At 67.8% G+C, this 55,793-nt stretch carries 54 protein-coding genes (1 of these 54 cut by a window edge); 33 read left to right on the top strand and 21 right to left on the bottom strand.

Annotated elements, in window-relative coordinates; translation table 11 throughout:
* The 3 genes from H162_RS29955 to H162_RS0102685 all read left to right on the top strand — a co-directional run.
* Positions 1-432, top strand: a 432-nt coding sequence (locus tag H162_RS29955; protein ID WP_040786259.1) for an efflux RND transporter permease subunit, incomplete at its 5' end; no start/stop codon positions are given.
* A gap of 1 nt (position 433) precedes the next feature.
* Positions 434-1,927, top strand: a complete 1,494-nt coding sequence (locus tag H162_RS0102680) for an efflux transporter outer membrane subunit (RefSeq protein WP_026354141.1) — start codon at positions 434-436, stop codon at positions 1,925-1,927.
* Positions 1,928-2,047: 120 nt separating this feature from the next.
* Positions 2,048-2,593: a DNA-deoxyinosine glycosylase gene (locus tag H162_RS0102685; protein WP_051109866.1), complete on the top strand. Its 546-nt coding sequence runs from the start codon at positions 2,048-2,050 to the stop codon at positions 2,591-2,593.
* A gap of 22 nt (positions 2,594-2,615) precedes the next feature.
* Here H162_RS0102685 and H162_RS0102690 read toward each other — a convergent pair whose 3' ends face one another.
* Together H162_RS0102690 and H162_RS0102695 are read right to left on the bottom strand one after the other, a co-directional pair.
* A complete protein-coding gene (locus H162_RS0102690) occupies positions 2,616-3,785 on the bottom strand; it encodes a tetratricopeptide repeat protein (protein ID WP_026354142.1) in 1,170 nt (389 codons plus the stop codon).
* A gap of 70 nt (positions 3,786-3,855) precedes the next feature.
* The gene (locus H162_RS0102695; protein WP_020651904.1) at positions 3,856-4,713 is read right to left on the bottom strand and encodes an HDOD domain-containing protein; all 858 of its coding nucleotides are present in this window, start codon (positions 4,711-4,713) and stop codon (positions 3,856-3,858) included.
* A gap of 143 nt (positions 4,714-4,856) precedes the next feature.
* Between H162_RS0102695 and H162_RS0102700 the strand changes: the two genes are divergently transcribed.
* Positions 4,857-5,426 (top strand): DNA-3-methyladenine glycosylase, encoded by a 570-nt coding sequence (locus H162_RS0102700; protein WP_020651905.1) that lies wholly within the window; start codon positions 4,857-4,859, stop codon positions 5,424-5,426.
* A 4-nt stretch (positions 5,427-5,430) separates the two neighbouring features.
* Here H162_RS0102700 and H162_RS0102705 read toward each other — a convergent pair whose 3' ends face one another.
* Both H162_RS0102705 and H162_RS0102710 read right to left on the bottom strand, forming a co-directional pair.
* The gene (locus H162_RS0102705; RefSeq protein ID WP_020651906.1) at positions 5,431-7,131 is read right to left on the bottom strand and encodes a methyl-accepting chemotaxis protein; all 1,701 of its coding nucleotides are present in this window, start codon (positions 7,129-7,131) and stop codon (positions 5,431-5,433) included.
* A 102-nt stretch (positions 7,132-7,233) separates the two neighbouring features.
* Positions 7,234-7,689 (bottom strand): cache domain-containing protein, encoded by a 456-nt coding sequence (locus H162_RS0102710; RefSeq protein WP_020651907.1) that lies wholly within the window; start codon positions 7,687-7,689, stop codon positions 7,234-7,236.
* Between the two features lie 286 nt (positions 7,690-7,975).
* Here H162_RS0102710 and H162_RS0102715 point away from each other — a divergent pair, with 286 nt between their 5' ends.
* The 3 genes from H162_RS0102715 (at position 7,976) to H162_RS0102725 (ending at position 12,090) form a co-directional block, all read left to right on the top strand.
* Positions 7,976-9,403, top strand: coding sequence for a KamA family radical SAM protein (locus tag H162_RS0102715; protein WP_020651908.1), 1,428 nt, complete (start codon positions 7,976-7,978; stop codon positions 9,401-9,403).
* Between the two features lie 40 nt (positions 9,404-9,443).
* Positions 9,444-10,688 carry an MFS transporter gene (locus H162_RS29960; protein WP_020651909.1) on the top strand — a complete coding sequence of 415 codons (1,245 nt, stop codon included), beginning with the start codon at positions 9,444-9,446 and terminating at the stop codon, positions 10,686-10,688.
* A gap of 85 nt (positions 10,689-10,773) precedes the next feature.
* On the top strand, positions 10,774-12,090 hold the full coding sequence (locus H162_RS0102725; protein WP_026354143.1) for a PQQ-dependent sugar dehydrogenase: 1,317 nt from the start codon (positions 10,774-10,776) through the stop codon (positions 12,088-12,090).
* 1 nt (position 12,091) lies between these two features.
* Here H162_RS0102725 and H162_RS0102730 read toward each other — a convergent pair whose 3' ends face one another.
* From H162_RS0102730 to H162_RS0102745, 4 genes are read right to left on the bottom strand one after another with little or no spacing between them, the layout of a single operon-like run.
* Entirely contained in the window at positions 12,092-12,415 is a 324-nt protein-coding gene (locus H162_RS0102730; RefSeq protein WP_020651911.1) for a hypothetical protein, read from the bottom strand.
* Between the two features lie 2 nt (positions 12,416-12,417).
* Complete coding sequence (ctaD, locus tag H162_RS0102735; RefSeq protein WP_020651912.1) at positions 12,418-14,922, bottom strand: cytochrome c oxidase subunit I; 2,505 nt, start codon at positions 14,920-14,922, stop codon at positions 12,418-12,420.
* Positions 14,919-15,848: a cytochrome c oxidase subunit II gene (coxB, locus tag H162_RS0102740; protein WP_020651913.1), complete on the bottom strand. Its 930-nt coding sequence runs from the start codon at positions 15,846-15,848 to the stop codon at positions 14,919-14,921. The genes ctaD and coxB overlap by 4 nt, the downstream gene beginning before the upstream one ends.
* A complete protein-coding gene (locus tag H162_RS0102745) occupies positions 15,845-16,246 on the bottom strand; it encodes a c-type cytochrome (RefSeq protein WP_156885447.1) in 402 nt (133 codons plus the stop codon). The genes coxB and H162_RS0102745 overlap by 4 nt, the downstream gene beginning before the upstream one ends.
* A gap of 101 nt (positions 16,247-16,347) precedes the next feature.
* On the opposite strand from H162_RS0102745, the gene H162_RS35145 reads away from it, so the two are divergent.
* From H162_RS35145 to H162_RS0102760, 3 genes are all read left to right on the top strand, one after another.
* Positions 16,348-16,869 carry a c-type cytochrome gene (locus H162_RS35145; RefSeq protein ID WP_026354144.1) on the top strand — a complete coding sequence of 174 codons (522 nt, stop codon included), beginning with the start codon at positions 16,348-16,350 and terminating at the stop codon, positions 16,867-16,869.
* Complete coding sequence (locus H162_RS35150) at positions 16,866-17,231, top strand: c-type cytochrome (protein WP_026354145.1); 366 nt, start codon at positions 16,866-16,868, stop codon at positions 17,229-17,231. The genes H162_RS35145 and H162_RS35150 overlap by 4 nt, the downstream gene beginning before the upstream one ends.
* 101 nt (positions 17,232-17,332) lie before the next feature.
* Entirely contained in the window at positions 17,333-18,187 is an 855-nt protein-coding gene (locus H162_RS0102760) for a fumarylacetoacetate hydrolase family protein (RefSeq protein WP_026354146.1), read from the top strand.
* A gap of 36 nt (positions 18,188-18,223) precedes the next feature.
* On the opposite strand, the gene H162_RS0102765 is transcribed toward H162_RS0102760, so the two are convergent.
* Complete coding sequence (locus tag H162_RS0102765) at positions 18,224-18,778, bottom strand: carboxymuconolactone decarboxylase family protein (RefSeq protein WP_020651916.1); 555 nt, start codon at positions 18,776-18,778, stop codon at positions 18,224-18,226.
* 113 nt (positions 18,779-18,891) lie between these two features.
* Between H162_RS0102765 and H162_RS0102770 the strand changes: the two genes are divergently transcribed.
* Positions 18,892-20,223, top strand: a complete 1,332-nt coding sequence (locus H162_RS0102770; protein ID WP_020651917.1) for an aspartate aminotransferase family protein — start codon at positions 18,892-18,894, stop codon at positions 20,221-20,223.
* A gap of 183 nt (positions 20,224-20,406) precedes the next feature.
* Here H162_RS0102770 and H162_RS0102775 read toward each other — a convergent pair whose 3' ends face one another.
* Genes H162_RS0102775 through yjgA form a run of 3 tightly spaced genes read right to left on the bottom strand, consistent with a single transcriptional unit; the run spans position 20,407 to position 22,288 of the window.
* Positions 20,407-21,075 carry an alpha/beta hydrolase gene (locus H162_RS0102775; protein WP_020651918.1) on the bottom strand — a complete coding sequence of 223 codons (669 nt, stop codon included), beginning with the start codon at positions 21,073-21,075 and terminating at the stop codon, positions 20,407-20,409.
* 12 nt (positions 21,076-21,087) lie between these two features.
* On the bottom strand, positions 21,088-21,708 hold the full coding sequence (gene mog, locus H162_RS0102780) for a molybdopterin adenylyltransferase (protein ID WP_026354147.1): 621 nt from the start codon (positions 21,706-21,708) through the stop codon (positions 21,088-21,090).
* On the bottom strand, positions 21,692-22,288 hold the full coding sequence (gene yjgA, locus H162_RS0102785) for a ribosome biogenesis factor YjgA (RefSeq protein WP_020651920.1): 597 nt from the start codon (positions 22,286-22,288) through the stop codon (positions 21,692-21,694). Before yjgA ends, mog begins: the two co-directional genes overlap by 17 nt.
* A 94-nt stretch (positions 22,289-22,382) precedes the next feature.
* Here yjgA and pmbA point away from each other — a divergent pair, with 94 nt between their 5' ends.
* Genes pmbA through H162_RS0102800 form a run of 3 tightly spaced genes read left to right on the top strand, consistent with a single transcriptional unit; the run spans position 22,383 to position 24,458 of the window.
* Entirely contained in the window at positions 22,383-23,735 is a 1,353-nt protein-coding gene (gene pmbA / locus H162_RS0102790) for a metalloprotease PmbA (RefSeq protein ID WP_020651921.1), read from the top strand.
* Between the two features lie 22 nt (positions 23,736-23,757).
* Positions 23,758-23,997, top strand: coding sequence for a hypothetical protein (locus H162_RS0102795; protein WP_020651922.1), 240 nt, complete (start codon positions 23,758-23,760; stop codon positions 23,995-23,997).
* Positions 23,998-24,014: 17 nt separating this feature from the next.
* Positions 24,015-24,458 carry a DUF1801 domain-containing protein gene (locus H162_RS0102800; RefSeq protein WP_020651923.1) on the top strand — a complete coding sequence of 148 codons (444 nt, stop codon included), beginning with the start codon at positions 24,015-24,017 and terminating at the stop codon, positions 24,456-24,458.
* Positions 24,459-24,479: 21 nt separating this feature from the next.
* Here H162_RS0102800 and H162_RS35615 read toward each other — a convergent pair whose 3' ends face one another.
* The 4 genes from H162_RS35615 to paaX form a co-directional block, all read right to left on the bottom strand.
* The gene (locus H162_RS35615) at positions 24,480-29,615 is read right to left on the bottom strand and encodes a DUF4214 domain-containing protein (RefSeq protein WP_020651924.1); all 5,136 of its coding nucleotides are present in this window, start codon (positions 29,613-29,615) and stop codon (positions 24,480-24,482) included.
* A gap of 211 nt (positions 29,616-29,826) precedes the next feature.
* Entirely contained in the window at positions 29,827-30,063 is a 237-nt protein-coding gene (locus H162_RS0102810) for a hypothetical protein (protein WP_020651925.1), read from the bottom strand.
* 12 nt (positions 30,064-30,075) lie between these two features.
* The gene (locus H162_RS0102815; protein WP_020651926.1) at positions 30,076-31,209 is read right to left on the bottom strand and encodes a M14 family metallopeptidase; all 1,134 of its coding nucleotides are present in this window, start codon (positions 31,207-31,209) and stop codon (positions 30,076-30,078) included.
* A gap of 73 nt (positions 31,210-31,282) precedes the next feature.
* On the bottom strand, positions 31,283-32,212 hold the full coding sequence (gene paaX, locus H162_RS0102820; protein ID WP_020651927.1) for a phenylacetic acid degradation operon negative regulatory protein PaaX: 930 nt from the start codon (positions 32,210-32,212) through the stop codon (positions 31,283-31,285).
* 105 nt (positions 32,213-32,317) lie between these two features.
* Between paaX and paaA the strand changes: the two genes are divergently transcribed.
* The 13 genes from paaA to H162_RS0102885 all read left to right on the top strand — a co-directional run bounded on the left by paaA (position 32,318) and on the right by H162_RS0102885 (position 44,595).
* Entirely contained in the window at positions 32,318-33,307 is a 990-nt protein-coding gene (paaA, locus tag H162_RS0102825; protein WP_020651928.1) for a 1,2-phenylacetyl-CoA epoxidase subunit PaaA, read from the top strand.
* Positions 33,308-33,342: 35 nt separating this feature from the next.
* Positions 33,343-33,627: a 1,2-phenylacetyl-CoA epoxidase subunit PaaB gene (gene paaB / locus H162_RS0102830; protein WP_020651929.1), complete on the top strand. Its 285-nt coding sequence runs from the start codon at positions 33,343-33,345 to the stop codon at positions 33,625-33,627.
* Positions 33,628-33,635: 8 nt separating this feature from the next.
* Positions 33,636-34,403 (top strand): 1,2-phenylacetyl-CoA epoxidase subunit PaaC, encoded by a 768-nt coding sequence (gene paaC, locus H162_RS0102835; protein ID WP_371846839.1) that lies wholly within the window; start codon positions 33,636-33,638, stop codon positions 34,401-34,403.
* On the top strand, positions 34,403-34,915 hold the full coding sequence (paaD, locus tag H162_RS0102840; protein WP_020651931.1) for a 1,2-phenylacetyl-CoA epoxidase subunit PaaD: 513 nt from the start codon (positions 34,403-34,405) through the stop codon (positions 34,913-34,915). The genes paaC and paaD overlap by 1 nt, the downstream gene beginning before the upstream one ends.
* 28 nt (positions 34,916-34,943) lie before the next feature.
* Positions 34,944-36,020, top strand: a complete 1,077-nt coding sequence (paaE, locus tag H162_RS0102845) for a 1,2-phenylacetyl-CoA epoxidase subunit PaaE (RefSeq protein WP_026354149.1) — start codon at positions 34,944-34,946, stop codon at positions 36,018-36,020.
* Between the two features lie 43 nt (positions 36,021-36,063).
* A complete protein-coding gene (gene paaG, locus H162_RS0102850) occupies positions 36,064-36,855 on the top strand; it encodes a 2-(1,2-epoxy-1,2-dihydrophenyl)acetyl-CoA isomerase PaaG (RefSeq protein ID WP_020651933.1) in 792 nt (263 codons plus the stop codon).
* A 2-nt stretch (positions 36,856-36,857) separates the two neighbouring features.
* Positions 36,858-38,375, top strand: coding sequence for a 3-hydroxyacyl-CoA dehydrogenase PaaH (paaH, locus tag H162_RS0102855; protein ID WP_040786262.1), 1,518 nt, complete (start codon positions 36,858-36,860; stop codon positions 38,373-38,375).
* Positions 38,368-38,799: a hydroxyphenylacetyl-CoA thioesterase PaaI gene (gene paaI, locus H162_RS0102860; protein ID WP_020651935.1), complete on the top strand. Its 432-nt coding sequence runs from the start codon at positions 38,368-38,370 to the stop codon at positions 38,797-38,799. Before paaH ends, paaI begins: the two co-directional genes overlap by 8 nt.
* 23 nt (positions 38,800-38,822) lie before the next feature.
* Positions 38,823-40,136 (top strand): phenylacetate--CoA ligase PaaK, encoded by a 1,314-nt coding sequence (gene paaK, locus H162_RS0102865; protein ID WP_020651936.1) that lies wholly within the window; start codon positions 38,823-38,825, stop codon positions 40,134-40,136.
* Positions 40,137-40,147: 11 nt separating this feature from the next.
* Positions 40,148-41,353 carry a 3-oxoadipyl-CoA thiolase gene (gene pcaF / locus H162_RS0102870; protein WP_020651937.1) on the top strand — a complete coding sequence of 402 codons (1,206 nt, stop codon included), beginning with the start codon at positions 40,148-40,150 and terminating at the stop codon, positions 41,351-41,353.
* A gap of 3 nt (positions 41,354-41,356) precedes the next feature.
* Entirely contained in the window at positions 41,357-41,956 is a 600-nt protein-coding gene (locus tag H162_RS0102875) for a phenylacetic acid degradation protein PaaY (RefSeq protein WP_020651938.1), read from the top strand.
* A 63-nt stretch (positions 41,957-42,019) separates the two neighbouring features.
* Positions 42,020-44,071, top strand: coding sequence for a phenylacetic acid degradation bifunctional protein PaaZ (paaZ, locus tag H162_RS0102880; RefSeq protein WP_020651939.1), 2,052 nt, complete (start codon positions 42,020-42,022; stop codon positions 44,069-44,071).
* A gap of 59 nt (positions 44,072-44,130) precedes the next feature.
* Positions 44,131-44,595: a cupin domain-containing protein gene (locus H162_RS0102885; RefSeq protein WP_026354150.1), complete on the top strand. Its 465-nt coding sequence runs from the start codon at positions 44,131-44,133 to the stop codon at positions 44,593-44,595.
* Between the two features lie 15 nt (positions 44,596-44,610).
* Here the strand turns inward: H162_RS0102885 and H162_RS0102890 are convergent, their stop codons facing one another.
* The 3 genes from H162_RS0102890 to argH all read right to left on the bottom strand — a co-directional run bounded on the left by H162_RS0102890 (position 44,611) and on the right by argH (position 47,044).
* The gene (locus H162_RS0102890; RefSeq protein ID WP_020651941.1) at positions 44,611-44,838 is read right to left on the bottom strand and encodes a hypothetical protein; all 228 of its coding nucleotides are present in this window, start codon (positions 44,836-44,838) and stop codon (positions 44,611-44,613) included.
* 72 nt (positions 44,839-44,910) lie between these two features.
* Positions 44,911-45,582, bottom strand: coding sequence for an HAD-IA family hydrolase (locus H162_RS0102895; RefSeq protein WP_020651942.1), 672 nt, complete (start codon positions 45,580-45,582; stop codon positions 44,911-44,913).
* A gap of 61 nt (positions 45,583-45,643) precedes the next feature.
* Complete coding sequence (argH, locus tag H162_RS0102900) at positions 45,644-47,044, bottom strand: argininosuccinate lyase (RefSeq protein ID WP_020651943.1); 1,401 nt, start codon at positions 47,042-47,044, stop codon at positions 45,644-45,646.
* Between the two features lie 140 nt (positions 47,045-47,184).
* On the opposite strand from argH, the gene H162_RS29970 reads away from it, so the two are divergent.
* The 6 genes from H162_RS29970 (at position 47,185) to H162_RS0102930 (ending at position 52,137) form a co-directional block, all read left to right on the top strand.
* Positions 47,185-47,856 carry a hypothetical protein gene (locus tag H162_RS29970; RefSeq protein ID WP_211223677.1) on the top strand — a complete coding sequence of 224 codons (672 nt, stop codon included), beginning with the start codon at positions 47,185-47,187 and terminating at the stop codon, positions 47,854-47,856.
* Between the two features lie 72 nt (positions 47,857-47,928).
* Complete coding sequence (locus tag H162_RS0102910) at positions 47,929-48,366, top strand: GNAT family N-acetyltransferase (protein ID WP_020651945.1); 438 nt, start codon at positions 47,929-47,931, stop codon at positions 48,364-48,366.
* Between the two features lie 109 nt (positions 48,367-48,475).
* The gene (locus H162_RS0102915; protein ID WP_020651946.1) at positions 48,476-49,648 is read left to right on the top strand and encodes a cyanophycinase; all 1,173 of its coding nucleotides are present in this window, start codon (positions 48,476-48,478) and stop codon (positions 49,646-49,648) included.
* A gap of 88 nt (positions 49,649-49,736) precedes the next feature.
* Positions 49,737-49,943, top strand: coding sequence for a hypothetical protein (locus H162_RS33885; protein WP_026354152.1), 207 nt, complete (start codon positions 49,737-49,739; stop codon positions 49,941-49,943).
* A gap of 146 nt (positions 49,944-50,089) precedes the next feature.
* The gene (locus tag H162_RS0102925; protein WP_020651948.1) at positions 50,090-51,505 is read left to right on the top strand and encodes an IgA Peptidase M64; all 1,416 of its coding nucleotides are present in this window, start codon (positions 50,090-50,092) and stop codon (positions 51,503-51,505) included.
* A 143-nt stretch (positions 51,506-51,648) separates the two neighbouring features.
* The gene (locus tag H162_RS0102930) at positions 51,649-52,137 is read left to right on the top strand and encodes a hypothetical protein (protein ID WP_020651949.1); all 489 of its coding nucleotides are present in this window, start codon (positions 51,649-51,651) and stop codon (positions 52,135-52,137) included.
* A gap of 49 nt (positions 52,138-52,186) precedes the next feature.
* Here H162_RS0102930 and parC read toward each other — a convergent pair whose 3' ends face one another.
* Both parC and H162_RS0102940 read right to left on the bottom strand, forming a co-directional pair.
* The gene (gene parC, locus H162_RS0102935; protein WP_020651950.1) at positions 52,187-54,529 is read right to left on the bottom strand and encodes a DNA topoisomerase IV subunit A; all 2,343 of its coding nucleotides are present in this window, start codon (positions 54,527-54,529) and stop codon (positions 52,187-52,189) included.
* Between the two features lie 87 nt (positions 54,530-54,616).
* Positions 54,617-55,793: the 3' portion of a DNA topoisomerase IV subunit B gene (locus H162_RS0102940; RefSeq protein WP_026354153.1), read on the bottom strand. Its footprint extends 821 nt past the window's final position; only the last 1,177 of its 1,998 coding nucleotides appear in the window; the start codon falls outside the window, past its right edge; it ends in the stop codon at positions 54,617-54,619.

Consider the following 55,793-nt stretch of genomic DNA (forward strand, 5'->3'; position numbering starts at 1 on the left):
CTGTGCGCGCTGATCGGCGTGAAGCTGACCGGCGGCGACAACAACGTGTTCACCCAGATCGCGCTGTTCGTGCTGGTCGGGCTGGCCTCGAAGAATGCGATCCTGATCGTGGAATTCGCCCGCGAGCTGGAAGACCACGGCCGCAGCGTCGTGCAGGCCGCGCTCGAGGCGAGCCGCCTGCGCCTGCGTCCGATCCTGATGACCTCGATCGCCTTCATCGCCGGCGTGGTGCCGCTGGTGTTCTCGAGCGGCGCGGGCGCCGAGATGCGCCACGCGATCGGCATCGCCGTGTTCTCGGGCATGCTGGGCGTGACCTTCTTCGGGCTGTTCCTGACCCCGCTGTTCTACGTGCTGCTGCGCATGCTGGCAAAGCGTTTCGACAAACCGGCCGCGCATGCCGTGGCGGTACACCGCACCGAAGGAGTGCACTGAGATGAAAACCATGATTGCCAGGGGCGTGGCCCCATTGCTGGCGGCGCTGATCCTGAGCGCCTGCGCCACTCCCGAGTTCAAGCAGCCGCAGATCGAGACCCCGACCGCCTTCCGCGAGTCGCAGGTCCCGGCGCCGGCGGCTGAGGTCGAGGGCATCGAAGGTTCGCGCTGGAAGCCGGCCCAGCCGGCCGAGCAGCAGCCGCGCGGCCAGTGGTGGCTGGCCTTCAACGATCCGGCGCTGACCGCGCTGGTCGATGAGGCGAGCGCCAACAACGCCAACCTGGCGGTGGCGGCGGCCCGCGTCAAGCAGGCGCGCGCCATCGCCGGCATCGCCAACGCCGACCGCCTGCCGCAGGTGGGCCTGGGCGTGGGCGCCCAGCGCGCCCGTCCGTCGGCGCTGGAAGCGAACCAGCCGCAGGGCGCGTCGGTGCCGGCGCAGACGAGCTACTCGGCCAGCCTGAGCGCCAGCTACGAAGTCGACCTGTTCGGCCGCGTCGCGGCCGGCGTGTCGGCGGCGCGCAGCGATGCCGCCACCTCCGAGGCCAACTACCGCTCGGTGCTGCTGGCGCTGCAGGCCGACGTGGCCCAGACCTACTTCCGCCTGCGCGCCACCGATGCGGAGCTGGACACCGTGGCGCAGACCGTGCGCCTGCGCGAGGAAAGCGTGAAGGTGACCCAGCGCCGCTTCGACCTGGGCGACATCGGCGAGTTCGACCTGTCGCGCGCCAGGACCGAGCTGGCCACGGCGCGCGCCGAAGCCATCGGCCTGCAGCGCCAGCGCGCCACCGCCGAGCATGCGCTGGCGGTCCTGCTGGGCAAGCCGGCGGCGAACTACGTGGCCGGTCCGAGCCCGCTGCTCGATTCGACCCTGATGCCGGCGATCCCGGCCGGCCTGCCGTCGTCGCTGCTGGAGCGCCGTCCCGACATCGTGGCGGCCCAGCGCGCGATGGAAGCGTCGAACTCCCGCATCGGCGTGGCGCGCGGCGCCATGTTCCCGGCGCTGACGATCAGCGCATCCGGCGGCGGCGTGGGCGGCGCGTTTGCCGACGTGTTCAAGTGGAGCAGCCGCTCGTGGGTGCTGGGCGCGCTGATGTCGGTGCCGCTGATCGACGGTGGCCGCAACCGCAACAACGTGATCCGCAGCGAAGCGGTGCTGGAGGAGTCGGTCGGTACCTATCGCCAGAGCGTGTTGACGGCGTTTGCGGAAGTCGAGGACAACCTGGCGGGCCTGCGCATCCTCTCAAGCCAGGCGGAGCAGATCGATGCGGCGCTGGTGTCGGCGCGCCGTTCGGCCGACCTGGCGCAGAAGCTGTATGACGCCGGGCGTTCGAGCTATCTCGACCTGCTGGATGCGCAGCGCAACCTGGCGTCGGTGGAGCGCAGCGCGGTGCAGCTGCGTGGCAACCGGGCGGTGACGACGGTGGCCCTGATCCGCGCGCTGGGCGGCGGCTGGGATGCGGCCAGGCCGGAAGGGAAGGCGCTGGCCCTGAACTGATCTTCCCGTTCTCCCCGTGGCATTGATTTGCCCTTTGCGGCGGCCGCGCAAGCGCCCGCCGCTTTTTTTGCGTGGATGGCTGCGGCCAGGCGATATGCCGATGAGGCTACAATGAATCCCATGCCGAACCCGATCGCATCCCCAGCTTCCGCCATCCTTGCCGGCCTCGCCCCCGTCATCGATGCCGGCACCCGCATCCTCATCCTGGGCAGCTTCCCCGGCGCCGCCTCACTCGCCGCCGGCCAGTATTACGCGCACCCGCGCAATCAATTCTGGAAATTGGTCGGCGCTCTCGTTGGCGAAGACCTGTACTCGTTGCCCTACGCCGAGCGCCTGCCGCGCCTGATCGCCCACCGCATCGGCCTGTGGGACGTCCTCGCCGCCTGCGAGCGCGAAGGCAGCCTCGATTCCGCGATCCGCAAGCCCGCCGCCAACGATTTCGAGCGCCTGCGCCATTTGTGCCCGGCGTTGGAGACGGTCGGCTTCAATGGCCAGGCATCAGGAAAGTTCGCGCCGCAGTTCGCGCAAGCCGGCTACCGCACCGTGGTCCTGCCGTCGAGCTCACCCGCGCACATGGCGATGAGCTTCGACCAGAAACTGCAGGTCTGGCGCGGGCTGGTCGCGGATGCCGGCCCGGATCGGCCGGCGCAAGGCTCCCTGCTCTGACTTCCCGGCCCTGGCGCGCCTGTCAGCGAACCCGCGTCCCGGTCCCCGCGATCTTGCGCAAGTGCGCCAGCTTGGCCGAATACAGCTCGCGCATGTCGCGCCGCGTGCTGTTGTCGATGGCCATCGCGATGTGTTCGCGCGCATCGCCCAGGTGGCCCAGGCGCATGTGCGCGATGCCGAGCCAGAAGCGGAACTCGTCGTTGTAGGGCGCGCGCTTGACCTCGCGCTCGAACAGGGCCTTCGCCTCGTCGAAGTCGCCGGCGCGCAGCGCCACCATGCCCTTTTCGAAGTAGTGGTAGGGCGGGAATGGATCGACGCTGGCGATGCGCTTGGCCAGTTCGGCCGCTTCGGCATTCCGGCCGAGCGACACCAGCACCGGCTGCAGGTTGCGCATCACCGCCGCGTTCTCGGGCTCGCGCTCGAGCGCCGCCTTGAAGACCGCTTCCGCCAGCGCCGGATTGCCATGGCGCTGGTAGATCACGCCCAGGGTGTTGAGCGGCGAGACCGCGCCCGGGCGCGCGCTGACCGCCGCCTTGGCCCACCAGTACGCGTCGTTGAGACGCTGCTGCACCAGCGCCTCGGCGGCGCGGTTGTTCAGGTAGAGCGCGACGATGTCCTCTTCCTCGAGCTCGCGGGTGCGGAACTTGCCGGCATCCTCGCGCGGCAGGAAATCGACCACCAGCACCCGGTCGGGATCGTAGCCGCGCTGTGCGTCGACCGCGCGGTTACCCAGGCTGATGTTGATGTGCGAGCTGGAGAGATACAGCCCGCCGTTGCGGCTCCAGGTGCTGTCGACGTCCACGCTCTGGTAGTGCACCGGCATGCCGAGCTCTTTCGCGAACGCGGCCGTCATGATGACCAGCGACAGGCAGTTTCCCGCGCGCGCCGCATAGGTCTGCGAGGCCGTGCGCGTGGTCGTGGATTCGTATTCGAGCTTGAGATCGGTCTTGCTGTACAGCGCTTCGATCAGGCCGTGGCGTGAACCTTTCGTGCGCAACAGCTGGGTGAACCTGGGACTGTTCAGGTAATCCTTCATCGCGGGACTGAGCGTGAACAGTTCCTTCGCGCTGACCGGTTCGGAAGGGGGGGCAAAGCCGGCATCGGCAAACAGCGCCGGCGGCGGGGTGGTGGGTGGCATCACGCTGCTGCATCCTGCCAGCAATACGGATAGCAAAACGATGAAGCGCTTCATGTCTCCTCCTGCGCAGCTTTGAATCAAGTATCTGCCTGTACAGGAGGGATGTCAAAAGTATGTATATTTACTACTCTTCGTGGAAGGCTTCCACCAGTTCGTCCAATAGTTCGGCGGTTTCCTCGTCCGACAGACCGAGGTAGGCGCAGGCGCCGGCGCCGCCCTTGTTCCATTCCAGCGATTCGGCATGGCCCTGGTAGCTGCAGATCGCGCTGTCGGCCAGCACCGACAAGGCCACCAGCGAGCGCACCGCCGGCGCGGTCGCGGCGTCGTCGAGCACGCTGAAATCGTGGTGGTGCAGGATGGCCCAGCCGACATCGCCCGACAGGCCCCAGTTGCGAGCCAGCAAGCAGCCGACGGCGGCATGGCTGGTGCTGTGGCGCTCGTCCTCGAGCGCGGTGAAGGGGCGTTCCGTTTCCAGCGAAGCGGCCGCATAGGTCGCGGCGTAATCGGGGAAGCGGTCCATCAGCAGCGGTACGCCGGTATCGCAGAACAGGCCGAAGGTGTGCGCCACGTCCGGTTCGCCCACGCGCAGGCGGCGCGACAGGAAGACCATGGCCTGCGCCCGGCGCGAGGAAATGTCCCAGAAGCTGGCCAGCGCCGCGCTGTTGGCGGGAATCGCCTGGCGCGCCAGCAGGCCGGTCATCAGTGCCGCCACCTGGTTAATGCCGAGGAACAGGATCGCCTGCTCGATCGACTTGGCCTTGCGGCGGCTGCCGAAAATCGCCGAGTTGGCGAGCTTGAGCAGGGCGCCGGACATGCCGACGTCGCTGGCCACGATCTTGCCGATCGCTTCCGGCGACGGGTCTTCCGAGGCCAGCTCGCGCTGGAGGTCGGCCAGCAGGCTGGGACGCGGCGGAATGCGGATCGACTTGATCAGGGCGTCGACCTGATCGACCTGCTGGATGGGCTCGGCGACGGTGTTCATGGGATGGGAATGAATGCTTCTGGGAAAGGCGACAACAGCTGTCACTATACCCCAGCCGTTTTTATCTTGCAGTAAAGCAATGGTAAATCTGTGTCAATTTCACCAAAACGCCGGGTCATCCCGACCCGATATAGAATCGGCGCATGGCCAATTCGACAATTGCAGGAATCGATTTTTCGGCGCCGGCGGAGCTCGTCGCGCGCCAGCTGATCGGCGTCACGGTGCTGATCGATGGGGTGGGCGGACGCATCGTCGAGACCGAGGCGTACGACCGCGAAGACCCGGCCTCGCATGCCTATTCCGGTCCCACCGAGCGCAATGCCTCGATGTTCGGTCCCCCGGCGCACGCCTATGTGTACCGTTCGTATGGCATCCACTGGTGCCTGAACTTCGTGTGCCGCGAAGCCGGGCACGGGGCAGGGGTGCTGATCCGGGCGCTGGAACCGGTGGCCGGGCTGGATGTGATGCGCGCGCGGCGCGACGCCGACGACGAATGGCTGCTGTGCTCCGGACCGGGCAAGCTGTGCCAGGCGCTGGGCGTGACGCGCGCGCTGAACGGGATGTCCCTGGCCGGCCCGCCGTTCGAGCTGCTGCCGGCGGAAGGCGAGCTGCCAGTGATCGCCGGCCCGCGCATCGGGATCTCGAAGGCGGTCGACGTGCCCTGGCGCTTCGGCCTGGCCGGCTCGCGTTTCTTCAGCCGGCCGTTCCGCTAGCGCGTCATGCGCGGCGGCGCCGCGCCGGCGGCAGGGCGGGCACCGCCTTGCCGCGCATCGGACTGCCTGGCGCGCGCCGTTCGCCCACGCCCTGGAAATCCGCGTCGTCTTCCTCGGCCGCCGGCAGCGCCGGGGCTTCCTCCTCGGCGCCGCCGGCCTGCGTGATGCGGAAGATCGAGACCGTCCTGGCCAGGTTCACGGTCTGGTCGTGCAGGCTTTCGGCGGCGGCCGCCGCCTGTTCCACCAGGGCTGCGTTCTGCTGCGTCATGCCGTCCATCTGTCCGACCGCGCGGTTCACTTCGGCGATGCCGTCGGCCTGCTCGGTGCTGGCGACGCTGATGCGGCCGATGATGTCGTTCACCTGGCGCACCGAGGCGACGATGTCGCCCATGCTGGCGCCGGCTTCGCTGACCGAGGCGTTGCCGCCTTCGATGATGGTCACCGAGTCGGCGATCAGGGACTTGATTTCGCGCGCCGCCGCGGCCGAGCGCTGCGCCAGGGTGCGCACCTCGGCGGCGACGACCGCGAAGCCGCGTCCCTGTTCGCCGGCGCGCGCCGCCTCGACCGCGGCGTTCAGCGCCAGCAGATTGGTCTGGAACGAGATCCCGTCGATCACGCCGATGATCTCGACGATCTTGCGCGAACTGGCCTTGATCGATTCCATCGTGGTCACCGCGCGCCCGACCGCCTGGCCGCCGCTGGCTGCCAGCCGGGCCGCCTCGGCCGCCAGTTCCGAGGCCAGGCGCGCGTTGTCGGCGTTGTCCTTCACGGCGGTGGTCAGGGCTTCCATGGTGCTGGCGGTCTGCTCGAGCGAGCCGGCCTGCATCTCGGTGCGGGTCGACAGGTCCAGGTTGCCGCTGGCGATTTCCCTGGATGCGGTGTCGATCGAGCGCACCGCCGTCATGATGCTGTGCAGCGCCGTGTTCAGGCGCGCGATCGTGTGGTCGAGGGCGCGCGAGGCGTCGGCGATCTCGTCGCGTCCCGTGCTGGCGCCGGGCGGCGCGTCGAGGCGGCCTTCGGCCAGCTCGCCCACCACCTGGGCGATGGCGCGGATCCCGGCCAGCATCGCGCGCCGCACCAGCATCGTGACCGCCAGCGAGAGCGCGATCGACAGCAGCACCATCCCGGCCATGGTCCATCCGAGCGTGCGGAATTCGGCCTTGGCGGCGGCGTGCGCGTCCTCGCTGAGTTTCTTTTCCAGCGCCGCCAGCCGCGTCAGTTCGGCGTCGAGCGCGACGAACTGCGTTTCCGCCTTCTGCATGGCATTCGTGGCGATCGACTGGTCGACCTGGGCCAGTTCGATGGTCTCGCCGACCGCCTTGCGGTAGGCGCCCAGCGCCGCCAGCGAGGCCTCGAGCGGGGCGCGCTCGGCGCTGTCGGCGGCCTGCGCCATCCTGCCCAGCTGTTCGGCGATCGCGCCATGCTTGCGCTGGATGTCGGCGGTGAGGGCGGCCAGGCGGTTCCGGGCGAAGCTGCCGTTGACCCAGGCCAGCAGCTGGTAGATGTTCGCATGGGCGAAGCGGGCGTCGCCGGCCACGTCGGCAACCGCCTGCAGGCGCGCGGCGCGCACCTGCACCATGTGTTCGAGCGATGCGTTCTGGCGCACCATGCCGTAGTAGGCGGCGCCGGACAGCAGGGTCAACAGCACCAGCACCAGGCCCGGGGCCAGCAGGAGCTTGGGGCCGATCCGCAATTTGTTCAGCATGGTGGACTCCAGTGAGCGTGGGCGCTGCGCTTGAGGCGTGCAGCAGCGATGGGCCTGCGAACCCGGAGGGGAGCCAGGTTCGCAGGGCAGGGCTGCAGCCACTTATTTCTTGTAGATCCCCGCTTCGAGCACCACATCGTCGACGCGCAGGATGTAGGTCGTCTTCGGCTCGATCTTCCCGGTGGTCGGATTCTTGTACTGGTAATCCACCCACCCCTTGCCCCTGGCCGCCGCCAGCTCGATGATCTCGCGCCGGTACTTCTTGCCGTTCGCATCCGGCACGTCGGTCAGGTCCTTGCCGACGATCGACGGGTTGTACGGATGGGCGAGCACGATGCCGGTCTTGAGGTCGCGCAGGTCGACATACAGCGAGCCCTGGACGAAGTCGGGATCCTTCGCATTGATGCGTTTCATCATTTCATCCTTGCCCTTGGCCTTGATCAGGGCCGCGCCACGCTCGGCCATCGCGATGGCGTCCTTTTCGGTCGGTTCGTTGGCCAGGACGGCGGACGAGGTCAGGCCCAGGCACAGGGCGGCTGCAGCGGCGATCAGCTTCATTGGGGTTCCTTTCGCGTGATGTACTTTCAACATATCCCTAAAGTGCATTCACTAATGTAGCGAGCCGACTTCCTCATGGGTTGCGGTAGCACAACACTACTGCGCGCCAGTGCGCCCCGTTGCGCATTGGCCTCACCAGTTTCCTACTGCATGGCCTTTTGTCCTAACCGCAGGCCTAGGAACAATCTGATTGATTGGCGGCAATTCAGTCCCCCTTTGCGGTCCTAAGATGAATTCTTCCCGGCAACTCTGCCGTTTCCCGACCTTTCCCTTCTGGAGAATTCCCGTGACCACGACTGAATCGACGCCGACCAAGTTCAAGCCGTATTCGCGCCAGACGATCGTTGCCGCGCGCCAGTGGCAATGGCTCACGCCCGAGCTGCAGGAAGCGGTGCAGGTGGTGTCCCATGTGTTGCCGTTCCGGACCAACGCCTACGTGATGGAAGAGCTGATCGACTGGGACAAGGTGCCGGACGACCCGATCTACCGCCTGACTTTCCCGCACCGCGACATGCTGCCGCCGCACGAGTACGAGCAGTTGCGCGACCTGGTGCTGGACAAGAAGGACGAGGCGGAAATCTCACGGCTGGTGCACCGGATCCGCATGCGCATGAACCCGCACCCGGCCGGCCAGATGACGCACAACGTGCCGCGCGTGAACGACGCCCCGCTCAGGGGCCTCCAGCACAAGTACAAGGAAACCGTGCTGTTCTTCCCCAGCGCCGGCCAGACCTGCCACGCCTACTGCAGCTTCTGCTTCCGCTGGCCGCAGTTCGTGGGCATGGAGGACATGAAGTTCGACGCGCGCGAGAGCAGCGAACTGGTGTCCTACCTGAAGAGCCATCCGGACGTGACCGACGTGCTGCTCACGGGTGGCGACCCGATGATCATGAATACGCGCTCGCTGGCCGAATTCCTCGAGCCGCTGCTGGCGCCGGAGCTGGGCCACATCCAGAACATCCGCATCGGCACCAAGTCGGTGGCCTACTGGCCGCAGCGCTTCGTCTCGGACAAGGACAGCGACGACCTGATGCGGCTGTTCGAGAAAGTGGTCCGCAGCGGCAGGAACCTGGCCATCATGGGCCACTACAACCATGCGGTCGAGCTGCGCCATCCGGTCGCCCAGCAGGCGGTCAAGCGCATCGTCGGCACCGGCGCCACCCTGCGCATGCAGGGGCCCCTGATCCGCCACATCAACGAGGATCCGAAGAGCTGGGCCGAGCTGTGGACCACCGGCGTGCGCCTGGGCGCGATTCCCTACTATATGTTCGTCGAACGCGACACCGGGCCGCGCGAGTATTTCTCGCTGCCGCTGGCGCGCGCGCACGAGATCTTCCAGGAAGCCTATTCGATGGTGTCGGGCCTGTCGCGCACCGTGCGCGGCCCGTCGATGAGCGCCTTCCCGGGCAAGGTCGTGATCGACGGCGTGGTGACCATCAATGGCGAGAAGCTGTTCGCGCTGCAGTTCCTGCAGGCCCGCAATCCCGAATGGGTGCGGCGCCCGTTCTTCGCCAGGTACGATCCCGATGCGACCTGGCTGGACCACCTGAAGCCCGCCTTCGGGCGCGACCGCTTCTTCTTCGAGCTCGAAAGCGGGGGACCGCTGCTCGGTCCGGGCGGGCGCGTGATCCCGCTGGTGCCGGGCGGCCAGCGCGGCAACGATCCCCAGCCCGACGCGGCCCGGCCTGGCGCGGCCCGCCCCGACGCCGCATGACCCGGCCCGGCCTGCCATGATTCCCCCGGCAGCAGATCCGATGCCGCGCCTGTCCGGCGTGGCGGTGTTCTTCCATGTGTTCCTGCCGTTCGCGCTCGGGCATTACCTGTCTTCGCTGCTGCGCAACGTGAACGCGGTGCTGGCCTCGCAGCTGGTCGGGGAACTGGCCCTGGGCCCGGGCCAGCTGGGCCTGCTGACCAGCGCCTTCTTCTTCGCCTTCGCGCTGGTGCAGCTGCCGGTCGGCATGGCGCTCGACCGCTACGGCCCGCGCAGGGTGCAGCTGGCGATGCTGGTGGTGGCGGGCTGCGGGGCGCTGCTGTTCGCGCACGGCGCCGGCTTCGGCCAGCTGCTGCTGGCGCGCGCCGTCATGGGCTGCGGGCTGGGGGGATGCTTCATGGCGGCCGTCAAGGCGGTCTCCACCTGGATCGCGCCGAGCCGGCTGCCCTCGGTGCACGGCTACCTGATCGCGGTCGGCGGCCTGGGTGCGGCCACCGCCACCCTCCCGGTGCGCAGGATGCTCGAATACACCGACTGGCGCGGCCTGTTCGTGCTGCTCGCCGCCGCGATCGCCTGCACCGCCCTGTTGATCGCGCTGCTGTACCCGCGCACCGGCCAGCCTGCCGCCCGCCGCGCACCGCTGCCGCAGGCGCTGCGCGAGGTCTGGCAGGCGCCGAGCTTTCGCGGCGTGACCTCGCTGGTGCTGGTCCCGCATGCGGTGTTCTTCGGCGTCCAGGGCCTGTGGATCGGCCGCTGGCTGGCCGACGTGGCGCGCTTTCCCGAGGCGGCGGTCGCCTGGCTGCTGTACCTGGGCATGGCGGCGCTCATCTTCGGCGCCATCGCGGTCGGCATGATCACCGAGTGGGCCGCCCGGCGCGGCGTGCCGGCGCTCGATGTCGCCGCCGCCGGCGTGACCGTGTTCGTGCTGGTGCAGGCCGCCTTCGTGGTCGGCTACCGGCCCGGCTTCCAGATGCTGTCGGTGCTGTTCACCCTGGTGGGCACGATCACCGGCATCGAGTACGCGATCGTGGCGCAAAGCATGCCGCGCGAGCTGACCGGCCGCGCCGCCACCGTCCTCAACCTCCTGATCTTCATCGGCGCCTTCCTGGTGCAGGCCGGATTCGGCGTGGTGGTCGAGCTGTGGACGCCCGACGGCGCCGGATGCACGCCGGCCGCCGCCTACCAGGCGGCCTTCGGCCTGCTGGTGCTGGTCCAGCTGCCCGGACTGTGGGCCTTCGCGCGGCGCCGCAAGCTGCCCGCGGCGGCGGCGCAGGCGGCGCCGTCCTGAGGGCTGTGTTTTCTCTGCGGTAATGAACGAGGCATAGTCTTTTGTCAATATAAAATCAATCCGTTCATTCCCAGGAGAGGAAACCATGACCACCCGATTGCCACGCCTGTGTGCAGGCGCCACCCTGCTGCTGCTCGCTGCCTGCGGCGACAAGTCCACCCTGCCGGCCGGCGCCGATGTCGGCCCGACGCCGACGCTCGTGAAGCCCGTCAAGTCGACGATCCCGACCGTCGATATCGCTCCGGCCAAGGGCTGGCCTTCCGGCGCCACGCCGAAGCCGGCGGCCGGGCTGGGGGTGAACGTCTTCGCCACCGCGCTCGACCACCCGCGCTGGGTATACGTGCTGCCGAACGGCGACGTGCTGGTGGCCGAGAGCAATGCGCCGAAGCGTCCGGAAGAGCACAAGGGCATCAAGGGCTGGATCATGAAGAAGGTGATGGCCAAGGCCGGCGCCGGCGTGCCGAGCGCCAATCGCATCAGCCTGCTGCGCGACGCCGACGGCGACGGCGTGGCCGAGTTCAAGCGCGTCTTCATGAAGGACCTGAACTCGCCCTTCGGCATGGCCCTGGTCGGCGACATGCTGTACGTCGCCAACACCGACGCCATCGTGCGCGTCCCCTACAAGGAAGGCGATACCGAGATCACCAGCGCGCCGCAGCCGGTCGCGCCGCTGCCGGGCGGGCCGCTGAACCACCACTGGACCAAGAACATCATCGCCAGCAAGGACGGCGCCAGGTTGTATGCCACCTCGGGCTCGAACAGCAACGTCGCCGAGAACGGGATGGACAAGGAAGTGAACCGCGCCGCCATCCTCGAGGTGGAGATCGGCACCGGCAAGACCCGCTTGTTCGCGTCCGGCCTGCGCAACCCGAACGGCATGGCCTGGAACCCGCAGACCGGCGCGCTGTGGACGGTGGTGAACGAGCGCGACGAGATCGGCAGCGACCTGGTGCCCGACTACCTCACCTCGGTCAAGGATGGCGGCTTCTATGGCTGGCCCTACAGCTGGTACGGCAAGCACGTCGACGAGCGCGTCAAGCCGCCGCGCCCCGACCTGGTGGAAAAGGCGATCGTGCCCGACTACGCGCTCGGCGCCCACGTGGCCGCGCTCGGGCTGACCTTCTACGAAGGCGCCTTGCTGCCGCAGTACGGGGGCGGCGCCATCATCGGCCAGCACGGTTCCTGGAACCGCAAGCCGCTGTCGGGCTACAACGTGGTGTTCGTGCCGTTCAAGGATGGCATGCCGAGCGGGAAGCCGGTCGAGATCCTGGGCGGCTTCGTGGACAAGAACGGCGATGCGCTCGGCCGGCCGGTCGGCGTCGCGATCGACAAGGGCGGCGCGCTGCTGGTCGCCGACGATGTCGGCAACGTCATCTGGCGCGTGGCGCCAAGCGCCCGCTAGTTCAGGCGCATCCCGACACCACCAGCAGCAGCGGGATGCCCGACCACGCCACCGCGACGGCCGCCAGCACCGCGCTGGCGAGCGCCGCGTAATCCGCCAGGGCGCCCTGGCCCAGGCGTGCGCGTGCACGCCACGCCAGCCACAGGCAGGCGGCCAGCGCGGCCACGGTGGCCACTCCCAGCAGCAGCCGGTCCGGCCCGCCCGGACGCAGGCTGCCCGGCGAGCACTGGGCCGCCGCCAGTCCATAGCACAGCGCGAAATGCAGGGCCCAGATCAGGAAGGGCAGGGTGCCGCGCGCCAGGCGCAGGAAGAAGTGTTCGTTCACGCTCACTCCATCAGCAGCGGCAGGATGCGGATCGCGAGCATGCCGGCGATGCCCTGCAGGGTGACGTAGTGCCAGACCAGGGCGATGTTGTCGAGCGTGGCGCGGCTACCTGGCGTCAGGTGGCCGCGCCAGACCCGCAGGGCCAGGTAGGGCGCCAGGATCGCGAGCAGCACGATGTGCAGGCCCTGGTAGCCGACGATGGTGCCGATCGCCGCGCTCCAGGCGTTGGCGGTGGGGTCGAGCCGGGCCAGCTGCTGGCCGTGCAGGTCGCACAGGAAGGACGCCGCCGCGCAGCCCAGCGCCAGCAGCGCCAGCCAGGGCAGGCGGCGCCAGTCCATGCGCCCGGCCACCCAGATGAGCGCCGAGCCGGCCGCCAGCAGGCCCGCCGACAGCCACTGCCACATCGCGGGCGGCAGCGCCGCGCCGGGCGGCGGACAGATTTCGAGGCGCATCGAGAGGTGGATATAGGTGAACACGAAGGAAGCGAAGATGCTCGCGTCCACGATCAGCATGATCATCGTGCCCCACCACGAGTGCGAGGCCATGCCGCGCGCGCCGACCGGCAGCATCACGCCCTCGGCCACCTTCGCTTCGCGGATCGGCGGCGGACGGTCGGACTGCCACATCCAGGCCAGGGTCGCCGCGATCGCGGTGATCCCGAACACCCAGGCCAGCCAGACCAGCTTCACGGTCAAGAGCAGGAAGAAGCCGGCGGTGCCGAGCGCGGCCAGCACCGTCATCCAGCTGTCGCCGGGCAGGATCATCAGGTAGCGCGGTTCGGCGGCGACCGGGCTGGTGGCGATGGTCTCGCGCCTGCCGGTGGCGGTATTCGGCAGGTAATGCTGGCCGGCCTCGACTTCCTCGGACAGGGTCGGCTGCTGCCACAGCGGCTCGCTCGAGTTCACGCGGGCGATGCTGCGGTTGCCGTAGTCCTCGGAGGGCAGCCATTCGAGGGTCGAGGCGTTCCATGGATTGCCGACCTCGCGTTCCGGGCGGCGCAGGGTGCGCGCCGTGTCGATCGCGAACAGCAGCACGCCGGCCGCGAAGGTGAACGCGCCCACGGTCGAGAGCATGTTGAGCAGGTCCCAGCCGAGATCCGGCGCATAGGTGTAGACCCGGCGCGGCATGCCGTACAGGCCGGTGATGTGCATCGGGAAGAAGGCCAGGTTGAAGCCGCCGAACATCAGCCAGAACACCCAGCGCGCGAGCCGCTCGGACAGCTGGTTGCCGTTGATCAGGGGCAGCCAGTAGTACATGCCCGCGAATACCGGGAACACCATCCCGCCGATCAGCACGTAGTGCAGGTGGGCGACGATGAAATAAGTGTCGTGCACCTGCCAGTCGAAGGGAATCACCGCCACCATCACCCCGGTCAGGCCGCCCAGCACGAAGATGAACATGAAGCCGAGCAGGAACAGCGCCGGCGCGCTCATGCGCACCCTGCCGCTCCAGAGCGTGGCGATCCAGCCGAACACCTGGATCGCGGTCGGCACCGCGACCGCCATGCTGGCGGCCGAGACGAAGCCCATCTCCATCGCGCCCAGCCCCGCCGTGAACATGTGGTGCGCCCACAGGCCGAAGCTGAAGAAGCCGACGCCCACCAGCGCCACGATGATGGCGCGCCGCCCGACCAGGGGCGCGCTGGCGATGGTCGGGATCATGGTCGAGACCATCCCGGCCGCCGGCAGGAAGATGATGTACACCTCGGGGTGGCCGAAGAACCAGAACAGGTGCTGCCACAGCAGCGGATCGCCGCCGCGTTCGGCGTCGAACAGGGGCCAGTCGAAGGCGCGTTCCAGCTCCAGCAGGGCGGTGCCGGCGATCACGGCGGGGAAGGCGAACACGATCATCACGCCCACCACCAGCATCGCCCAGGCGTATACCGGCATGCGCGCCAGGGTCATGCCCGGCGCGCGCGTGAACAGGATGCCGACGATCAGCTCGATCGCGCCGGCGATGGCGGAAATCTCGATGAAGCCGATCCCCAGCAGCCAGAAGTCGGCGTTCAGTCCCGGCGAATACTTGGCGCCGGTGAGCGGCGGATACATGAACCAGCCGCCGTCCGGGGCCAGGCCGACGAACAGGGTGCAGAAGAAGGCCAGGCCGCCGAAGGCATAGGCCCAGTAGGCATAGGCGGACAGGCGCGGGAAGGGCAGGTCGCGCGCGCCCAGCATGTTGGGCAGCAGGTAGACCGCGATCGCCTCGACCACGGGAATCGCGAACAGGAACATCATCACGGTGCCGTGCATCGTGAACACCTGGTTGTAGGTGCCGGCGTCGAGCAGGGTGTTCTCGGGCACGGCCAGCTGCACCCGCATCAGCAGCGCCAGGATCCCGGCCAGCACGAAGAACAGCAGGGCGGTGCCGATGTACAGCAGGCCGATGTTGGTGTTGTTGACCGACTTGAAGAAGCGCCAGCCGGACGGGGTGCGCCAGACTTCCTCCAGGCGTTCGAGTTCGCCGTCGGGACGGGGCAAGGGGTTGGGGAAGGTGGCGTCGCGCTTCATTTCAGGTGCTCGAGATAGGTGGCCAGCGCGCGCAGCGATTCGCCGTCCAGGTCCTGCGACCCCGGCATGAACACGCCGGGCTTGATGCCCTGCGGATCGGCGATCCAGCCGGCCAGGGCGCCGCGGTGGTTGCGCAGGACGCCGGCGCCGATGTGCATGCGGCTGCCCACATGGGTCAGGTCCGGTCCCAGGCGCGAGTACTCGGCCACGCCGCGGATCGTGTGGCAGGCCTGGCAGCGCTGTTCCAGGAAGGCGGCGCGGCCGCGCTCCAGCACCGGGCTGGAGGCCGGCGCCGCGGGGGCGGCCTGGCGCGCCAGCCAGGCATCGAACTCCTCGGGCGACTTCGCGACCACGTGCAGCGCCATGCGCGCGTGCTGCTCGCCGCAGTACTCGGCGCACTGGCCGCGGTAGACCCCGGGTTTGTCGGCGCGCAGGGTCAGGCCGGTCACCCGGCCGGGGATCATGTCGCGCTTGCCGGCCAGGTTCGGCACCCACAGGCTGTGGATCACGTCCGCCGCGTTCAGGCCGAGATAGACCGCCTTGCCGGTCGGGATGTGGATCTCGTTGGCGCTGACGATCTCGCGCCCGCTGGCCGGGTCGTGGTAGCGCACTTCCCACCACCACATCTTGGCGGTCACCGAAATGGTCAGCGCCTTGTGCGAGGACTGCGGCACCAGCTGGGTGCTGCGCCAGGTGCTCCATGTCAGCAGGGCGGTGAGCAGCACGACCGGAAAGGCCACGCCGGCGCCCGCGATCCACAGCGCCGGCCGCACCGGGCGCGCCTGGCGCCGCATGCTCAGCATCAGGAGGGCCATGACGGCCACGAAGATCAGCGCCCCGGCGCCGAACATCACCCAGGCGAACTGGTGGATGATGACCGCATCGGGGCCGGCCGGGTGGAGGACGGATTGCAGCGTGCCGTTCATCGCAGCGTGTACAGGTAGGCGGCCATGTGGCGCGCCTCGTCTTCGGACAGTCCCAGCGCGGGCATCAGGGTGCCGGGCTTGAGCGAAGGCGGATGCTGCAGCCAGCGCACCATCCGGGCCGGCTGGTTGGGGATGCCGCCGGCGATGTAGCTCAGGCGGCCGATGTGTTCGAGCGAGGGGCCGGCGTCGCCGCCGGCGCCCTGTACGCCCGGGATCGCATGGCAGGCGCCGCACTGGTATTGCCTGATCAGTTGCAGGCCGCGCTGCGGGTCGCCGCCCGGCACCCGGACCCCGTGCTCCCCCTTGCCGCACCCGGCCGCCAACGCTGCGCACAGGAGGGCGCAGGCGGCGCGGAAGGCCTGTAAACACGGGTGGAATGGGGTGGTCGGGGAGCGCACGTTACGTTTTTCTCGATTTGCCTGTCGCTTTTATAATACAAGAAACATGATGTAATTTTTTTAACAGAACACCCTAGGTTATGCTATCGAATCGTGCGCGATTGATCATCCGGACCGTGCTGCTCACGCTATTGGCGGTGGGGGTGACGGCCGCCGCCGCCGGCATGACGGTCCTGCGCGCGGGGTGGTACAACATCGGCGCCACCCAGCAGCATCATCCGCTGGTGCACAAGGTGCTGGAGAAGGGCATGCACTATTCGGTGCGCTTCCATGCGCGCGAGGTGCGGGTGCCCGCCCTGGGCGCGCCGCAGCAGGTGCTGCGCGGCGCGGCGGTCTACCGGGACAGGTGCGTGCAGTGCCACGGCGCCCCCGGCGTGGCCCAGGACCGGCACGGCATGAGCATGCAGCCGGTGCCGGGGCCCCTGGTGGACGCCACCGCGCGCTGGAAGCCGCGCGAGCTGTACTGGATCACGCGCCACGGCGTGAAGATGAGCGGCATGCCGGCCTGGGAATACCACCTGAGCGATGAGGACCTGTGGGCCGTGGTGGCCTTCGTGGCGTCGATGCCGGCCTTGACGCCGGACCAGTACCGCGGCATGGCCGGGCCGGAGGCGCAGCCATGAGCGCGCGCGGCGCCGCCGTGCTGCTGGCCGTGCTGGCCCTGCTGGCGGGCTGCAAGCGGGACGGGCGCCCGGCGCCGGGCCTGCAGGGCGACCCGCAGCGCGGCCGCATCGCGCTCACCCAGTATGCCTGCCACGCCTGCCATGTGATTCCGGGCGTGGCGGGGTCGGAGGTGTATGTCGGCCGGCCGCTCGAAGGCCTCGCCAAGCGCAAGTTCATCGCCGGGAAGCTGCCGGCCAGCCAGGCCAACCTGGTGCTCTGGATCCGCAACCCGCAGGCGATCGATCCCGAGACCGCGATGCCGGCCATGGGCGTGAGCGAACGCGATGCGCTCGATATCAGCGCCTATCTTCTCAGCCAGTAGGTTCTCAGCCAACCAGGCCGCGTCCTTGGTATCATCGGCAGCTGGTCCGTGCACATACGGCGCGCGGACGACGAATCAGTTCACTACCAGGAAGAAAAAGCATGAGATTGGTGCGCTATGGCCGTCCGGGCAAGGAAAAGCCGGGCATGTTCGACGAAGAGGGCCGCCTGCGCGACCTGTCCGGCATCATCGACGATATCGACGCGTCGGTCCTGTCCGACAAGGCGCTGCGCAAGCTGGCGAAGATCGACTACAAGACCCTGCCGCTGGTGCGCGGCAATCCGCGCCTCGGCGTGCCGGTCAAGGGCATCGGCAAGTTCATCGGCATCGGCATGAACTACGCCGACCACGCCGCCGAGACCGGCCTGGCGGTGCCGAAGGAGCCGGTGTTCTTCACCAAGGCGATCAGCAGCCTGTCCGGTCCGGACGACCCGATCCAGCTGCCCAGGGGATCGAGGAAGACCGACTGGGAAGTGGAGCTGGGCGTGGTGATCGGCGCCCGCGCGCAGTATGTCGAGGAACAGGATGCGCTCGGGTACGTGGCCGGCTACTGCGTGGTCAACGACGTGTCGGAGCGCGCCTACCAGTTCGAGCTGGGCTCGCAGTGGGACAAGGGCAAGGGCTGCGACACCTTCGGACCGGTCGGTCCGTTCCTGGTGACGCGCGACGAGGTGTTCGACGTGCAGGACCTGGACCTGTACCTGGAACTGAACGGCAAGCGCATGCAGACCGGGAATACCTCGACCATGATCTTCACGGTGGCGCAGATCGTCAGCTATGTGTCGCGCTTCATGACCCTGGAGCCGGGCGACGTGATCACCACCGGCACGCCGCCGGGCGTGGGCATGGGGCGCTCGCCGCAGCGCTTCCTCAGGAAGGGCGACCAGCTGAGGCTGGGCATCGCCGGGCTGGGCGAGCAGCAGCAGGAAGTGGTGGCCTTCCCGAAGGCGAAATAAGGACCGGCGCGGCTGCGCCACGCCGTGGCGCAGCCTTCACTCCGGGAGTACCCATTCCCCATCCTCCGGCAGCGCGGTCCTGGCCGTGTTCATCACCATCGCCAGGAAGGTGTAGTAGCCGTTGATCCCCATCAGGTCCACCACCCCCTGTTCCCCGAACAGGGCAAGCGCCTCGTCGTACACCGCATCCGACACCGACTTGTTCTGGTGCAGCTCGACGCAGAAGTCGTGCACCACCGCCTCGTCCACCAGCATCTCCCGCGGCCGGCGGCGTTCCGAGATCGCCACGACCACCTCGGCCGGGATGCCGACCTTGAGCGCGATCGGCGCATGGATCGCCCATTCCACCTGCTGGTCCCACTGGCGCGCGGTGACCAGGATCGCCAGTTCCGACAGGCGCACGCCGATGGCGCTGCGGTAGCGCAGGTATTCGCCCATGCGCTGCGCATGGCCCATCAGCTCGGGGCTGCGCAGCAGCGGCACGAAAGGCCCGTAGACGGCCCCGCGCGGGCCATCGATGATCTCGTGCGCGGCGGCGCGCTGGGCGTCGCTCAGGTCTTCGTGCGGGATGGGCCCCAGGCGGTCGGTCATGGGTCGTGTCGCTGTCGAGTTAACAATTATTCGCACCGCGTCCGGAAAAAATCAAAGGAAGCCGGATGGCGGGCGCTTATTGTCAATCGTCGTACTCTCCCGGAGGATTTGCAATGAGCCACATCATCCATCGCAGCCTGCGCCAGGTTCCGCCCATGGTCGCCGGCGCAGGCGGCATCACGATCCGCGACAGCGCCGGCAAGGCCTACCTCGACGCCAGCGGCGGCGCGGCCGTCTCCTCGCTCGGGCACGGCCATCCCGACGTCATCGCCGCCATGCACCGCCAGATCGACCGCTGCGCCTACGCCCACACCGCCTTCTTCACCACCGACGTGGCGGAAGAGCTGGCGGACCGGCTGGTGGAGGGCGCGCCCGGGGAGATGGGCGGCGTGTACCTGGTGTCGGGCGGATCGGAGGCGATGGAGACGGCGCTCAAGCTGGCGCGCCAGTACTGGGTCGAGATGAACGAGCCGCGCCGCACCCTGTTCATGGCGCGCCGCCAGAGCTACCACGGCAACACCCTGGGCGCGCTCGCCGTCGGCGGCAACGAATGGCGGCGCAGGGACTTCGCGCCGCTCCTGATGGACACGGTGCGGGTCGCGCCCTGCTACGAGTACCGCGGCCGCGCCGCGCACCAGGGCGTCGACGAATATACGGCGGTGCTGCTGGACGAACTGGAGACCGCGATCCTGCGCGCCGGGCCGCAGAACATCATCGCCTTCTGCGCCGAGCCGGTGGTGGGCGCGACCGGCGGCGCGATCCCTCCCACGCCGGGCTATTTCAAGGGAGTGCGCGAGATCTGCGACCGCTACCGCATCCTGTTCATCGCCGACGAGGTGATGTGCGGGATGGGGCGTACCGGCACCATGTACGCGATCGAGCAGGACGGGGTGGCGCCGGACATCATCGCCGTCGCCAAGGGGCTGGGGGCGGGCTACCAGCCGATCGGGGCGGTGCTGGCGCACGAAGCGATCGTGGCCTGCCTGCGCAAGGGCAGCGGGGCCTTCCAGCACGGGCACACCTACATCGGCCATCCGGTGGCGGCGGCGGCCGCGCTGGCGGTGCAGCAGGTGATCGAGCGCGACGGGCTGCTGGCCCGGGTGCGCAGCCGCGGCGCCACGCTGCGGCGCATGCTGGGCGACGTGTTCGGCGTGCACGAGCATGTGGGCGACATCCGCGGACGCGGGCTGCTGCTGGCGCTGGAATTCGTGCAGGACCGCGAGACCAAGGAGCCGTTCGCGCCGGAGCGCAGGGTGCATGCCCTCATCAAGCAGAAGGCCATGGAGAACGGGCTGATGGTGTATCCGATGGGCGGGACGATCGACGGGCAGCGCGGCGATCACGTGCTGCTGGCGCCGCCCTTCATTGCGACGGCGGCGGATCTGTCGGAGATCGTGTCGCGGCTGGCGGATGCGGTGGAGGGGGTGTTCGGGCGGAGCGGGTGAAAGGAGCGCGCTCGTGAACCGCAGGGGGGCAGCTTTGCTGCCCACGCGTTCAACCAGCGCATGCATGAACGATACGCATCATGTGGTTGAACGCGTGGGCGGAAACCCGCCCACCCTACAACACTTTTGCGACACCCTCCTGCGCGGGGGGCCAAGTTATGTGCAGACTCCCTACCGGCTGAATTAAGCCAGCACCTTGCGAATCCACTTCGAAATATCCTGCACCTCCTCCAGGCACAGCGTATGCTGCATCTGATAGGCATGCCACTCAACCTGATATCCCATCCCCTGCAGCGCATCGCGCGACTGCTCCGCGCGCACGAACGGCACCACCCCATCCTGGCGCCCGTGCGCCATGAAGATCGGCGTCGCCAGGCTGGCTTCGCTGCGTTCGGTCGCGGCGCTGGCGGCCAGCGGCAGGTAGCCCGACAGGCACAGCATGCCGGCCAGCTTTTCGGGATGGCGCATGCCGGTCTGCAGGGTCATCGCGCAGCCCTGCGAGAAGCCGGCCAGGATGATGCGCGAGGCCGGGATGCCGCGCGCCTTCTCGCGCGCGATCAGCGCCTCCACGTCCAGCTGCGAGGCGCGCAGGCCGTTCTCGTCTTCGCGGCGGGTCAGGTCGTTGACGATGATGTCGTACCAGGCGCGCATCACGTAGCCGCCATTGATCGTCACCGGCATCGTCTTCGCATGCGGGAACACGAAACGGATGGCCGGCAGGCCGGCCAGGTCCAGTTCGTGGATCAGGGGCACGAAGTCATTGCCGTCGGCGCCCAGGCCGTGCAGCCAGATGACCGCCACGGTCGGATTGGGCGCGGTTTCGATCTCGATGTTTTCCAGCAGCTGCGTCATGCAATATCCTTGTCAAGAAGCGGAAGCGGGCGGGCGCTGCGCCGACTTGGGACGGAACGCCTTGCTCACCGCCGGGTTGGTTTCCATATAGGGGCCGCCGATCAGGTCGATGCAGTAGGGGACCGCGGCGAAGATGCCGCCGACGACCGTGTTGCCCTGGTCGTCCTTCAGCCCTTCGAGGGTTTCCTTGATCGACTTCGGCTGGCCCGGCAGGTTCATGATCAGGGCCGCGTGGTCCGCCGTCTCGCGGATCACCGCGGTCTGGCGCGACAGGATCGCGGTCGGCACGAAGCGCAGGCTGATCTGGCGCATCTGCTCGCCGAAGCCCGGCATCTCCTTGGTGCCGACGGCCAGCGTGGCCTCGGGCGTGACGTCGCGCCGCGCGGGGCCGGTGCCGCCGGTGGTCAGCACCAGGTGGCAGCGCGCCACGTCGACCAGCTCGGCCAGGGTGCGCTCGATCTCCGCGCGTTCGTCGGGGACCAGGCGGGTCTCGAGCCGGTACGGGGTGGTGAGCGCCTGCGCCAGCCAGTCGGCCAGCGCCGGGATGCCCTTGTCCTCGTACACGCCGCCGCTGGCGCGGTCGGACACCGACACCAGGCCGATGACCATTTCCGCGTTATTCGTCGGATTCATCCAGCGCTTCCTCGTCGTCGGCGCCGGTGGCTTCCTTCTTCTGCTTTCCGAGGTCCTTCAGGATCTGGAAGATCTCGCGGTAAGCCTTGGGCGGCTTGTTCTCGGCCTGTTCCTTGCGCGCGTTGCGGATCAGGGTGCGCAGGTGCTGGCCGTCCAGGTCCGGGTGCTCGGCCAGCAGCTGGGTCAGCGCCTTGTCGTCGGCCAGCAGCTTCTCGCGGCGGCGTTCGAGGGCGTGCAGGGCGGCCGTCTCGGCCTTCGATGCGCCCTTCCAGCTGTCGATGGTGCGCTTGATGACGTCGACTTCTTCCTCGCTCAGGGTGCGCATCTTCTTGCCCACGAACTGCAGCTGGCGGCGCCGGCCCTCGTGGTTGGTGATGGTCTGGCAGGTCAGGATGGCGTCGCGCACGTCGTCCGGCATCGGAACGCGCTTGACGCGGTCACGCGGCTCGGCAACAAGCTGTGCGCCGAGCTTCTGTAACTCGTCCATCTGGCGCTTGAGTTCAGACTTGGAAGGGCGTTCGTACTCTTGTTCAAACTCGTTGGACTGGAAGCCCACCGAGCCGCGGTTTGCATTTGGCATGGTATGGATAATCCGATTGGCGCAGGGGCCACCGGTAAAAACAGTAAACGGCTGCTATGATAACTGTTTTAGGGCTCGCTACGAAAAACACGACATGAACGATTCCTTTTTCACCCACACCCAGGATCAGCTGAAACAGCTCGCACGCGATGTGCTGGCAATTGCCCAAAAACAGGGCGCGACCGACGCCTCGGTCGAAATCAGCGAGGGGAGTGGCCTGTCGGTTTCAGTACGTAAAGGAAAAGTCGAGACCATCGAGCAGAACAAGGACAAGGGCATCGGCGTCACCGTCTACTACGGCCAGCGCCGCGGCAACGCCAATACCTCCGATTTCTCGCCGTCCTCGCTGCAGGCCACCGTCGAAGCAGCCTGGAACATCGCCCGCTTCACCGCCGAAGACGACTGCGCCGGCCTGCCCGAGGCCGACCTGCTCGAAACCAGCCCGCGCGACCTGCGCCTGTTCTATCCGTGGCAGATCTCGACCGAGGAAGCCGTCGTACTCGCCCAGCGCTGCGAGAACGCGGCCTTCGAGGTCGATCCGCGCGTCACCAACAGCGAGGGCGCCAGCGTCTACGTCCAGCAGTCGCACTTCGTCGGCGCCAATTCGCGCGGCTTCATCGGCGGCTATCCGTTCTCGCGCCACACGATCTCGGTCGCGCCGATCGCCGGCCGCGGCAACCAGATGCAGCGCGACGACTGGTACACCTCGTCGCGCGACCCGTCCAGGCTGGGCCAGCCCGAAGCCGTGGGCCGCTACGCCGCCGAGCGCGCGCTGGCGCGCCTGAACGCGCGCAAGCTCGACACCCGCACCTGTCCGGTGCTGTTCGAGGCGCCGCTGGCCGCCGGCCTGCTGGGTTCCTTCGTGCAGGCCACCTCGGGCGGCGCGCTGTACCGCAAGTCGAGCTTCCTGCTCGACACCCTGGGCAAGCCGGTGTTCCCGGACCATATCCAGGTGGTCGAGGACCCGCACCTGATCGGCGCGGTCGGCTCGGCCCCGTTCGACGAGGAGGGCGTCAAGACCGTACGCCGCAAGGTCGTGAAGGATGGCGTGCTGCAGGGCTACTTCCTGTCCTCGTACTCGGCGCGCAAGCTCGGCATGCAGACCACCGGCAACGCCGGCGGCTCGCACAACCTGGAGCTGCTCTCGTCCCGGACCAGGCGCGCCGACGACTTCGAAGGCATGCTGCGCAAGATGGGCACGGGCCTGCTGGTCACGGAACTGATGGGCCAGGGCGTCAACTACGTCACCGGCGACTATTCGCGCGGCGCCTCCGGCTACTGGGTCGAGAATGGCGTGATCCAGTATCCGGTCGAGGAAATCACGATCGCGGGTAATATGCGCGAGATGTTCCAGCAGATCGTCGCCATCGGCAGCGACGTCCTTACCCGCGGCAACAAATCGACGGGCTCGATCCTGATCGAGAAGATGGTTGTCGCCGGCAACTAATCGGTCCGCCAAGGAGAACACAATGAGCCGATTCTTACGCATCGACAAAGAGAGCAGCCCGAAGACCGTGCTGCTCAATCTCGACCTGGTCGCCACGGTCGAGCTGGCGCCGCAGTCCGACCTGCTCAGTTCCGGCAACGACGGCCGCAAGGTCTACGCCACTTTCCTGGCGCCGGACAAGACCGCGATCGCCACCCTGCATTTCGACAGTACCGAGGATGCGAACGCCTGGGTGGCGTCGCATCTCGACGTGCAGCTGTAAATCCCGGCCGGCGCCCCATGGCCGCGAACAAGACCGTCGCCACGGCCGCCAGCGTCGAGGCCTACCTGTCCGCCATTGCCGACGACGACAGGCGCCGCGACTGCGAGCGGCTGGCCGGCCTGATGAGCAGGGCGACCGGCGCGCCGGCCACGATGTGGGGGGCCGGCATCGTCGGCTTCGGCAGCTACCACTACCGCTACGACAGCGGCCGCGAGGGCGACGCCTGCCTGGTCGGCTTTGCCGCGCGCAAGGGCGACATCAGCATCTACCTGAGCTGCGAGACGCCGGACCGCGAGGCGCTGCTGGCCCGCCTGGGCCGGCACAAGATGGGCAAGGCCTGCCTCTACCTGCGCAGGCTGGACGAGGTCGACCTCGACGTCCTGGAGCGGCTCGTGCTCGATGCCGTGGCCGCAACCCGGCAGCGCTACGCAAGCGTGGCGGCGCCGGCGCACCCCGCCTGAGCAGGCCGCCCCGGCCGGCCATCAGCCGCCGTAAGGGGTGAATGGAATCCCGTTGGCGATCAGTTCGACCACCGCGTCGCGGTTCTCCGGGCTTGCGCTGAACTCGGCCAGGACGACGGAGAGGGGAGCCCTCCCGCTGTCGAGAACGTCGAGCCAGAAGGCATAGCCGCCCGGGTCCGGATCGCGGTCCAGGATGTTGTGGTACAGGCGCAGCAGGATCTCGCCGTTCGACAAGCCGCTGCCGTACAGGTCGGCGAATTCCTTCGAGCCCGTAAACCCTCCCGCAACCTGTTCCAGCGTCGCGCCGCGGTCCATCACCGAGATCCAGTAGCCCAGGCCTCCGAGGTCGGGTGCGCGGTCGAACGCCGCGCGGTAGATGCGGTAGGCGGCGCCCGCCACGCCCTCGATGTCCAGCGCCAGCGCGCCGTCGGCGAACACGAGGCGCTCGATGCCGGCCAGGGTATCGGCGCCGTCGCCGGCCAGGCCGCTGCGCTGGTCGAGGACGCGCAAGCCGGCCTCGCTGCGGGTGAGCGTGTAGCCGGCGGCGGAACCGCCATAGCGGGCGCTGTCGGTGCCGGCGCCGCCGATCAGGGTGTCGTTGCCGGCGCCGCCATGCAGGATGTCGTTGCCGGCGCCGCCGTCGAGCCGATCGTTGCCGGTGCCGCCCGCCAGGTCATCGTTGTCGCTGGTGCCGGAGCGGTCCTGGCCGGGAGTGGCGGGCGGTGTGACGGGCGGCGTGACTGGCGGCGTGACTGGCGGCGTGACGGGAGGGGGCGGGGGTGTGGCGACGACCGGCCTCACCTTTTCGACGAAGTTGTCCGCCGTGATCGTGGCCGCATCGACCCCTTTGAGCGTCATGAGCGGGACGAAGGTGGGACCGACGCCGCTCACGTACGTATTGAGCTGCAGCAGCGTATCGGCGCCGCTCTGGAGCAGGCGCAGCTCGCCCTTCCCGAAGGGGTCGTCCTTCGCGTACAGCCACCAGTCCAGCGCCTCCAGCTCGATCAGGTCGCCCTCGGGGCCGGCCTGGAAATCGCGGATGGTCAGCGAGCCCTTGGCCGGCAACCACGCGATGGAAAAGGTATCCCTGCCGGCGCCGCCTTCCAGCACGGCCTCGGTCTGGATGGTTTCGTGGTAGCGGACCTCGAACCGGTCGTCGCCGCCATCGCCATGCAGCTCGACGCGCTGGCGCCAGTCGACCCAGGCCTGGTCCGAATTCAGCTGCAGCAGGTCCTTGCCGTCGCCGCCGCGCAGGATGTCGTTGCCCCGGGTGCTGGTCAGGATATCGTCGCCGGCGCCGCCTGCGAGCGTGTCGTCCCCGGTCTCCCTGGTGTCGAAGCCGGAAGGCCAGTGATCGATGGCATCGCCACCCAGCGTGTCGTTGCCGTCGCCGCCCTCCAGGCGGTCGTTGCCGACTCCGCCGAGCAGGATGTCATCGCCGCCGCCTCCGGTGATGGTGTCATCGCGCCAGCCGCCGTTCAGGCGTTCGCCGGTCGCGGTGCCGACGATGTCGATGCCACGCGAGGAACCGGTTGGATTGAAGCCCCAGGCGATGTTGGCCGGCGCCAGGTCGTCCTTGTCCACTCCGACAAGGATGATCGCGTCCCGGTAGGTGCTGGCGCCGGCCTCGGATACGCGCTGCTGCAGCACGGTATCTGCGCCGCGCTGGACGGCGCGCATGCCGGTGGCGGGACCGAAGGGATCGGGGTCGGGCTGATCATAGGTGACGAAGGACATCAGGTCGAGCACGTCGCCGCCGGCGCCGGTGCGGAAATCGGTAATGGTGAGCGTGCCCAGGCCCCGCAGGTCGAATGTGTCGATGCCGGCGCCGCCGTCGGCGACCACGTCGAGCCGGTGCTCGTAGCCTGTTCCGGCCGAGATACGGTCGTTGCCATCGCCGCCATGCACTACCACTGTCGCCGCTCCGGCCACCCCGTAGAGCCAGTCCCTGATGTCGATGTCGTCGTCGCCGGCGCCGCCTTCGAGCACGTCCTTGCCGCCGTTGCTGATCAGGGTATCGTTGCCCGTACCGCCCATCAGCAGGCTGCCTTCGTAGGTGCGAGCTTCCAGGCGGTCGTCGCCGGCGCCGCCGTCGAGCTGGTTGCTGCCGTTCTCGTCCTGCAGCCTGTCCTGGCCCTCGCCACCGAACAGCAGGTCATCGCCGTAGCCGCCCCACAGGTCGTCGTCGCCATCGTCACCGTACAGGCTGTCGTCGCCTTCCAAGCCCTGGAGCAGGTCATCGCCGCCAGCGCCGCGCAGCGTGTCGTGGAAGCGGCCGCCGCCCATGCTGTCTTTGCCGGACGTTCCGATGCGATCGTAGCCCAGCAGGGAGCCGTCCAGGCGCACACCATCACTGAAGTTGTCGTTGGTGAGCGAGGCCAGCGCCGTGCGCCGCAGTATCGCCACGTCGGTCCAGGCGCCCGAGCCGGCCTCGCCATCCTGCAGGCGTTGCAGGACCGTATCGCTGCCCCGTTGTTCGACGCGCAGCGGACCCGCTGCCGCGAAAGGATTGCGGAGTTCGCTCTGGTAAGGCAGCAACGAGAAGATGTTGAGCAGGTCGCCGCCCGGGCCGGCCTCGAAATCCGTGACCGTCAACAGCGGTAGCGATGCGGCGGACGAGAAACTGTAGCTGTCCTGGCCCGCGCCGCCGGTGGCTTCGACATCGCGGGTGGCAGGGATGTCGGCGGCCAGGTAGATGCCGTCGCTGCCATCGCCTCCGTTGACCAGCAAGGGGGCCGCGTCGTCAGTGGCCGTAAACGCGGTGATCCAGATGCTGTCGTTGCCGCTGCCGCCATCGATGATGTCGACGCTGAGCGCGGCCTCGATCCGGTCATTGCCCGCTTCGCCGTGGATGGCGACATGCCCGAACGGTCCGTGGCGATCGTGGGGATAGACGCCTGCCTTGATCGTGTCGTCGCCGTCGCCGCCGTAGAAGCTGTCGTTGCCGGCGTAGTCGACCAGCAGGTCGTTGCCGTCGCCGCCGCCGAGATAGTCGTCGCCGCTGCCGCCGTCCAGGGTATCCTGGCCGGCGCCGCCTTCGAGCCGGTCGTCCCCCGCGCCGCCTTCGAGGTAGTCGGTGCCCCCGCGGCCGAACAGCCTGTCGTTGTTCTCGCCGCCGTACAGCCTGTCGCGGGAGAAGACGTCGTCGCCACCCTCGAGCAGGTCGTCGCCCCTGCCGCCCTCGATCGAATCATCGCCGCCTTCGCCGCGCAGGGTGTCGTCGAGGTCGGTGCCGGTCAGCCTGTTGCTCTTGGCAGTGCCAGTCAGGGTGATGCCGACATTGCTGCCCCCGATATCCCAGCCGCCGGCAATGCTGGTGCGCGGGATCGCTGCCAAGGGCACGCCCGCGAGCGTGGCCGCCAGCCTGAACTGGTGTTCCGTTCCCGCGGCGCCATCGGCGTCGAGATAGAGCAGGGTGTCGGCGCCGTCCTGCGCGGCCTTCAGGTAACCGGCCGTGCCGAACGGGTTGCCCGGCTGCCGCCACTCGAACAGCCAGTGCAGCTCCAGGCGGTCGCCCTCGGCCGCGTTGAAGTCGTCGATCCGCAGGTGGGAGTCGAGCCTGGACAGGTGGAAGGTGTCGCTGCCGCTGCCGCCGCGGGCGGTCGCGGTGAGCAGGCCGGTGTCGAGGCTGATGTCCAGCGCGTCGTCGCCGGCGCCGCCATCGAGGGCCAGGGCATGGGCGCGCCCGTTGCGGGTGCTGCTGACCCAGAGCCTGTCCTGGCCATCGCCCCCTGCCAGGGTATCGTTGCCATTGCCGGCTGTCAGCCAGTCATCGCCGGCGCCGCCGTCGAGCAGGTTGGTACCGAAGCCGGCGGTTTCCAGTGTATCGTTGCCATCGCCGCCATACAGCTTGTCGCCGCCGGCGCCGCCGTGGAGCTGGTCGTCGCCGCCGTAGCCATGGATGCTATCGTCGAGGATCGTTCCACGCAGGCTGTTCGGGCTCTCGGTGCCGAGTACGGTCTCGCCGACGGTCGAGCCGGTCGGATCGATGCCATCGAAAAAATTCGCGCGGGTGAACCGGGCAGGCGCGACGCCGGTGAACTGCAGCAGGGTGCGATAAACGGCGCCCGGTTCGAGACCGCGCAGCTGGAGCAGGGTATCGGCGCCTTCGGCCACCAGGCGCAGGCTGCCGTCGGTGAAAGGGCTGACGTCGGTGATGCCATTGCGCAGGCTGTAGATATCGATCCGGTCGCCGTTCGCGCCGGTGGCGAAGTCGGTGATGCGGATGCGCATGGCGTCGTCGGGCGCGCCGGCATCGGCGCCCACCAGCGTATAGGTATCGACGCCGGCGCCGCCGTCGATCGTGACCTGGGCCGCATTGCCGGCGCCGAGATGCAGTTCGATATAGTCGTCGCCGGCGCCGGCGTCGATGCCGGATACCGGTTCGGCCGCCGCCGCGTCCAGCCGGATGCGGATACTGTCCTTGCCCTCGCCGCCCACGAAATCGACGCCGTTGTAGCCCGAGAGGATATCGTCGCCATCGCCGCCGTCCAGCAGCCCGGTCGAGGCCAGGCCGCCCTTCAGGGCATCGTCGCCGCCGCGGCCCAGCAAGGTATCGTTGCCGTGCATGTCGTCGAGGCGGTCCTTGCCGATGCCGCCGTCCAGCAGGTCGTCGCCCGTTCCGCCGTCGAGCCAGTCGTCGTCGGCGCCGCCCTGGAGACGGTCGTTGCCGCCGAAGCCGAGCAGGTAGTCGTAGCCGCCGGCGCCATCGATCGTATCGGCAAGGTCGCTGCCGAGGATCGCGTCGCCCTCGGCGCTGCCGGTCCTCTCGATGGCAACGGGGCTGAGCGCGGAGACGAAATAGGTGGTCCTGGCGGGAGCGGGAGCCCCGCTCAGGTCGACGATGGCGCCGCGGCTCAGCTCGATCCAGTATTCGGTCGAGAATTCCAGCGAGGCGGGCGGGTTGAACCTCACTGTATTGCCCGACACGGTGACATAGGGACTGTCCGCAATCGGTCCCGAGTGCAGGATGCCCGAGCGGTTGTCGAAGGTCAGGGTGCCGGCGCCGAGCTTGACGGGCTCGCTGAAGGTGAAGACCAGGTCGGCGTCGAGGGCGTGGCCATGCACCGGCCAGGAGAGGAAGGAAGGCTGTGCCGTGTCGGCGGCATCGGACACCATCACGGACAGCGAGCCATGCTGGAGCAGGTTGGTTGACATGGGTGCAAGGTAGAGGCGGCCATGAGATCGACGGCCGGTGGTCGGTCCATCAATATCACCGACTCAGCAGTAGTTTGTCTAGACAACACTGCCGTACTGTCGCGTTATGCCGACACCCATGGCGAAGGATGTTGCATGAAGAACGCCCCGCGTTGCGGGGCGTTCCTGTGTGTTACCTGCTGCTTCGTTTACTTGTCCGCGCGCATCGCGTTCAGCCCGGCTGCTCGCTGCGGCTGAGCCGCTGGCCAAAGATGACCCAGGTGCGCACTTCGCCATCGACCGTGGCGCGCAGCGCCCAGCCGGTGCCGATCTTCTCGACCGTTACTTCGGTCTCGATTTCCCTGGCCAGCTTTTCCGCCCAGGTCTGGGCGGCGCCGCGGCCCTTGAACAGTTCCTGGCCCTGGTAGACGACGGTGGCGTCGAACACGGAAGCAGCAAATACGGTCATGGCGGTCTCCTCTTACTTGTTTGTGCGAATCGCGTTCAGCACCGGCTGCAGCACCGCCGCGCCCAGGCGTGCGCTGCGTGCGCCGTCCCAGCCCACCTGCGGATCCGGGTCGTTGGCGTTGTCCTTGAACGGCAGTTCCAGGGTCAGCGACAGGCAGCCGAAGGCGTGGGTGATGTGCGGCGAACCCATGGTCAGCACCTCGTCGGTGAACGGATCCTTCGGATAGCCGTAGACGTCCTGGAAGTCCGGGCTGGCGATCTTGAAGTCGTCGATGAAGCGCTGCTGCTGCGCCGCCTGCCCGGCGCTGAAGGTCGGCAGGGCGTCGCTGCCGGCCACGAACACGTAGGGCAGGCCTTCGTCGCCGTGCACGTCCAGGCACAGGTCGACGCCGGTCTCGTGCATCTTCTTCAGCACCAGGAAGACTTCCGGGCTGCGCTCCATGGACGGGTTCATCCACTCGCGGTTCAGGTTGGCGCCGGCCGCGTTGGTGCGCAGGTTGCCGCGCACCGAGCCGTCCGGGTTCATGTTCGGCACCACGTAGAACACGGTTTCCCTCAGCAGCTGGCGGCCGAACGGGTGGCTCGGGTCGAGCAGCGCGTCGAGCATGCCTTCGACGAACCATTCGGCCATCGTCTCGCCCGGGTGCTGGCGTGCGATCACCCAGACCTTCTTCTTCCCGGGCGCAGGATCGCCGATCACCAGCATGTTCAGGTCGCGGCCGTCGACGGTCGAACCCAGGTCGAGCATGCGCACGTGTTCCGACATCTGGGCGCGGTCCAGCAGCTCCAGGTGGCGTTCCCACGAATACGGCTCGAAGTAGGCGTAGTAGACGCTGTCCATGCCCGGGGTGTGCTCGATCTTCAGGACCTGGCCGTCGAAGGAGGTCGGCACGCGGAACCAGTTGACGCGGTCGTAGCTCGCCATCGCCTGGTAGTCTTCCCAGCCCTTCGGATAGGCGGACTGGCCGGCGTTGAGCAGGCGGATGGTGCACGGCTCGCCTTGCGCGCCCTGCAGGCGGAAGTAGAACCACTGGATGATGTCGGCGTGCGAGTCCTTGCGGATGTTCAGGTCGATGGCGTTCGCGCTCGTGGCGTTCACGACCTCGATGGCGCCAGCGTCGAACTGGCTGCTGATCTTGATAGACATGGTGTGTCCTGTGAGTGGGAAGTGCGGAAAGGGAGGATGATAACCGCTTTTGGCGGCTGCGAGCCCGCGCAGCTCACGCATCCAGGCCCCCGAAACGCGCGCGGAAGGCCGCGTCGGCCGCGGGCGTGGTGGAGTCTTCGCGGCGCAGCATGGCCATCACGTGCTGCTCGGCCTGCGCATGGACCAGGCGGTAGATGTCGCGCGCCAGCGCATAGGCTTCCGAACCGGGCCAGGGCTGCGGCAGCAGCTCGAGCGGCAGCATCGGATCGTGCAGCTGCACCCGGCGGTAGGCGTGGACCAGGAGCGAGCGGATCGCGAAGGCATCCTCGGGGCCGACGTCCGCGTTCGCTTTCAATAGCGCCTGCAGCGGCGTGAAGACGTCGATGAAGTGGCGGTAGCTGGCCACCACGCCGGACAGGTCCCAGCCATCCCGCACCAGTTCCGGTAGCGGCTTCGAGCCGACGCCGGGGAGTTCCGTCATCTCGCAGGCGAACACGCGGCCTGCGGCGCCGGAGCGCGCCAGCAGTTCGCGCAGGATGTCGCGGTCCGGCGCCGGGTGCGCCAACACGCCGGTCGCCAGCATCGCATAGCCCTCCCATTGCAGCTCCTTGCGCAGCAGGTTGCGCAAGTCGGCGTCGATGCTGCCGTTCGGGGCCACCAGCAGGGTCCAGCGGCCGTTCCAGTCCAGCCCCGGCGGCGCATAGATGCGGCGGTTGGCGCGCTCGAAGCGCGGCAGCGCCTTCGGTTCCAGCGCATAGCGGCTGCGCCGGCCCTCGCGGCTGGCCACCAGCCAGCCTTCCTGCACCAGGCGGAACACGCTGGTGCGCACCAGCCGGTCGGTGACGCCCAGGGGGGCCAGCAGCTCGATCATGCTGCCCAGCCAGAAGGCGCCGCCGTGCGGGGCGATGGCGTCGCCGCAGATCGTCATCACCAGCGACTTGTGGCGCGGCGGATCGGTGGCGAGGAAGTGGGCGATCCACTCGCTGCTGGAGAGCTGGTTCATGGTAGGAGTGCGATTTGCGGGATCGCAATATGATTCAAAATTTTTGTGTACATCAGATTTTTTGTATCGTATTATGGATTGAAGGCGTTTGCAACGGAGACAAACATGTATGCACAACTGGTAGAAACCGGCCTCAAGAAAGTCCGCACCGAAGAGGACATGAGCGCTGAAGAGCAGGCGTTCCAGGCGCGTATCGACGCCGGGATCAAGATCGAAGCGAAGGACTGGATGCCGGAAGCGTACCGCAAGACGCTGATTCGGCAAATCTCCCAGCACGCCCATTCGGAAATCGTCGGTCAATTGCCTGAGGGTAATTGGGTGACGCGCGCGCCCACGCTCAAGCGCAAGTCGGTCTTGCTGGCCAAGATCCAGGACGAGGCCGGCCACGGCCTCTACCTGTACAGCGCCGCCGAGACCCTGGGCGTGTCGCGCGACGAACTGCTGGCCGCGCTGCACTCGGGCAAGGCCAAGTATTCGAGCATCTTCAACTACCCGACCCTGAACTGGGCCGACATGGGCGCGATCGGCTGGCTGGTGGACGGCTCGGCGATCATCAACCAGATTCCGCTGTGCCGCTGTTCGTACGGACCGTATGCGCGCGCGATGATCCGCGTCTGCAAGGAAGAATCCTTCCACGCGCGCCAGGGCTACGACATCATGATGAGCCTTGCCAGGGGCACGCCCGAGCAGAAGGCGATGGCCCAGGATGCGCTGAACCGCTGGTGGTGGCCGTCCCTGATGATGTTCGGCCCGTCGGACGCCGAGTCGGTCAACAGCGCGCAATCGACCGCATGGCGCATCAAGCTGTTCTCGAACGACGAACTGCGCCAGCGCATGGTCGACCAGACCGTGCCGCAGGCCGAGTACCTGGGCCTGACGATTCCCGATCCCGACCTGAAGTGGAACGAGGAGCGCGGCCACTACGATTTCGGCGAGATCGACTGGTCGGAGTTCCACAACGTCCTGAAGGGCAACGGCCCGTGCAACCGCGAGCGCCTGCGCACCCGCGTCAAGGCCTATGAGGACGGCGAGTGGTTCCGCGACGCCCTGGTCGCGCACGCCGACAAGAAAGCCGCCCGCAAGACCGCCGCCTGAACGCTGCCGGCACATAAGAACATACGGAGAACACGATGAGCAAAGAATGGCCCCTGTGGGAAGTCTTCATCCGCAGCCAGCATGGCCTGGCCCACAAGCACGTGGGCAGCCTGCACGCACCGGACGCCGAGATGGCGATCAACAACGCGCGTGACGTCTACACCCGCCGCAACGAAGGCGTGTCGATCTGGGTGGTGCGCGCCGCCGACATCGTCGCCAGCAGCCCGTCCGACAAGGAAGCGCTGTTCGAGCCGGCCAACAGCAAGGTCTACCGCCACCCGACCTTCTTCCCGATGCCGGAAGAAGTCAAGAACCTGTGAGCGCCGACGTGAATGCCAAATTTGTGGATGCCAAATTCGAATACCTCCTGCGCCAGGGCGACAATGCGCTGATCCTGTCGCAGCAGCTGTGCCAGCTGTGCGGCAAGGGCCCGGCGCTGGAAGAGGACATGGCGCTGTCGAACGTCGCCCTCGACCTGCTGGGCCAGACCCGCATGTGGCTGACCTACGCCGGCGAGCTGGAAGGCAAGGACCGCGACGAGGACCGCCTGGCCTTCCATCGCGACGCCCACGACTACCGCAACTGCCTGCTGGTCGAGCAGCCGAACGGCAGCTATGCCGACACCATGATGCGGCAATTCCTGTTCGACACCTGGCATTACTTCCTGATGGATGGCCTGACCCGTTCCAGCGACGTGCGCATCCGCGAGATCGCCGAGAAGTCGATCAAGGAAGTCACTTACCACCTGCGCCGCAGCGGCGACCTGGTGGTGCGCCTGGGCGACGGCACCGATGCCAGCCACGCGAAGATGCAGGCCGCCCTCGACGAGCTGTGGATGTACGGCGGCGAGATGTTCATCTACGACGACATCGACAACGCGATGGTGGAGCAGGGCGTCGCGCCTGCTTCCGAGCCGCTGCGCAGGATGTTCCTCGATCACCTGGCGGAAGTGTTCGGGGAAGCCACCCTGGCCATGCCGTCGCCGGACGCCTGGATGCAGCGCGGCGGCAAGCAGGGCCGGCACAGCGAGCGCCTCGGCTACATCCTGGCCGAGATGCAGTTCCTGCAGCGCGCCTATCCGGGAGCGCAGTGGTAATGAGCGCGCCGGAGGTCACCGTCGATGAGGTCTGGGGCTGGCTCGGCGAGGTCGCCGATCCGGAGATCCCGGTCATTTCGGTGGTGGACCTGGGCATCGTGCGCGACGTCGCCCTGCGGGACGGCGAATGCGTGGTGACGATCACGCCCACCTATTCGGGCTGCCCGGCGATGCAGGTGATCGCCGAGTCGGTCGAGGAAGCGCTGCGTGCGCATGGCCTGGACCGCGTGCGCATCGTCAGCCGGCTGTCGCCGGCCTGGACCACCGACTGGATGAGCGCAGCCGGCAAGGCCGCCCTGAAGGGCTACGGCATCGCGCCGCCGGTGCAGCAGGCGATCGACATCAGCGGCCTGCACGCCGGCATCCGGCGCCGCGCCGCGCCCGAGGTGAGCTGCCCGCACTGCGGCTCGCCGCATACCCAGCTGACCAGCGAATTCGGCTCGACGCCGTGCAAGGCGCTGTACAAGTGCCTCGACTGCCGCGAGCCGTTCGACTACTTCAAGTGCCACTAAGTTGAAACCAAGTTGAACCAAGGCGACCATGAGTAAATTCTATCCATTGACGGTGGCGAAGGTGAAGCACGAGACGCGCGACGCCATCGCCGTGACCTTCGAGGTGCCGCCTGACCTCAAGGACACCTTCGCGTATCGCCAGGGCCAGCACCTGACCCTGCGCGCTATGATCGAAGGCGAGGACGTGCGCCGTTCCTACTCGATCTGCTCCGCGGTGCAGGACGACCTGCTGCGCGTGGCGATCAAGCGCACCCCGGGCGGGATGTTCTCGTCCTGGGCCAACGAAAGCCTGCAGCCCGGCGCCACGCTCGACGTGATGCCGCCGATGGGGCACTTCAACGTGCCGCTGGATGCGGCCAGCGAGCGCCACTACCTGGCCTTCGCGGCGGGCAGCGGCATCACGCCTATCCTGTCGATCATCAAGACCACCCTGCAGGCCGAGCCGAAGAGCCGCTTCACCCTGGTGTACGGCAACCGCGCCTCGTCGACGGTGATCTTCCGCGACGAGCTGACCGACCTGAAGGACCAGTACATGGACCGCCTGCGCCTGGTCTATGTGATGAGCCGCGAGCAGCAGGACATCGAGCTGTTCAACGGCCGCATCACCGAAGAGAAGTGCGGCCAGTTCCTGCAGCGCTGGATCGACATCCGCGACATCGACGTGGCCTTCATCTGCGGGCCGGAAGACATGATGCATGGCGTGTCGCGTTCGCTGCAGGCGGCGGGCCTGGCCAAGGAAAAGATCCGCATCGAGCTGTTCGCCGCCAGCATCCCGAAGCACGAGCACAAGCCGCGCCAGATCGAGGCGGGGGCGCGCCACCAGACCGAAGTGACCGTGATCATGGACGGCAATGCCGCCAGCTTCACGATGGACAAGGACAAGGAATCGCTGCTCGACGCCGGCCTGCGCGCGGGCATCGACATGCGTTATTCGTGCAAGGGCGGCGTGTGCTCGACCTGCCGCTGCAAGGTGCTCGAGGGCGAGGTGGAGATGGACGTGAACTACGCGCTCGAGGACTACGAAGTGGCGCGCGGGTTCGTGCTGAGCTGCCAGAGTTTTCCGGTGACCGACAAGGTCATCGTCGATTTCGATATCGCAGAGTAGGCGCATCGGGCCACCACGACAACAATACGATTTGGAGACAACAATGAGCTACGAATCCATCCAGTTCAAGATCGAGAACGGCATCGCGGTGCTGACCCTGAACCGCCCCGATCGCCTGAACAGCTTCACCCAGGCCATGCACCTCGAAGTACGCGCCGCCCTCGACCAGCTGCAAGCCGACAAATCCGTCCGCGTGCTCGTGCTGACCGGCGCCGGCCGCGGCTTTTGCGCCGGCCAGGATCTCCAGGACCGCGCGGTGGAACCCGGCGCCCCCGGCGTCGATCTCGGCGAATCGGTCGAGAAGTTCTACGCTCCCCTGGTCCTGACCCTGAAGAACCTGCCGATGCCCGTGATCTGCGCGGTGAACGGCGTGGCCGCCGGCGCCGGCGCCAACCTGGCGCTGGCCTGCGACATCGTGCTGGCCGCGAAATCGGCCAGCTTCATCGAAGCCTTCTGCAAGCTGGGCCTGATCCCCGACACCGGCGGCACCTGGCACCTGCCGCGCCTGGTCGGCCCGGCGCGCGCCATGGGCCTGGCCATGCTGGGCGAGAAGCTGAGCGCCGAAAAGGCCGAGCAATGGGGCCTGATCTGGCGCTGCGTGCCCGACGAAGCGCTGATGGACGAAGCCATGGCCATGGCCGAGCACTTCGCCGCCGCCCCGACCAAGGGCCTGGCCTTCACCAAGAAAGCCTTCCAGGCCAGCTACGCCAACTCGCTGGAAGAGCAGCTCGAGCTGGAAGCCGGCATGATGCGCGAACTCGGCTACAGCCACGATTACCGCGAAGGCGTGGCCGCCTTCATCGCCAAGCGCCCGGCGCACTTCAAGGGAGAATGAGCATGCAGGCACTCGCGGCAGGCAGCATCGTCGTCGTCGTCGGCAGCGGCGCCATGGGTTCCGGCATCGCCCAGGTGGCGGCGGCGTCCGGACACATGGTCCTCCTGTACGACACCCGTGCGGAGGCGGCGGACAAGGCGATCGACGGCATCGGCAAGGCCTATGCCAAACTGGTCGAGAAGGGCCGCATGGGCGCGGTCGCGTCGGACCTGGCGCGCGAGCGCATCCGCCGCATCGATACCCTGCAGGAAGCGGCCGATGCCGCCCTGGTGGTGGAGGCCATCGTGGAGAACCTGGACGCCAAGCGCGCCCTGTTCACCGAGCTGGAAACCATCGTCAACGACCACTGCATCCTGGCGACCAATACCTCGTCGATCTCGGTGACCGCGATCGCGGCGCCCCTGCGCCGTCCGGAGCGCCTGGTCGGCATGCATTTCTTCAATCCGGTGCCCCTGATGGCGCTGGTCGAAGTGATCAGCGGCCTGGCGACCGGCCGTGACGTCGCCGCCACCGTCTTCGCGACCGCGGAAGCCTGGGGCAAGAACCCGGTGCACGCGAAGTCGACCCCCGGCTTCATCGTCAACCGCGTCGCCCGTCCGTACTACGCTGAGGCGCTGCGCCTGCTGCTCGAGCAGGCCGCCGATCCGGCCACCCTGGACGCGGTGATGCGCGACTGCGGCGGCTTCCGCATGGGTCCGTTCGAGCTGATGGACCTGATCGGCCATGACATCAATTTCTCGGTGACGCAGTCGGTGTTCAACGCCTATTTCGGCGATCCGCGCTTCACCCCGTCGATCCTGCAGCAGGAGATGGTCAATGCCGGCTTCCTGGGCCGCAAGACCGGCCGCGGCTTCTACCGCTATGGCGACCATGCCGCAAAACCCGATCCGCAGACCGAAGCGCCGCAGGCCCGGCCCGAAGCGGCGGCGGCCGACACCAGCGCGCCCGACCCGCTGGCGGCCCGCCTGAAGGCTGCCGGCATCACGCTGTCGCACCGCGATGGACCCGGTTTCAGCTGCCAGGGCGCAGCCGTGTTCCTGACCGACGGCCGCAGCGCCACCGAACGCGCGAGCGCCGACGGCCATCCGGACACGGTCGTCTACGACCTGCTGCTGGACCCGGCCGGCGCCACCCGCATCGCGCTGGCGCGCGCCGACCAGTGCAGCGACGCCGCTTATTACGCGGTGGTCGGCATGTTCCAGGCCGCCGGCTTTGCCGTGACCCGCATCGACGACCTGCCGGGCATGGCGGTGATGCGCACCGTGGCCATGCTCGCCAACGAGGCGGCGGACGCCGTCAACCAGGGCGTGTGCAGCGCGCGCGCCGTCGACATCGCCATGCAGAAGGGCGTGAACTACCCGCGCGGGCCGCTGGCGTGGGCGGATACCGTGGGCCTGCGCCACATCGTCGAGGTGCTGTCGAACCTGGCGGCCATTTATGGCGAGGACCGCTACCGTGTGTCGCCGCTGCTGCGCCGCCGGCTGGTCGCCGATCCTGCAGGAGCGCGCATCCATGCATAGCGATCCGCAGGCGCTGGCCGAACTGGCCGGCAAGACCATGTACGAACGCGACCAGGCCACCCGGGCGCTGGGCATGACCCTGGATGCAATCCGGCCCGGCTACGCGCGCCTGTCGATGCCGGTGCGCGACGACATGCTCAACGGGCATCGCACCTGCCACGGCGGCTACATCTTCATGCTGGCCGACAGCGCGTTCGCCTTCGCCTGCAACTCGCACAACTTCAATACCGTGGGCGCCGGCTGCAGCATCGATTACCTGGCGCCGGGCCGGCCGGGCGAGCTGCTGGTGGCCGAGGCGGTGGAGCAGGCCCTGCAAGGGAAAACCGGCGTCTACGACGTCACCGTGACCAATCCGGAAGGGCGCATCGTCGCCCTGTTCCGGGGGAAGTCGCACCGCGTCAGCGGCATGGTGGCGGAACTTTAGAACACCCGAAGAAGGAGGTCGAGATGGTCCAACGCATTCCCGCTCCCGGCGAGCTGGAACCGATCGAACGCGCCAGCCGCGACGAGCTGCAGGCGCTGCAGCTGGAACGCCTGCAATGGTCGCTCCGGCACGCCTACGAGAACGTGCCGCACTACCGCACCGCCTTCGATGAAGCCGGCGTGCATCCGAGTGACCTGAAGACGCTGTCCGACCTGGCGAAATTCCCGTTCACCGAGAAGAAGACGCTGCGCGACAACTATCCGTTCGGCCTGTTCGCCGTGCCGCGCGAACAGGTGGTGCGGGTGCACGCATCCTCGGGCACGACCGGAAAGCCGACCGTCGTCGGCTACACGCGGAAGGACATCGACACCTGGGCCGGCGTGGTGGCGCGCTCGATCCGCGCCGCCGGCGGACGCCCCGGCGACATGGTGCACGTCGCCTATGGCTACGGCCTGTTCACGGGCGGGCTGGGCGCGCACTACGGCGCCGAGCGCCTGGGCTGCACCGTGGTGCCGATGTCGGGCGGCCAGACCGAGAAGCAGGTGCAGCTCATCGAGGACTTCAAGCCCTCGATCATCATGGTCACGCCCTCGTACATGCTGAACATCATCGAGGAGTTCACGCGCCAGGGGCTGGATCCGGCCAGGTCGTCGCTGAAGGTCGGCATCTTCGGCGCCGAGCCGTGGACCGACGCCATGCGCCGCGAGATCGAGCAGCGCGCCGGCATCGACGCGGTCGACATCTACGGCCTGTCCGAAGTGATGGGCCCGGGCGTGGCGAGCGAATGCATCGAGAGCAAGGACGGCCCGGTGATCTGGGAAGACCATTTCTACCCCGAGATCATCGACCCGGACACGGGCGAAGTGCTGCCGGATGGCGAAGAGGGCGAACTGGTGTTCACCTCGCTCACCAAGGAAGCGCTGCCGATCATCCGCTACCGCACCCGCGACCTGACGCGCCTGCTGCCGCCGACCTCGCGCTCGATGCGCCGCATGGGCCGCATCACCGGGCGCTCGGACGACATGCTGATCATCCGCGGCGTGAACGTGTTCCCGAGCCAGATCGAAGAACTGATCCTGAAGATGCCGGCGCTGGCGCCGCAGTACCAGCTGGTGGTGGCGCGCGACGGCCACCTGGACACGCTGGAAGTGCTGGGCGAGCTGCGCGACGGCGGACTGGCGCCGGACGGCGTCGACGCGCTGTGCCGCGAACTCCAGCATGGCATCAAGACTTACGTGGGCGTGAGCACCCGGGTCACCCTGCTGCCGCCGCAAGGCATCGAGCGCACCCTGACCGGCAAGGCCAGGCGCGTGGTCGACAAGCGCCCCAAACCCTGAACGAGGACCTCATGAACGAAGCTTATATCTGCGACGCCATCCGCACTCCCTTCGGCCGCTACGGCGGTTCGCTGTCGGGCGTGCGCGCCGACGACCTCGGTGCGCTGCCGATCGCGGCCCTGATCGCGCGCAACAAGGACGTGGACTGGGCGGCGATCGACGACCTGTACTACGGCTGCGCCAACCAGGCGGGCGAGGACAACCGCAACGTGGGCCGCATGGCCGCGCTGCTGGCGGGCCTGCCGCAGGACGTGCCGGGCAACACGATCAACCGCCTGTGCGGTTCGGGCATGGATGCCGTCGGCAGCGCCGCGCGCGCCATCAAGGCGGGCGAGGCGCAGCTCCTGATCGCGGGCGGCGTCGAGAGCATGACGCGCGCACCCTTCGTGATGGGCAAGGCCGACAGCGCGTTCTCGCGTGCGGCCAGGATCGAAGACACCACCCTCGGCTGGCGTTTCGTGAACCCGCTGATGAAGGCGAAGTACGGCATCGACTCGATGCCCGAGACCGCCGAGAACGTCGCCGTGGAATTCAACATCAACCGCGCCGACCAGGACGCGTTCGCGCTGCGCAGCCAGCAGCGCTGGGCGCGCGCCCAGGCCGAGGGCTTCTTCAGGGACGAGATCGTGCCGGTCACGATCCACGGCAAGAAAGGCGACTCGCGCGTGTTCGACACCGACGAGCAGCCGCGCCCGGATACCGACATGAATGCGCTGGCCAGGCTGAAGGGCGTGGTCATGCCCGACGGGACGGTCAGCGCCGGCAATGCATCGAGCCTGAACGATGGCGCCTGCGCGCTGCTGCTGGCGTCCGGCGACGCCGCCGGCCGCCATGGCCTGACGCCGCGCGCCCGCGTGGTCGGCATGGCGACCGCCGGCCTGGCGCCGCGCATCATGGGCTTCGGCCCGTCGCCGGCGGTAAAAAAACTGCTGGCCCGGACCGGCCTGCGCCTGGACCAGATGGACGTGATCGAGCTGAACGAAGCCTTCGCCGCGCAGGGACTGGCGGTGACGCGCGACCTCGGCCTGGCGGACGACGCGGCGCACGTGAACCCGAACGGCGGCGCGATCGCGATCGGCCACCCGCTGGGCGCCTCGGGCGCGCGCCTAATGACCACCGCCGTCAGCCAGCTGCACCGCATCAAGGGCCGCTACGCGCTGTGCACCATGTGCATCGGCGTGGGGCAGGGCATCGCGCTGATCGTCGAGCGGGTGTAAGCCATGGTCAAGGTGTATGAGATCGACGGCGTGCGGCCGGTCGTGCATCCGACGGCCTACGTGCACCCGACGGCGGTCCTGATCGGCGACGTGATCGTCGGGCCGCGCTGCTACATCGGGCCGGCGGCGTCGCTGCGCGGCGACTTCGGGCGGCTGGTCCTGGAAGAGGGCGCCAACCTGCAGGATACCTGCGTGATGCACGGCTTCGCGGGCGAGGAGACCGTGGTCGAGGTGGATGGACACATCGGCCATGGCGCCGTGCTGCACGGCTGCCGCATCAGGCGCAACGCGATGGTGGGCATGAATGCGGTCGTCATGGACCGCGCCGTCGTCGGCGAGGAGTCGATCGTGGCGGCCATGAGCTTCGTGAAGGCCGGCATGATCATCCCGCCGCGCTCGATGGCGATGGGCACGCCGGCGAAGGTGATGCGCGAACTGACCGACGAGGACGTGAAGTGGAAGAGCTTCGGCACCCGCCAGTACCACGAGCTGGCGCTGCGCTCGCTGCAGACCATGCGCGAAGTCGAGGCGTTCACCGAGGTGGAGCCGGGCCGCAAGGGAATCGGGTTTGACGAGGCGGAGACCCACAAGCTGAAGGGATAGCGGCGGACACACACACACAAGACCCGCATCGACGACGAACAGAACTCAAGGAGACACAAGAACATGCATCACGTAGCGACACTGCAAAGCCTGATCGCCGGCCGCTGGCTCGGCGCCGAATCCCAGACCCCGCTGCACAGCGCCCTGGACAACCAGCTGATCTACCACACCCACGCCGAGAAGATCGACTTCGACGAAGCCATCACCTACGCGCGCAAGACCGGCATCCGCTCCCTGATGCAGCTCGACTTCCAGAAGCGCGCCCAGAACCTGAAGGCGCTGGCCCTGTACCTGATGGAGCGCAAGGAAGAACTGTACGAGATCTCGCACCTGACCGGCGCCACCCGCGCCGACAGCTGGGTCGACGTCGAAGGCGGCATCGGCACCCTGTTCGCCTACGCCAGCATGGGCAGCCGCGAGCTGCCCTCGTCGAACGTGCTGCATGAAGGCCCGGCCATGGCGCTGGGCAAGCGCGGCGGCTTTGCCGGCACCCACATCCTGGTGCCGCGCGGCGGCGTGGCGGTGCACATCAACGCCTTCAACTTCCCGATCTGGGGCCTGCTCGAGAAATTCGCGCCCAGCTTCCTGGCCGCGATGCCCTGCATCGCCAAGCCGGCCACCGCCACCAGCTACCTGACCCACGCGGTGGTGCGCATGATGATGGAATCGCAGCTGCTCCCCGAAGGCGCGCTGCAGCTGGTCATCGGCGGCACCGGCGACCTGCTCGACCGCCTCACCGGCTTCGACGCGGTCACCTTCACCGGTTCGGCCGACACCGCCGCCAGGCTGCGCAGCAACCCGAAACTGATCCGCGAATCGGTGCCCTTCACCGCCGAAGCGGATTCGCTCAACGCCGCCATCCTGGCGCCGGACGTGACGCCCGACGACCCGGAATTCGACCTGTTCGTCAAGGAAGTGGCGCGCGAGATGACCGGCAAGGCCGGCCAGAAGTGCACCGCGATCCGCCGCATCATCGTGCCGGAAAGCCGGGTCGAAGCGGTCGGCGAACGCCTGCGCGAGCGCCTGGCCAAGATCACCGTGGGCAATCCGAAGGTCGAGGGCGTGCGCATGGGCGCGCTGGCCTCGATGGAGCAGCACCGCGACGTCAGCGAGTGCGTCGAGATGCTGGCGCGCGGCAACGAAGTCCTGTTCAGCGCGCGCGACGGCTTCGCCCCGGTCGGCGACGGCTGCGCGAACGGCGCCTTCTTCTCGCCGACCCTGCTGCTGTGCCGTAACGCCATGGTCAACGACGCCGTGCACGATGTCGAGGCCTTCGGCCCGGTCAGCACCCTGATGACCTACCGCGACATCGACGAAGGCCTGGAGCTGGCCGCGCGCGGCAAGGGCAGCCTGGTGACCACCCTCGTCACGAAGGACCCGGCCATCGCCGCGCACGCGGTGCCGGTGGCGGCCGCCTCGCACGGACGCGTGCTGATCCTGGAGCGCGAAGCGGCGGTCGACAGCACCGGCCACGGCTCGCCGCTGCCGCAGCTCAAGCACGGCGGTCCGGGCCGCGCCGGCGGCGGCGAAGAGCTGGGCGGCATCCGTGCCGTCAAGCACTTCCTGCAGCGCGCCGCGGTGCAGGGCTCGCCGACCATGCTGACCGCCGTCACCGGCGAGTACGTGCGCGGCGGCGCCGTCAAGGAAAGCGAGCTGCATCCGTTCCGCCGCCATTTCGAAGACCTGGAGATCGGCCACTCGCTGCTGACCCACCGCCGCACCGTGAGCGAAGCCGACATCGTCAACTTCGGCGGCGTCTCGGGCGACTATTTCTACATGCACTTCGACGAGATCGCGGCCAGGGACACGCAGTTCGGCAAGCGCATCGCGCACGGCTACTTCGTGCTGTCGGCGGCGGCGGGCCTGTTCGTGTCGCCGGCGCCGGGCCCGGTGCTGGCCAACTACGGCCTGGACAACCTGCGCTTCGTGGCGCCGGTGGCGATCGGCGACACCATCCGCGCGCGCCTGACCTGCAAGCGCAAGGTCGACCGTAACCGCACTGACGAACAGGGACGCGGCCAGGGCGTGGTGGCCTGGGATGTACAGGTCACCAACCAGAACGACGAGCTGGTGGCAAGTTACGATATCCTGACGCTGGTGCAGAAGCGCGGCTGACGCCGTGCCGCGGGCGGCATCCGCCGCCCGCGCTGCTCGCCCAACCCACGGAGGCTTCGATGTCGAGACTGGACCTGAGCAGTATTCCCGTAATGAGCGGCACCGGCTATCCCGAAGCGTTCGCCGAGGCGGTGGACGGGCGCACCCGGCAGGCCCTGGGCGACGCGGGCGGCCTGACCCAGTTCGGCGCCAACCTGGTCGAACTCCAGCCGGGCACGGCGTCCTCGCAGCGCCACTGGCATTCGCACGAGGACGAGTTCGTGATGATGGTGTCGGGCGAACTGGTGCTGATCACCGACGAGGGCGAAACCCTGATGCGGGCCGGCGATTGCGCCGCGTTTCCGGCAGGCAGGCCCAATGGCCACCAGCTGGTCAACCGCGGCTGGGGACCGGGCGTGTTCCTGGTGGTCGGCTCGCGCAACAAGGACGATGTCGCCACCTATCCCGATGTCGACCTGCGCTACGACAACGCGACCGGCAGCTATACGCACAAGGACGGCACGCCGTATCCGCCCCGCAACTAGGCACGGTGCGCGCTTTCAGTTGAGCTTGCGCGCATAGCGCTGCCGGATGTGCTGGCTGATGAAGGTCGACAAGCCGCGGCCGTCTTCGGCCAGCTCGCGCATGATCGCGATGTTTTCAGCGCCGGCGCTGCGGTCCGTGTAGAGATAGCGGTCACCACCGGCGAACTCGATCGTGATCGAATCCCGGCCGATGTCGTAGGCGACCACGCCGGATTCCCCGCTCTCGTTGTTGTAACGATGCATGCCAACCTCCGCATTCAATCATGAGACGCACCCTTCATGTGGGTGCGGAGGCAGCATGTGCAAGTACGCCGTTCAGGCGTTCGCGCGGCGCAGCCTCAGCAGGCCTTCGGCAGTCTGGACGGCGCGCAACTCGTCATAGTCGGGCACGTCGGTGGCGCTGGTATCCAGCGGCTGGTGGTGGGTGGCGGTGACGACGATGCTGTCCATGCCGGCCGCTTGCGCCGCCTGCAGGCCGGCCAGGGTGTCTTCGAACACCAGGCAGTCTTGCGGGCGCATGCCCAGCTTCTCCGCGCCCAGCAGGAAGGGATCGGGCGCCGGCTTGCCGCGTGCGACGTCCTCGGCGGCGACCAGCACCGCCGGCAGCGGCAGCCCGGCGGCGGCGATGCGCGCTTCGGCCAGCGCGCGCGGGGCCGAGGTGACGATGGCCCAGCGTTGCGGCGGCAGGCTGTCGAGGAAGGCGGCGACGCCGGCGATCGCTTCGATGCCGGCCACGTCCTCGACCTCGGCCAGCGTGATGCGGCGCGCTTCCAGTACCGGATCGACTCCGGGCAGCCCGAGGTTGCGGATGGTGTCCTCGGTGCGCTTGCCGTGGATGGTGGGCAGGAAGGCTTCGACGTCGAGCCCGTGGCTGCGGGCCCAGGCGCTCCAGACGCGCTCGGCGGCAATGATCGAGGTCAGGATGGTTCCATCCATGTCGAACAGGAAAGCCGCATACGCGCGGTCGGGCAGGGGAGGCTGGATCACGAAGGTCTCTTCGACGCGTTGAGAAAAAGCCGCCGGGCCAGCCGGCGGCCTGGGGGGAGGCTTACTGTGCCGCCAGCTGGGCGCGCACGCGGGCGATCGCCGCGCGCACCTGGTTCGGCGCGGTGCCGCCGATGTGGTCGCGCGCCGCCACCGAGCCTTCCAGGGTCAGCACGGCGAACACGTCCTGCTCGATCAGCGGCGAGAATTCGCGCAGCTTGTCGAGCGACATCTCGGACAGGTCGCACTTCGCGACGTCGCAGGCGCGCACCGCGTGGGCCACGGCTTCGTGGGCGTCGCGGAAGGGCAGGCCCTTCTTGACCAGGTAGTCGGCCAGGTCGGTCGCGGTCGCGTAGCCCTGCAGCGCGGCGGCGCGCATGTTCTCGGCCTTGACCGTGATGCCGGCGGCCATGTCGGTGAAGATGCGCAAGGTGTCGGTCACGGTGTCGATGGTGTCGAACAGCGGTTCCTTGTCTTCCTGGTTGTCCTTGTTGTAGGCCAGCGGCTGGCCTTTCATCAGGGTCAGCAGGCCGGTCAGGTGACCGTAGACGCGGCCGGTCTTGCCACGCGCCAATTCCGGCACGTCAGGATTCTTTTTCTGCGGCATGATCGACGAGCCGGTGCAGAAGCGGTCGGCGATGTCGATGAAGCCGATGCGCGGGCTGATCCACATGACCAGCTCTTCCGACATGCGCGAGATGTGCATCATGAGTATCGAGGCGGCGGCGGTGAACTCGATCGCGAAATCGCGGTCGGACACGGCGTCGAGCGAGTTGTGGCAGACGTCCTCGAAGCCGAGCGTCTTCGCCACCCGCAGGCGGTCGATCCGGAAGGTGGTGCCGGCCAGCGCCGCGGCGCCCAGCGGCAGGCGGTTCACGCGGCGGCGCGCATCCTGCATGCGCTCGGCGTCGCGGCCGAACATCTCGACATAGGCCAGCATGTGGTGGCCGAAGGTGATCGGCTGGGCCACCTGCAGGTGGGTGAAGCCCGGCATGATGGTGTCGGCATGGCGCTCGGCCAGGTCGGTCAGGGCGCCGCGCAGGCCGGCCAGCAGGGCCAGGATGTCGTCGATGGCGGCGCGCACGTACAGGCGGATGTCGGTCGCCACCTGGTCGTTGCGCGAACGGCCGGTGTGCAGGCGCTTGCCGGCGTCGCCGACCAGTTCGGTCAGGCGCTTTTCGATGTTCAGGTGCACGTCTTCCAGGTCGAGCAGCCATTCGAAGCTGCCGGCCTCGATCTCGGCGCTGATCTGGGCCATGCCGCGCTCGATCTCGGCGCGGTCCTGTTCGCTGATGATGCCTTGCGCGGCCAGCATGTCGGCGTGGGCCAGCGAGCCCTGGATGTCGAACGCGGCCAGGCGCTTGTCGAAGAAGACGGAGGCGGTATAGCGTTTGACGAGATCGGAGACCGGTTCGGTGAAGCGCGCCGACCAGGCTTCGGCTTTCTTGGAGAATTGTGCAGTCATGGTGGGGATTTTCAGTTGGGTATCCACCGATTATAAACCGCCTGCCGCCGCACCCTGGCTGTGCGCCGGATGACAAGCTACCCAAAATGGGTCATCATGTGCCGCATGCTTCACTAAATGACAATAATAAGGGGAAGTCGATGAGACAATCCGTCCGCACCGCCCTGGCGGCTGTGCTGGCCGCAGGTGCATTCGCACCTGCAACGACATTTGCACAACCAGGGGCGCCGGGCGTCGCTGCGCCGGCCGTGCCCGCGGCGCCTGCGGCGCCTGCACTGCCCGCGATGCCCTCGGCGCCCGCTCTTCCTGCGCTAGCTGCTTCCCCGACAAGGCCCCCGGCTTCCGCCGTCCCGGCGGCGCGGCCGGCCGACGTGGCATCGATCGACGCCATCGTCGGCGCCCTGTACCAGGTCATTTCGGGCGCCGCCGGCGCGCCGCGCGACTGGGACCGGATGCGTTCCCTGTTCACGCCGGAGGGCCGGATGATGGCGCTCGGCGCGCGTCCCGACGGCGGTATCGTCATGCGCCCCATGAGCGTCGACGACTACATCGCCCGCAACAGCAGGAACTTTGCCACCATGGGCTTCTTCGAGACCGAACTGGCGCGCACCACCGACAGTTTCGGCCAGATCGCCCATGTCTTCAGCACCTACGAGGCGCGTCACGCGCCAGGCGACGCGACGCCATTCATGCGCGGGATCAACACCATCCAGCTCGTCCACGACGGCAAGCGCTGGTATGTGTTGAGCCTGGCATGGCGGGCCGAAGACGCGGCACTTCCCCTTCCGGAGCGCTACCTGCAAAGCCGCTGACCGCGGCCGCAATCGAACTTATGACAATTGCAATCGGCGCTAGAATGATTTTTTTGCAGATTGATGAGTTCCATGATTACGAACGATTCCAGCTTCCAGGTCAGCACTGACCAGACCAGGCTCGACATCCCGCTGATCTACCGCTTCCTGAGCGAGCAGTCCACCTGGGCCATCGGCATTTCCCGTCCGGTCGTCGAACGCGCGATCGAGAATTCGCTGTGCTTCGGCGGCTTCCTCGACGGCCGCCAGATCGCGTTCGCACGCGTGATCACCGACTACGCCACGTTCGCCAACCTGGTGGACGTGTTCGTCGTGCCCGAGTACCGCGGGAACGGCTACGGCAAGCAGTTGATCGGCGTGGTGCTGCGCCATCCGAGCCTGCAGAAACTGCGCCGCTTCATGCTCGCCACCACCGATGCGCACGGCATGTTCGAGCGCTTCGGCTTTACCTCGCTGCAACAGCCGGAGACCCTGATGGAGCGCTATTTCCCGAACATTTATTTGTCCTGAGCATACTCAACACGGCGACGCAAGTCTGCAATCAGGCTTACGATAGGGGTAACCGAAGGGACGCCGTATGCTTCAGTTTCTTGTCCGCGCCTGGCTCGCCTTGGTGTTGATGGCGAGTATCATCAGCCTGGCTGCCGAGCCGCGGCAGCCGAGAGGCTCGCTCGTCATCATTGGCGGCGCCTTGCGCGCGGACAACGCGGCAGTCTGGGAGCGCATGGTCCAGCTGGCGGGCGGCAAGGGGGCGCGCATTGCGGTGTTCGCCTCGGCCTCGGCCAATCCCGAGCGGGCCGGCAGGTTCCTGGTCGAGCGTTTCAACCACTATGGCGCCAAGGCATTCTTCGTGCCCGTCGCCGTTCGCCTGAGCAACACCGACTACACCATCGCCGCCGAGGATCCGGCGCTGGCGGCCGCGGTCCGCAGCGCCGGCGGCGCCTATTTCGCGGGCGGCGACCAGGGACGCATCACGCGCGCGCTGCGCCGTCCCGACGGCAGCAATACGCGCGTCCTCGACGCCTTGTGGGAGATGTACCGGCGCGGCGGCATGATCGCCGGTTCCAGCGCCGGCGCGGCCATCATGAGCAGCACCATGTTCGGCTATCCCAAGCCGGTGCTGGCGACCCTCAAGCTCGGCCTGGGCGACGAGGACGAGATCGCCCCGGGACTGGGCTTCATCGGCGAGGACGTGTTCGTCGACCAGCACCTGCTGGTGCGCGGACGCTTCGCGCGCATGCTGCCGGCCATGCTCAAGAAGGGCTACAAGATCGGGCTCGGGATCGACGAGAACACCGCCATGGTGGTCGGCCCGGACCGCGACGTCGAGGTGATCGGCTACCGGGGCGCGCTGCTGGTGGACCTGACCGAGGCCAGGACCAACGACGGCGTGTTCAACGTCACCAACGCGCGCCTCAGCTATCTCGACAACGGCGACCGCTTCAACCTGGTCAGCCGCGTGTTCACGCCAGCGCTCGACAAGGCCGACGGCAAGGTCGACCCGGGCAAGCCCTATTACCGCGAACCGCTGTTCTCGGCCGACATCCTCGGCAACAGCACCGTGGTCGACCTGATGGCCAAGCTGATCGACAGCGACCAGCCCGAAGCCATCGGGCTGTCGCTCGACAGCCCGAACGGCGTGCAGCCCGACCTCGGCTTCGAGTTCAAGCTCACCCGCACCAACGACAGCGTCGGCTACATGTCCTCGCTGAGCGAGGCCTATTCGGTCTACAACGTGCGGCTCGACATCCGGCCGATCGTGGTGCAGCGGCCGCTCTACCAGTACAAATAGCCACGCGCAGGCGCATCCGCAACGCGGGATTGCCGCATCGGTGAGGTAAGGCACTGTGAACCGGCGCCGGCCTGGCCATGCTGCAGTCATGACAAAAGGCTTCTCAAGAAACAAGCTGTATGCCATGCAGCGCATGTCCATCGCACTCAGGAGGGCAGCGGCCGCCAGGCCGTTCGGCGCCGAGACCGACCGTGCGCTGCGCTGGGCCGCGGCGTGGGGCATGTGTGCGGGAATCCGTACCCCGCACACCCGGCTGCGGCTGCGGCGCGACACGCTGCTTGGCGTGAGCGCCTGATACGGGCGATCATTCGCAGCGGCCGTGCAGGCGCTCGGCCAGTATGCGCGCCTGCGCATCCACCAGCGGACAGGCAGGCCGGCCTTGCCCCGCATGGGCTTGGCAGGCTTACAATGTCGCGATTCGACATCAAGACAGGAATTGCGATGCGCCGTCTCCCGCTCCAGCTGTTCACCGCCGCGCTCATGCTCGGCGCCGCCGCTGCCCATGCCGCCCAGCCCCAGACCATCCGCGTGGACTACACCCACAGCGGCAACGCCCTGAGCGACCAGTACGCGATCGAGCGCGTCGTGGTCGAGCCGCTGCCGTGGCCGGGCCACCCGGCGAAGAACCTCGACGACACCAACCGCGGCCAGAACCGGGTGGAGGTGGTCGATGCGAAGACCGGCGACCTGCTGTACTCGCGCGGCTTCTCGACCATCTTCGGCGAGTGGAGCACCACCGAGGAGGCGGGCAAGATCAGCCGCAGCTTCCAGGAGTCGGTGCGCTTTCCGAAACCCGACCGCCCGGTGCGGGTGCGCATCCTCGAGCGCGACGAGCGCAACGAGTTCTCGGTCGCCTGGAGCATCGAAGTCGATGCCGATGCCCAGGACGTGGTGAAGAGCCAGCCGCCGGCCCCGGCCAGGCCGGTGCCGATCCAGGTCAGCGGACCGTCGCCCGGCAAGGTCGACCTCCTGATCCTGGGCGACGGCTATACCCAGGCCGAGATGAAGAAGTTCGAGGCGGACGCGCGCCGCCTGTCGCAGCACCTGTTCTCGGTCTCGCCGTTCCGCGAGCGCGCCAAAGACTTCAACGTCTGGGCCATGGCGGTGCCGACCGCGAAGTCCGGCATCACGCGCCCCTCCACCGGCGTGCACAACCCGTCCGCGCTGGGCACCCGCTACGACATCTTCGGCAGCGAGCGCTATGTGCTCACCCTGGACAACCGCGCGCTGCGCGACATCGCCCAGCATGCGCCGTATGAATTCATCGAGATCCTGGTGAACAACGATACCTATGGCGGTGGCGGCATCTTCGGCCAGTTCAGCACCGCCGCCGCCGGCAACGCCTGGGCCGACTACCTGTTCGTGCACGAATTCGGCCACCACTTCGCCGGGCTGGCCGACGAGTACTACACCTCGCCGGTCGCCTACCAGGCCGCCAGCGGCCGCAAGGAACCGTGGGAGCCGAACGCCACCGCGCTGCGCGACCCGGCCAAGCTGAAATGGAAGCGCCACGTGAAGGAGGGCACGCCGTTGCCGACGCCCTGGCCGAAGGCCGAGTACGAGGAAACCTCGCGCGCCTACCAGAAGCGGCGCGCGGCGCTGCGCGCGGCCGGACGTCCGGAATCCGAGATGAACGCGCTGTTCCGCGAGGATCTGGAGCGCACCAATGCGCTGTTAGCGAAGCACCCGCACCGCCACGCGGTCGGGGCCTTCGAGGGCGCCAACTACGAGGCCAGCGGCTACTACCGTCCGGCGATGCAATGCCTGATGTTCGACCGCAGCGAGAAGTTCTGCCCGGTGTGCCAGGACGGCATCAGCGAGATCATCGACCTGTATGCGGGGCCTGCCGGCCGGTAATCTTTGCTTACAACTTGGCTCGGCCTTTGTGGGATGCCTAACAGACCCGGGCAGTGGGAGCACCTATTCTGGAACCGTTGTTAAACAAAAACTATTGCGAAGACGAATCGATCCTCGCAGTGACCACCAGAAAGGAAGCAACCATGAACAAGCTGATCGCAACCCTCATCGCAGGCCTGCTGGCTACCGGCGCTCACGCGCAAACCACCGCCACCACCACCGTCGATACCGGTGTCGTGAAAGCCGAAGCCAAGGCCGAGAAGAACATCGCCAAGGCGGAAGCGAAGGAAGTCAAGGCGGCCGCCAAGGCCAACGAGAAAGTGAGCAAGGCAGTGGCCGACGCCAACGAGACCAAGGCCAAGGCGCACTCGAAGCTGGTCGAATCGCATGCCGACGCGGCCGAGAAGGTGGCCAAGTCCGATCCGGAAGACCGCGCCAAGGCGGTCGCCAAGGGCGAGGAGAAGCTTGCCGACGCCAACCTGAAGGCCGAGAAGAAGATGATCAAGGCCGACGAGAAGCTGCTGAAGACCCAGGTCGACGTGGCTGCCGACCAGGCTCGCGCCGCGGCCAAGACCGAGCAGGTGCGCGCCGAAGCGACGGCCGAGGTGCACAAGGCGGCGGCCAAGCACTAAGCCTTGATCGCTGCATGAAAAAACGCCGGCATTTGCCGGCGTTTTTGTTTTATCCGGCTTTCGCCGCGTCGGCCTCGGTGGCCCGCATCGCCAGGTCCTGCGCCTTCAGGCGCGCCGACAGCGGCTTGCCCTTGCGCGCGCGCTTGCCGAAGTGCGGCTCCAGGCTGGAAGCGAACAGCTCGACCACGCGGGCCTTCGCGCCGGCCCAGGTGCCGTGCACGTTCAGGCCTTTCTGGCTGATCGGCTGCGCGGCCAGCATGGTTTCCTTCGGTTCCAGCTCCATCAGGATCACGCCGCGGCCGCCATTCGTCAGCACCTTCATCTCGTCGATGCCGAACACCAGCACGCGGCCCTTCTCGGACAGGCAGGCGATCGCACCCGCGCTGTCGAGCACGACCCGTGGCGGCAGCGGGACGGCGCCGTCGTTGAGCGTGATGAAGGACTTGCCGCCCTTCAGGCGGCTGACCATGTCGCCCGCCTTGGTGATGAAGCCGAAGCCGTCGGAGGTCGACAGCAGCAGGCGCGTGTCCGGGTTGCCGGCGAAGTAGTGCAGGATGCGCACGCCGCCCGACAGGTCGACCAGGGTCGTGATCGGCACGCCGTCGCCGCGCGCGCCCGGCAGCGCCGCCACCGGCACCGAATAGGCCTTGCCGTTGTCGCCGATGCCCAGCAGGGTGTCGACGGTGCGGCATTCGAAGGCGCGGTACAGCGAGTCGCCGGCCTTGAAGCTGAACTGCGCCGGATCGTGGCCGATGCCGGTGCGCGCGCGCACCCAGCCCTTCTCGGAAACGATCACGGTGACCGGTTCGTCGATGATCTTCTGCTCGGCCACGGCCTTCTGCGCTTCCTCGATCAGGGTGCGGCGGTCGTCGCCGAACTGCTTGGCGTCGGCCTCGATCTCCCTGATGATCACGCGCTTCATGGTGGACGGGTTGTCCAGGATGTCCTGCAGCTTTTCCTTCTCGGAGCGCAGCTCGGCCAGCTCCTGCTGGATCTTGATCGCTTCCAGGCGCGCCAGCTGGCGCAGGCGGATCTCGAGGATGTCCTCGGCCTGGCGCTCGGACAGGCGGAATGCCTCGATCAGCGCGGCCTTCGGCTCGTCCGAGTTGCGGATGATCGCGATCACTTTGTCGATGTTGAGCAGGACGGTCTCGCGGCCTTCCAGGATGTGGATGCGGTCATTGACCTTGCCCAGCCTGAATTCGGTGCGGCGGCGCACGGTGACGAAGCGGTAGTCGATCCACTCCTGCAGGATCGAACCCAGGCCCTTCTGGCGCGGGCGGCCGTCGCCGCCGATCATCACCAGGTTGATCGGGGCCGAGCTCTCCAGCGAGGTGTGGGCGAGCAGCATCAGCATGAACTCGGTCTGGTCCTGGTTCTTCGACTTCGGCTCGAACACCAGGCGCACCGGCGCCTCGCGGCCCGATTCGTCGCGCACGGTGTCGAGCGCGCCCAGGATGGTCTGCTTGAGCGCCAGCTGTTCCGGCAGCAGCGCCTTCTTGCCCACCTTGACCTTCGGGTTGGTCAGTTCCTCGATCTCTTCCAGCACGCGCTGGGCCGAGGCGCCGGGCGGCAGCTCGTGGACCACGGCCTGCCACTGGCCGCGCGCCAGTTCCTCGATCTTCCAGCGCGCGCGCACCTTCATCGAGCCGCGGCCGTTCGTGTACATGTCGGCGATCTGCGAGGGCGGGGTGATGATCTGGCCGCCGCCCGGGAAGTCCGGACCCGGCACCATGGTCATCAGCTCGGCGTGGGTGATCTTCGGATTGCGGATCATCGCCACCGCCGCCTGCGCCACTTCGCGCAGGTTGTGCGACGGGATCTCGGTGGCCAGGCCGACCGCGATGCCCGAGGCGCCGTTGAGCAGCACCATCGGCAGGCGCGCCGGCAGCGAGCGCGGTTCGGTGGTCGAGCCGTCGTAGTTCGGCTGGGAGTCGACCGTGCCCATGTCGATCTCGTCGAGCAGCAGGCGCGAGATCGGGGTCAGGCGGGCTTCGGTGTAGCGCATCGCCGCGGCGCCGTCGCCGTCGCGCGAGCCGAAGTTGCCCTGGCCGTCGATCAGCGGGTAGCGCAGCGAGAAGTCCTGCGCCATGCGCACCAGCGCGTCGTACACCGACTGGTCGCCGTGCGGGTGCAGTTTGCCCAGCACGTCGCCGACCACGGCGGCGGATTTGCGCGGCTTGGCGGTCGGGCCCAGGCCCAGCTCGTGCATTGCGTACAGGATGCGGCGCTGCACCGGCTTCTGGCCGTCGGTCACGTCCGGCAGCGCGCGGCCCTTGACGACCGATACCGCGTAGTCGAGATAGGCGCGCTCGGCGAAGGTGGAGAGGGTGAGCGTCTCGATGTCGTCCGAGGGCTCGTGTTGTTGTTCGAAAAGGCTTGCTTGCGTCATAGTTGTTTGGTGTTGTTCGGGCGCTGGTTGGACGCGTGGACAGCACAGCTGTCCACCCTACGAGCGTTCGCGCTCACGTCCAAGGGGTCAGATATCGGCTTCCGTTTCGTTCCCGTGTTCCTCGATCCAGGCGCGGCGGGCGGCGGCTTCGCCTTTGCCCATCAGCATATTGAAGCGCGATGCCGATTCGGCCAGGTTGTACTGGCCGAACGATACCGGCAGCAGGCGGCGGGTGTCCGGGTTCATGGTGGTTTCCCACAGCTGTTCGGCGTTCATCTCGCCCAGGCCCTTGAAGCGCGAGATGCTCCACACGCCTTCCTTCAGGCCTTCCTTCTTCAGCTTGTCCTCGATCGCCAGCAGTTCGCCGTCATCCAGCGCGTACAGCTTCTGGATCGGCTTCTTGCCGCGCGCCGGCACGTCCACGCGGTACAGGGGCGGACGCGCGACGCAGATGTTCCCGTTGCGGAACAGGGCAGGGAAGTGCTTGAAGAACAGCGTCAGGAGCAGGACCTGGATGTGCGAACCGTCCACGTCCGCATCCGACAGGATGCAGATCTTCCCGTAGCGCAGGCTCGACAGGTCGGGATGGTCGTCCGCGCCGTGCGGGTCGACGCCGATCGCCACCGCGATGTCGTGGATCTCGTTGTTCGCGAACAGGCGGTCGCGGTCGGTCTCCCAGGAGTTCAGCACCTTGCCGCGCAGCGGCAGGATGGCCTGGAATTCCTTGTCGCGGCCCATCTTGGCCGAACCGCCCGCCGAGTCGCCCTCGACCAGGAACAGTTCGTTGCGCGTGATGTCGCTCGATTCGCAGTCGGTCAGCTTGCCCGGCAGGACCGCCACGCCCGACGACTTCTTCTTCTCGACCTTCTGCAGCGAACGCAGGCGCGACTGGGCCTGCTTGATCACCAGTTCGGCCAGCTTGCGGCCGTATTCGACGTGCTGGTTCAGCCACAGCTCGAGCGGCGGCCGGGTGAAGGTCGACACCAGTTTCACCGCATCGCGCGAGTTCAGGCGTTCCTTGGTCTGGCCCTGGAACTGCGGGTCCAGCACCTTGGCCGACAGCACGAAGGAAACACGGGCGAACACGTCCTCGGGCAGCAGCTTGACGCCCTTCGGCAGCAGCGAGTGCATCTCGACGAAGCTCTTCACGGCGCCGAACAGGCCGTCGCGCAGGCCGGCTTCATGGGTGCCGCCGCTCACGGTCGGGATCAGGTTGACGTAGGATTCGCGCACCACGGCGCCTTCCTCGGTCCAGGCCACCACC

It is taken from the genome of Massilia niastensis DSM 21313, assembly GCF_000382345.1.
GTDB classification, from domain to species: Bacteria; Pseudomonadota; Gammaproteobacteria; order Burkholderiales; family Burkholderiaceae_D; genus Telluria; species Telluria niastensis.

Excerpts from the sequence above, each read along its gene's own strand:
- H162_RS0102680 (WP_026354141.1), top strand. The coding sequence starts at position 434 with ATGAAAACCATGATTGCCAGGGGCGTGGCCCCATTGCTGGCGGCGCTG.
- H162_RS0102685 (WP_051109866.1), top strand. The coding sequence starts at position 2,048 with ATGCCGAACCCGATCGCATCCCCAGCTTCCGCCATCCTTGCCGGCCTC.
- H162_RS0102690 (WP_026354142.1), bottom strand. The coding sequence starts at position 3,785 with ATGAAGCGCTTCATCGTTTTGCTATCCGTATTGCTGGCAGGATGCAGC.
- H162_RS0102695 (WP_020651904.1), bottom strand. The coding sequence starts at position 4,713 with ATGAACACCGTCGCCGAGCCCATCCAGCAGGTCGATCAGGTCGACGCC.
- H162_RS0102700 (WP_020651905.1), top strand. The coding sequence starts at position 4,857 with ATGGCCAATTCGACAATTGCAGGAATCGATTTTTCGGCGCCGGCGGAG.
- H162_RS0102705 (WP_020651906.1), bottom strand. The coding sequence starts at position 7,131 with ATGCTGAACAAATTGCGGATCGGCCCCAAGCTCCTGCTGGCCCCGGGC.
- H162_RS0102710 (WP_020651907.1), bottom strand. The coding sequence starts at position 7,689 with ATGAAGCTGATCGCCGCTGCAGCCGCCCTGTGCCTGGGCCTGACCTCG.
- H162_RS29960 (WP_020651909.1), top strand. The coding sequence starts at position 9,444 with ATGCCGCGCCTGTCCGGCGTGGCGGTGTTCTTCCATGTGTTCCTGCCG.
- H162_RS0102725 (WP_026354143.1), top strand. The coding sequence starts at position 10,774 with ATGACCACCCGATTGCCACGCCTGTGTGCAGGCGCCACCCTGCTGCTG.
- ctaD (WP_020651912.1), bottom strand. The coding sequence starts at position 14,922 with ATGAAGCGCGACGCCACCTTCCCCAACCCCTTGCCCCGTCCCGACGGC.
- coxB (WP_020651913.1), bottom strand. The coding sequence starts at position 15,848 with ATGAACGGCACGCTGCAATCCGTCCTCCACCCGGCCGGCCCCGATGCG.
- H162_RS35150 (WP_026354145.1), top strand. The coding sequence starts at position 16,866 with ATGAGCGCGCGCGGCGCCGCCGTGCTGCTGGCCGTGCTGGCCCTGCTG.
- H162_RS0102760 (WP_026354146.1), top strand. The coding sequence starts at position 17,333 with ATGAGATTGGTGCGCTATGGCCGTCCGGGCAAGGAAAAGCCGGGCATG.
- H162_RS0102765 (WP_020651916.1), bottom strand. The coding sequence starts at position 18,778 with ATGACCGACCGCCTGGGGCCCATCCCGCACGAAGACCTGAGCGACGCC.
- H162_RS0102770 (WP_020651917.1), top strand. The coding sequence starts at position 18,892 with ATGAGCCACATCATCCATCGCAGCCTGCGCCAGGTTCCGCCCATGGTC.
- H162_RS0102775 (WP_020651918.1), bottom strand. The coding sequence starts at position 21,075 with ATGACGCAGCTGCTGGAAAACATCGAGATCGAAACCGCGCCCAATCCG.
- mog (WP_026354147.1), bottom strand. The coding sequence starts at position 21,708 with ATGAATCCGACGAATAACGCGGAAATGGTCATCGGCCTGGTGTCGGTG.
- yjgA (WP_020651920.1), bottom strand. The coding sequence starts at position 22,288 with ATGCCAAATGCAAACCGCGGCTCGGTGGGCTTCCAGTCCAACGAGTTT.
- pmbA (WP_020651921.1), top strand. The coding sequence starts at position 22,383 with ATGAACGATTCCTTTTTCACCCACACCCAGGATCAGCTGAAACAGCTC.
- H162_RS0102795 (WP_020651922.1), top strand. The coding sequence starts at position 23,758 with ATGAGCCGATTCTTACGCATCGACAAAGAGAGCAGCCCGAAGACCGTG.
- H162_RS0102800 (WP_020651923.1), top strand. The coding sequence starts at position 24,015 with ATGGCCGCGAACAAGACCGTCGCCACGGCCGCCAGCGTCGAGGCCTAC.
- H162_RS35615 (WP_020651924.1), bottom strand. The coding sequence starts at position 29,615 with ATGTCAACCAACCTGCTCCAGCATGGCTCGCTGTCCGTGATGGTGTCC.
- H162_RS0102810 (WP_020651925.1), bottom strand. The coding sequence starts at position 30,063 with ATGACCGTATTTGCTGCTTCCGTGTTCGACGCCACCGTCGTCTACCAG.
- H162_RS0102815 (WP_020651926.1), bottom strand. The coding sequence starts at position 31,209 with ATGTCTATCAAGATCAGCAGCCAGTTCGACGCTGGCGCCATCGAGGTC.
- paaX (WP_020651927.1), bottom strand. The coding sequence starts at position 32,212 with ATGAACCAGCTCTCCAGCAGCGAGTGGATCGCCCACTTCCTCGCCACC.
- paaA (WP_020651928.1), top strand. The coding sequence starts at position 32,318 with ATGTATGCACAACTGGTAGAAACCGGCCTCAAGAAAGTCCGCACCGAA.
- paaB (WP_020651929.1), top strand. The coding sequence starts at position 33,343 with ATGAGCAAAGAATGGCCCCTGTGGGAAGTCTTCATCCGCAGCCAGCAT.
- paaD (WP_020651931.1), top strand. The coding sequence starts at position 34,403 with ATGAGCGCGCCGGAGGTCACCGTCGATGAGGTCTGGGGCTGGCTCGGC.
- paaE (WP_026354149.1), top strand. The coding sequence starts at position 34,944 with ATGAGTAAATTCTATCCATTGACGGTGGCGAAGGTGAAGCACGAGACG.
- paaG (WP_020651933.1), top strand. The coding sequence starts at position 36,064 with ATGAGCTACGAATCCATCCAGTTCAAGATCGAGAACGGCATCGCGGTG.
- paaH (WP_040786262.1), top strand. The coding sequence starts at position 36,858 with ATGCAGGCACTCGCGGCAGGCAGCATCGTCGTCGTCGTCGGCAGCGGC.
- paaI (WP_020651935.1), top strand. The coding sequence starts at position 38,368 with ATGCATAGCGATCCGCAGGCGCTGGCCGAACTGGCCGGCAAGACCATG.
- paaK (WP_020651936.1), top strand. The coding sequence starts at position 38,823 with ATGGTCCAACGCATTCCCGCTCCCGGCGAGCTGGAACCGATCGAACGC.
- pcaF (WP_020651937.1), top strand. The coding sequence starts at position 40,148 with ATGAACGAAGCTTATATCTGCGACGCCATCCGCACTCCCTTCGGCCGC.
- H162_RS0102875 (WP_020651938.1), top strand. The coding sequence starts at position 41,357 with ATGGTCAAGGTGTATGAGATCGACGGCGTGCGGCCGGTCGTGCATCCG.
- paaZ (WP_020651939.1), top strand. The coding sequence starts at position 42,020 with ATGCATCACGTAGCGACACTGCAAAGCCTGATCGCCGGCCGCTGGCTC.
- H162_RS0102885 (WP_026354150.1), top strand. The coding sequence starts at position 44,131 with ATGTCGAGACTGGACCTGAGCAGTATTCCCGTAATGAGCGGCACCGGC.
- H162_RS0102890 (WP_020651941.1), bottom strand. The coding sequence starts at position 44,838 with ATGCATCGTTACAACAACGAGAGCGGGGAATCCGGCGTGGTCGCCTAC.
- argH (WP_020651943.1), bottom strand. The coding sequence starts at position 47,044 with ATGACTGCACAATTCTCCAAGAAAGCCGAAGCCTGGTCGGCGCGCTTC.
- H162_RS29970 (WP_211223677.1), top strand. The coding sequence starts at position 47,185 with ATGAGACAATCCGTCCGCACCGCCCTGGCGGCTGTGCTGGCCGCAGGT.
- H162_RS0102910 (WP_020651945.1), top strand. The coding sequence starts at position 47,929 with ATGATTACGAACGATTCCAGCTTCCAGGTCAGCACTGACCAGACCAGG.
- H162_RS0102915 (WP_020651946.1), top strand. The coding sequence starts at position 48,476 with ATGGCGAGTATCATCAGCCTGGCTGCCGAGCCGCGGCAGCCGAGAGGC.
- H162_RS33885 (WP_026354152.1), top strand. The coding sequence starts at position 49,737 with ATGACAAAAGGCTTCTCAAGAAACAAGCTGTATGCCATGCAGCGCATG.
- H162_RS0102925 (WP_020651948.1), top strand. The coding sequence starts at position 50,090 with ATGCGCCGTCTCCCGCTCCAGCTGTTCACCGCCGCGCTCATGCTCGGC.
- H162_RS0102930 (WP_020651949.1), top strand. The coding sequence starts at position 51,649 with ATGAACAAGCTGATCGCAACCCTCATCGCAGGCCTGCTGGCTACCGGC.
- parC (WP_020651950.1), bottom strand. The coding sequence starts at position 54,529 with ATGACGCAAGCAAGCCTTTTCGAACAACAACACGAGCCCTCGGACGAC.